50 protein-coding genes, 1 pseudogene and 1 riboswitch (1 of these 52 cut by a window edge) are annotated in these 56,512 nt (G+C 72.3%); of the genes and pseudogenes, 32 read left to right on the top strand and 19 right to left on the bottom strand.

The window, feature by feature from the left end; all coding sequences use genetic code 11:
• On the bottom strand, positions 1-684 hold the start of the coding sequence (metE, locus tag ACFVYR_RS30480; RefSeq protein WP_384256258.1) for a 5-methyltetrahydropteroyltriglutamate--homocysteine S-methyltransferase. It extends 1,635 nt beyond the left edge of the window; the window shows 684 of its 2,319 coding nt (coding positions 1-684); its start codon is at positions 682-684; its stop codon lies beyond the left edge, outside the window.
• A gap of 162 nt (positions 685-846) precedes the next feature.
• Positions 847-1,083, bottom strand: a riboswitch (cobalamin riboswitch).
• Between the two features lie 177 nt (positions 1,084-1,260).
• Between metE and ACFVYR_RS30475 the strand changes: the two are divergent.
• A pseudogene (locus tag ACFVYR_RS30475) lies at positions 1,261-1,641 on the top strand (GNAT family N-acetyltransferase); the annotation flags it as partial.
• On the opposite strand, the gene ACFVYR_RS30470 reads toward ACFVYR_RS30475, so the two are convergent.
• The 3 genes from ACFVYR_RS30470 to ACFVYR_RS30460 all read right to left on the bottom strand — a co-directional run bounded on the left by ACFVYR_RS30470 (position 1,635) and on the right by ACFVYR_RS30460 (position 4,439).
• On the bottom strand, positions 1,635-2,453 hold the full coding sequence (locus ACFVYR_RS30470) for a hypothetical protein (protein ID WP_384256260.1): 819 nt from the start codon (positions 2,451-2,453) through the stop codon (positions 1,635-1,637). The pseudogene ACFVYR_RS30475 and the gene ACFVYR_RS30470 overlap by 7 nt on opposite strands.
• 152 nt (positions 2,454-2,605) lie before the next feature.
• The gene (locus ACFVYR_RS30465) at positions 2,606-3,826 is read right to left on the bottom strand and encodes a hypothetical protein (RefSeq protein WP_384256262.1); all 1,221 of its coding nucleotides are present in this window, start codon (positions 3,824-3,826) and stop codon (positions 2,606-2,608) included.
• Between the two features lie 109 nt (positions 3,827-3,935).
• Positions 3,936-4,439: a GNAT family N-acetyltransferase gene (locus ACFVYR_RS30460; RefSeq protein WP_384256265.1), complete on the bottom strand. Its 504-nt coding sequence runs from the start codon at positions 4,437-4,439 to the stop codon at positions 3,936-3,938.
• Positions 4,440-4,541: 102 nt separating this feature from the next.
• Between ACFVYR_RS30460 and ACFVYR_RS30455 the strand changes: the two genes are divergently transcribed.
• Positions 4,542-5,414 carry an LLM class flavin-dependent oxidoreductase gene (locus ACFVYR_RS30455; RefSeq protein WP_384256267.1) on the top strand — a complete coding sequence of 291 codons (873 nt, stop codon included), beginning with the start codon at positions 4,542-4,544 and terminating at the stop codon, positions 5,412-5,414.
• Between the two features lie 133 nt (positions 5,415-5,547).
• Here ACFVYR_RS30455 and ACFVYR_RS30450 read toward each other — a convergent pair whose 3' ends face one another.
• Positions 5,548-6,204, bottom strand: a complete 657-nt coding sequence (locus tag ACFVYR_RS30450) for a TetR/AcrR family transcriptional regulator (protein WP_384256270.1) — start codon at positions 6,202-6,204, stop codon at positions 5,548-5,550.
• 54 nt (positions 6,205-6,258) lie between these two features.
• A complete protein-coding gene (locus ACFVYR_RS30445; protein ID WP_384256272.1) occupies positions 6,259-7,209 on the bottom strand; it encodes an alpha/beta fold hydrolase in 951 nt (316 codons plus the stop codon).
• A gap of 137 nt (positions 7,210-7,346) precedes the next feature.
• On the opposite strand from ACFVYR_RS30445, the gene ACFVYR_RS30440 reads away from it, so the two are divergent.
• From ACFVYR_RS30440 to ACFVYR_RS30430, 3 genes are all read left to right on the top strand, one after another.
• Positions 7,347-7,742: a VOC family protein gene (locus ACFVYR_RS30440; protein ID WP_384256275.1), complete on the top strand. Its 396-nt coding sequence runs from the start codon at positions 7,347-7,349 to the stop codon at positions 7,740-7,742.
• 242 nt (positions 7,743-7,984) lie between these two features.
• Entirely contained in the window at positions 7,985-9,241 is a 1,257-nt protein-coding gene (locus ACFVYR_RS30435; RefSeq protein WP_384256278.1) for an acyl-CoA dehydrogenase family protein, read from the top strand.
• Positions 9,238-9,990: an SDR family oxidoreductase gene (locus ACFVYR_RS30430; protein ID WP_384256280.1), complete on the top strand. Its 753-nt coding sequence runs from the start codon at positions 9,238-9,240 to the stop codon at positions 9,988-9,990. Before ACFVYR_RS30435 ends, ACFVYR_RS30430 begins: the two co-directional genes overlap by 4 nt.
• A gap of 34 nt (positions 9,991-10,024) precedes the next feature.
• On the opposite strand, the gene ACFVYR_RS30425 is transcribed toward ACFVYR_RS30430, so the two are convergent.
• Together ACFVYR_RS30425 and ACFVYR_RS30420 are read right to left on the bottom strand one after the other, a co-directional pair.
• On the bottom strand, positions 10,025-11,284 hold the full coding sequence (locus tag ACFVYR_RS30425; RefSeq protein ID WP_384256283.1) for an MFS transporter: 1,260 nt from the start codon (positions 11,282-11,284) through the stop codon (positions 10,025-10,027).
• 190 nt (positions 11,285-11,474) lie between these two features.
• Entirely contained in the window at positions 11,475-12,197 is a 723-nt protein-coding gene (locus tag ACFVYR_RS30420; RefSeq protein WP_384256285.1) for a transporter substrate-binding domain-containing protein, read from the bottom strand.
• A gap of 298 nt (positions 12,198-12,495) precedes the next feature.
• Between ACFVYR_RS30420 and pstS the strand changes: the two genes are divergently transcribed.
• Complete coding sequence (pstS, locus tag ACFVYR_RS30415; RefSeq protein WP_384256288.1) at positions 12,496-13,647, top strand: phosphate ABC transporter substrate-binding protein PstS; 1,152 nt, start codon at positions 12,496-12,498, stop codon at positions 13,645-13,647.
• A gap of 176 nt (positions 13,648-13,823) precedes the next feature.
• Positions 13,824-14,123, top strand: a complete 300-nt coding sequence (locus ACFVYR_RS30410; RefSeq protein ID WP_384256372.1) for an SCO0607 family lipoprotein — start codon at positions 13,824-13,826, stop codon at positions 14,121-14,123.
• Between the two features lie 240 nt (positions 14,124-14,363).
• Here ACFVYR_RS30410 and ACFVYR_RS30405 read toward each other — a convergent pair whose 3' ends face one another.
• From ACFVYR_RS30405 to ACFVYR_RS30385, 5 genes are all read right to left on the bottom strand, one after another.
• Positions 14,364-15,251, bottom strand: a complete 888-nt coding sequence (locus tag ACFVYR_RS30405; protein ID WP_384256290.1) for a short-chain dehydrogenase/reductase — start codon at positions 15,249-15,251, stop codon at positions 14,364-14,366.
• Positions 15,251-16,882, bottom strand: a complete 1,632-nt coding sequence (locus ACFVYR_RS30400; protein WP_384256293.1) for a phytoene desaturase family protein — start codon at positions 16,880-16,882, stop codon at positions 15,251-15,253. Before ACFVYR_RS30400 ends, ACFVYR_RS30405 begins: the two co-directional genes overlap by 1 nt.
• Positions 16,875-17,387, bottom strand: coding sequence for an SRPBCC family protein (locus tag ACFVYR_RS30395; protein WP_384256295.1), 513 nt, complete (start codon positions 17,385-17,387; stop codon positions 16,875-16,877). Before ACFVYR_RS30395 ends, ACFVYR_RS30400 begins: the two co-directional genes overlap by 8 nt.
• 116 nt (positions 17,388-17,503) lie before the next feature.
• Positions 17,504-18,127, bottom strand: a complete 624-nt coding sequence (locus ACFVYR_RS30390) for an isochorismatase family protein (RefSeq protein WP_384256298.1) — start codon at positions 18,125-18,127, stop codon at positions 17,504-17,506.
• Between the two features lie 171 nt (positions 18,128-18,298).
• A complete protein-coding gene (locus ACFVYR_RS30385; protein WP_384256300.1) occupies positions 18,299-19,291 on the bottom strand; it encodes a GlxA family transcriptional regulator in 993 nt (330 codons plus the stop codon).
• Positions 19,292-19,442: 151 nt separating this feature from the next.
• Between ACFVYR_RS30385 and ACFVYR_RS30380 the strand changes: the two genes are divergently transcribed.
• From ACFVYR_RS30380 to ACFVYR_RS30315, 14 genes are all read left to right on the top strand, one after another.
• Positions 19,443-20,183 carry a methyltransferase domain-containing protein gene (locus ACFVYR_RS30380; protein WP_384256303.1) on the top strand — a complete coding sequence of 247 codons (741 nt, stop codon included), beginning with the start codon at positions 19,443-19,445 and terminating at the stop codon, positions 20,181-20,183.
• 110 nt (positions 20,184-20,293) lie between these two features.
• Complete coding sequence (locus ACFVYR_RS30375; RefSeq protein WP_384256375.1) at positions 20,294-21,316, top strand: FecCD family ABC transporter permease; 1,023 nt, start codon at positions 20,294-20,296, stop codon at positions 21,314-21,316.
• Positions 21,317-22,156, top strand: a complete 840-nt coding sequence (locus ACFVYR_RS30370; protein WP_384256305.1) for an ABC transporter ATP-binding protein — start codon at positions 21,317-21,319, stop codon at positions 22,154-22,156.
• Positions 22,153-23,157, top strand: coding sequence for an ABC transporter substrate-binding protein (locus tag ACFVYR_RS30365; RefSeq protein WP_384256308.1), 1,005 nt, complete (start codon positions 22,153-22,155; stop codon positions 23,155-23,157). The genes ACFVYR_RS30370 and ACFVYR_RS30365 overlap by 4 nt, the downstream gene beginning before the upstream one ends.
• 104 nt (positions 23,158-23,261) lie before the next feature.
• The gene (locus ACFVYR_RS30360) at positions 23,262-24,335 is read left to right on the top strand and encodes a pyridoxal-phosphate dependent enzyme (RefSeq protein ID WP_384256377.1); all 1,074 of its coding nucleotides are present in this window, start codon (positions 23,262-23,264) and stop codon (positions 24,333-24,335) included.
• Entirely contained in the window at positions 24,332-25,582 is a 1,251-nt protein-coding gene (locus ACFVYR_RS30355) for an ATP-grasp domain-containing protein (protein ID WP_384256310.1), read from the top strand. The genes ACFVYR_RS30360 and ACFVYR_RS30355 overlap by 4 nt, the downstream gene beginning before the upstream one ends.
• Positions 25,579-26,805 carry an MFS transporter gene (locus ACFVYR_RS30350; RefSeq protein ID WP_384256313.1) on the top strand — a complete coding sequence of 409 codons (1,227 nt, stop codon included), beginning with the start codon at positions 25,579-25,581 and terminating at the stop codon, positions 26,803-26,805. Before ACFVYR_RS30355 ends, ACFVYR_RS30350 begins: the two co-directional genes overlap by 4 nt.
• 110 nt (positions 26,806-26,915) lie before the next feature.
• Positions 26,916-28,115: an acyl-CoA dehydrogenase family protein gene (locus ACFVYR_RS30345; RefSeq protein ID WP_384256315.1), complete on the top strand. Its 1,200-nt coding sequence runs from the start codon at positions 26,916-26,918 to the stop codon at positions 28,113-28,115.
• Positions 28,116-28,310: 195 nt separating this feature from the next.
• Positions 28,311-29,045: a hypothetical protein gene (locus ACFVYR_RS30340; RefSeq protein ID WP_384256317.1), complete on the top strand. Its 735-nt coding sequence runs from the start codon at positions 28,311-28,313 to the stop codon at positions 29,043-29,045.
• Positions 29,046-29,216: 171 nt separating this feature from the next.
• Positions 29,217-30,173 (top strand): oxygenase MpaB family protein, encoded by a 957-nt coding sequence (locus tag ACFVYR_RS30335; RefSeq protein WP_384256320.1) that lies wholly within the window; start codon positions 29,217-29,219, stop codon positions 30,171-30,173.
• Positions 30,155-32,392: a tetratricopeptide repeat protein gene (locus ACFVYR_RS30330; protein ID WP_384256322.1), complete on the top strand. Its 2,238-nt coding sequence runs from the start codon at positions 30,155-30,157 to the stop codon at positions 32,390-32,392. The genes ACFVYR_RS30335 and ACFVYR_RS30330 overlap by 19 nt, the downstream gene beginning before the upstream one ends.
• 123 nt (positions 32,393-32,515) lie before the next feature.
• On the top strand, positions 32,516-34,066 hold the full coding sequence (locus ACFVYR_RS30325; protein WP_384256324.1) for a phytoene desaturase family protein: 1,551 nt from the start codon (positions 32,516-32,518) through the stop codon (positions 34,064-34,066).
• 115 nt (positions 34,067-34,181) lie between these two features.
• Positions 34,182-35,309, top strand: coding sequence for an NAD(P)H-dependent flavin oxidoreductase (locus ACFVYR_RS30320; RefSeq protein ID WP_384256327.1), 1,128 nt, complete (start codon positions 34,182-34,184; stop codon positions 35,307-35,309).
• A complete protein-coding gene (locus tag ACFVYR_RS30315; protein ID WP_384256329.1) occupies positions 35,306-36,874 on the top strand; it encodes an acyl-CoA synthetase in 1,569 nt (522 codons plus the stop codon). Before ACFVYR_RS30320 ends, ACFVYR_RS30315 begins: the two co-directional genes overlap by 4 nt.
• A 50-nt stretch (positions 36,875-36,924) precedes the next feature.
• On the opposite strand, the gene ACFVYR_RS30310 is transcribed toward ACFVYR_RS30315, so the two are convergent.
• Entirely contained in the window at positions 36,925-39,336 is a 2,412-nt protein-coding gene (locus tag ACFVYR_RS30310) for a penicillin acylase family protein (protein ID WP_384256332.1), read from the bottom strand.
• Positions 39,337-39,442: 106 nt separating this feature from the next.
• Here ACFVYR_RS30310 and ACFVYR_RS30305 point away from each other — a divergent pair, with 106 nt between their 5' ends.
• Positions 39,443-40,957: an acyl-CoA synthetase gene (locus ACFVYR_RS30305; RefSeq protein WP_384256334.1), complete on the top strand. Its 1,515-nt coding sequence runs from the start codon at positions 39,443-39,445 to the stop codon at positions 40,955-40,957.
• A gap of 71 nt (positions 40,958-41,028) precedes the next feature.
• Here the strand turns inward: ACFVYR_RS30305 and ACFVYR_RS30300 are convergent, their stop codons facing one another.
• Positions 41,029-41,397 (bottom strand): helix-turn-helix transcriptional regulator, encoded by a 369-nt coding sequence (locus ACFVYR_RS30300; protein WP_384256336.1) that lies wholly within the window; start codon positions 41,395-41,397, stop codon positions 41,029-41,031.
• A gap of 128 nt (positions 41,398-41,525) precedes the next feature.
• On the opposite strand from ACFVYR_RS30300, the gene ACFVYR_RS30295 reads away from it, so the two are divergent.
• Positions 41,526-42,416 carry an ANTAR domain-containing protein gene (locus tag ACFVYR_RS30295; RefSeq protein WP_384256338.1) on the top strand — a complete coding sequence of 297 codons (891 nt, stop codon included), beginning with the start codon at positions 41,526-41,528 and terminating at the stop codon, positions 42,414-42,416.
• Positions 42,417-42,495: 79 nt separating this feature from the next.
• Here the strand turns inward: ACFVYR_RS30295 and paaK are convergent, their stop codons facing one another.
• Entirely contained in the window at positions 42,496-43,779 is a 1,284-nt protein-coding gene (gene paaK / locus ACFVYR_RS30290; protein ID WP_384256379.1) for a phenylacetate--CoA ligase PaaK, read from the bottom strand.
• A 211-nt stretch (positions 43,780-43,990) separates the two neighbouring features.
• Between paaK and ACFVYR_RS30285 the strand changes: the two genes are divergently transcribed.
• Both ACFVYR_RS30285 and ACFVYR_RS30280 read left to right on the top strand, forming a co-directional pair.
• A complete protein-coding gene (locus ACFVYR_RS30285; RefSeq protein WP_384256340.1) occupies positions 43,991-44,836 on the top strand; it encodes an alpha/beta fold hydrolase in 846 nt (281 codons plus the stop codon).
• A 163-nt stretch (positions 44,837-44,999) separates the two neighbouring features.
• Positions 45,000-45,629: a chorismate mutase gene (locus ACFVYR_RS30280; protein ID WP_384256342.1), complete on the top strand. Its 630-nt coding sequence runs from the start codon at positions 45,000-45,002 to the stop codon at positions 45,627-45,629.
• On the opposite strand, the gene ACFVYR_RS30275 is transcribed toward ACFVYR_RS30280, so the two are convergent.
• On the bottom strand, positions 45,612-46,262 hold the full coding sequence (locus ACFVYR_RS30275) for a YitT family protein (protein ID WP_384256345.1): 651 nt from the start codon (positions 46,260-46,262) through the stop codon (positions 45,612-45,614). The genes ACFVYR_RS30280 and ACFVYR_RS30275 overlap by 18 nt on opposite strands.
• 145 nt (positions 46,263-46,407) lie before the next feature.
• Here ACFVYR_RS30275 and ACFVYR_RS30270 point away from each other — a divergent pair, with 145 nt between their 5' ends.
• Positions 46,408-47,919: a PLP-dependent aminotransferase family protein gene (locus ACFVYR_RS30270; protein WP_384256347.1), complete on the top strand. Its 1,512-nt coding sequence runs from the start codon at positions 46,408-46,410 to the stop codon at positions 47,917-47,919.
• Positions 47,920-47,974: 55 nt separating this feature from the next.
• Here the strand turns inward: ACFVYR_RS30270 and ACFVYR_RS30265 are convergent, their stop codons facing one another.
• Entirely contained in the window at positions 47,975-49,039 is a 1,065-nt protein-coding gene (locus ACFVYR_RS30265; RefSeq protein ID WP_384256349.1) for a YncE family protein, read from the bottom strand.
• Between the two features lie 171 nt (positions 49,040-49,210).
• On the opposite strand from ACFVYR_RS30265, the gene ACFVYR_RS30260 reads away from it, so the two are divergent.
• Positions 49,211-50,098, top strand: coding sequence for a LysR family transcriptional regulator (locus ACFVYR_RS30260; protein ID WP_384256381.1), 888 nt, complete (start codon positions 49,211-49,213; stop codon positions 50,096-50,098).
• A gap of 59 nt (positions 50,099-50,157) precedes the next feature.
• On the opposite strand, the gene ACFVYR_RS30255 is transcribed toward ACFVYR_RS30260, so the two are convergent.
• Positions 50,158-51,771, bottom strand: coding sequence for an acyl-CoA synthetase (locus tag ACFVYR_RS30255; RefSeq protein ID WP_384256351.1), 1,614 nt, complete (start codon positions 51,769-51,771; stop codon positions 50,158-50,160).
• A gap of 210 nt (positions 51,772-51,981) precedes the next feature.
• Here ACFVYR_RS30255 and ACFVYR_RS30250 point away from each other — a divergent pair, with 210 nt between their 5' ends.
• From ACFVYR_RS30250 to ACFVYR_RS30230, 5 genes are all read left to right on the top strand, one after another.
• Positions 51,982-52,782, top strand: coding sequence for a crotonase/enoyl-CoA hydratase family protein (locus tag ACFVYR_RS30250; protein WP_384256353.1), 801 nt, complete (start codon positions 51,982-51,984; stop codon positions 52,780-52,782).
• A gap of 97 nt (positions 52,783-52,879) precedes the next feature.
• Positions 52,880-53,854 (top strand): Zn-ribbon domain-containing OB-fold protein, encoded by a 975-nt coding sequence (locus ACFVYR_RS30245; protein ID WP_384256356.1) that lies wholly within the window; start codon positions 52,880-52,882, stop codon positions 53,852-53,854.
• Positions 53,854-54,933 (top strand): thiolase domain-containing protein, encoded by a 1,080-nt coding sequence (locus ACFVYR_RS30240; RefSeq protein WP_384256358.1) that lies wholly within the window; start codon positions 53,854-53,856, stop codon positions 54,931-54,933. The genes ACFVYR_RS30245 and ACFVYR_RS30240 overlap by 1 nt, the downstream gene beginning before the upstream one ends.
• On the top strand, positions 54,930-56,123 hold the full coding sequence (locus tag ACFVYR_RS30235) for a thiolase domain-containing protein (protein ID WP_384256361.1): 1,194 nt from the start codon (positions 54,930-54,932) through the stop codon (positions 56,121-56,123). The genes ACFVYR_RS30240 and ACFVYR_RS30235 overlap by 4 nt, the downstream gene beginning before the upstream one ends.
• A 107-nt stretch (positions 56,124-56,230) precedes the next feature.
• Positions 56,231-56,473, top strand: coding sequence for a DUF397 domain-containing protein (locus tag ACFVYR_RS30230; protein WP_384256363.1), 243 nt, complete (start codon positions 56,231-56,233; stop codon positions 56,471-56,473).
• The last annotated feature ends 39 nt before the right edge of the window (positions 56,474-56,512 follow it).

Genomic DNA, 56,512 nt, shown 5'->3' with positions numbered 1-56,512 from the left:
CAGTTCGGCCCGCGTACGGTCCTGGACGAGCGCGGGCTCGTCGAGCTGGACCCACTCGGCGCCCGCGGCGCGGAGGTCGGCGAGCACCTCGGCGTACACCGGCAGGAGACGGTCGAGGAGGGTCAGCGGGTCGAAGTCGGCGGCCACCCCGGGTGCGGGCTTGGCGAGCAGCAGGTAGGTGACGGGGCCGACGAGGACGGGGCGCGCCGAGAGGCCCAGCGCATGGGCCTCCCCGAACTCGGTGACCTGCTTGGTGGAGTCGGCACGGAAGACGGTGCCGGGCCCCAACTCCGGCACCAGGTAGTGGTAGTTGGTGTCGAACCACTTCGTCATCTCCAGCGGCGCCACGTCCTGGGTGCCGCGCGCCATCGCGAAGTAGCCGTCGAGCGCGTCCCTCTCGACCGCGGTGCGGTGACGCTCGGGGACGGCGCCGACCATGACGGTGGTGTCAAGGACGTGGTCGTAGTACGAGAAGTCGCCGGTCGGGACTTCGTCGATGCCGGCGTCGGCGAGTTCGCGCCAGTTCGAGCGGCGAAGCCCGGCGGCGGTGGCCGCGAGGGCGTCCGCGGTGACGCGGCCCTTCCAGTAGCCCTCGATCGCCTTCTTGAGTTCGCGGTCACGACCCTGACGGGGGTAGCCGTACACGGTGGCCCGTGCTGCCGCGGCTGCGGGCTTGGTGGTCACGGAGATCTCCTTCGCGAGATGAATCCCTGAGATCCCGGAGACGGGACGAGAGCGCGAAGGGCGACGGACCGGACGGGCCGGGAGCGCGCGGTCGGCGCGGTCGCCCGTCTGGTATGCACGCCGACCCGCCCACGAGGTCACCGGGATATCCGCGCACGAATGGTTCGGGCGCGGACAGCGGGCAGGTCTTCGGACTCGCGGGCCTCGTCCACTGCCTTCGGAAGAAGGCGGGCGGACACCTACTGGCCGTCGCTTCCCAGAACCGGTCTCGCGGTTCCAGTGCGTGTGACGGCGGTCGTTCCCGCTCACCGCTGCGGGGCAGTCCCGGATTCACACCGGGTTCCCTCTTGCGACGCTCCCGTCTGGCGGACGGGGCGAACCAGCTGCACCGATCACCATACGGGGCCGCCGACCGCTGTTCCGGGTCACCCTCGGCATTCGGACGGTGAGGAGGAACACGTGCCGTGGACGCTTCGCCGGCGCGGCGGGCGGGAAAGCGACGGCGATGTTCGGCCGCGCGACTCCTTGTCGCGCGGGCCCGCGCGCGCCCTTTGGCAAGCTGCACACGTCACCGAGAACTGGACCCCGCCCGCCACCACCGTGCGCGACTTCTCCGACCGGGCCGCGCGCCAGGTACTCGACCCGGGCTGCCCGGCCCGCTTCCTGGTCGGCTACGCGGGAGGCCGCGCGGTCTGCTGCGCCGAGGTCTTCCTGCACGCGGGCGTCGCCGGGATCTACCACATCTGCACCCTGGCCGCCCACCGCGGCCGCGGATACGGCGGCGCCGTCGCCCTCGCCGCCCTGCACACCGCCCGCGACCAGGAGTACGTCCACGCCGGCCGCCAGGCATCCACCGACGGCGAACCGGTCTACCGCCGCCTGGGGTTCCGCTCCTGCGGCCGGTTCACCGAACACGCCTCGCCCGCCGCGCGACCGCCGTTCGGCTTCGCCTATTGAGCACCGGCCTCCGGCTGCGCCCGGCACTCCCGCGCCCGGCGACCGGCCCCGCTGAGCAGATCGACGCGCTGACCCGCCCCCTCCTTGAGGACGTAGAGGGTGCCGTCCCCGGGGGACCAGTCGCGGGGGACGAGGAAGATCCGGTCCCCGGAGACGTGGAACAGGCGCAGACCGGCGTACTCGTACGCGTACTGGCTCCCCTTGTCGGTGACGCGACGGTAGCAACTGCCGCCGCCCCGGATCATCAGGTCCTTCGCACTGAAGACGACGACCGCGGGGAACTCATCGCGCAGGGTCCGCTCGGTCAGCTCCGCACGGCCCCGGCCGGCGATCGCCGCGTACGACGACACGGCCCAGAACAGTGACAGGACGCAGATGAACAGTGTGAGCCCCCAGAGCCGCAGGTCACGACGTTCCCGGGTGCGGGCGTACGCGCTGAGGGAGAAGCCGCCGATCGCGGCGAGCGGCAGCAGCAGGTCGAACAGCCAGGGGCTGAGCGGATACAGCGGTACGAGCGCGACGGGCACCGCCCAGGCGAACCGCAGCACCCGCACGGCGCGGGCGAGCCGTTCCGGTTCGCTCGCGGCCCGGCGCAGCAGCCCGAGCGTGCCGAGCGCGAGGCCCGCGGCCAGCCAGGCGGGGAGGTAGAGAGCGCCGACGCTGCGCAGCAGGTAGTCGCTGGTGGAGAAGTGGAAGACGGTGTCGCGCAGCCCGAGCGCCCTGGTCTCGGCGTCGGTGCTCGCCCAGCCGAAGTAGAAGAGCACGGCGGTCAGGAGGGTGACGAGGGAGCCGATGGCTCCGACGATCTCCACCCAGCCGATGCCGGGTTCGGGGGAGGGTGGGGGAGGGGGAGGGAGCGGCGGTGGAGGTGGGGCTGGTGGGGGCTCTGGGGCGGGTTCCGGTTGTGGCGCCGGTTCCGGCTCCGGCTCCGGTTCAGGTTCCGGTTCGGCTTCCGGGGGCTCGCTCATCGTGTAAGTGCGCTCGCCGGGACGGGTGAACCGGGTGAACCGGCTGAACCGGAGGAGCGGGATGACTGCGACGCGGGGGACGCAACGGGTGGTGGTGAGGACGACCGCGAGGGCGGCTGCCCGATATCGCTCCAGTTGACGGTGAACGCCGCCTGTTTGACGACCCTGGCTCCGTTCTTCGTCACCAGCGTCACGTCGATCACCGTCGGTCGTCGGCCGCCGAAGCCGTCGGGTCCCGGCAGGTCCACGGAGATCGACGCGTCCTTGCAGCACCGCGCCTTGTCGTTTTCGTCGCCGAAGGGCTTCAGGGTGATCGGGTCCGGCAGTTCCGGCGCGCGCAGTTCGACGGTGTCCGGCGCGTCCGGCCAGGTGCCTTGGAAGTAGGCGGTGGTGCCCGGCGCGTAGCTGCCGTCCGTGGCGGCGATCATGCTGTCGCAGGCCATGGTGCCCGCGGGAGCGGACCGCAGCGCCACTCGTTCACCGGGATGCCGCCGGTAGTAGGCGACGAAGCGCTGCAGGACCGCGAAGGCGTCCCCGTCCTTGCACAGGTACCCGGTGTTCCCGGCCGAGTACCCGGCCGCACGCAGCCCCGCTTCCGCCTTGACCGCGACGGCCATTCCGCCGGGATCACCCTGTGCGGCCTCGCAGACCCCGGCGAGCCCTTCGATGACCTTCCAGGCCTGCCGGGTCGCCGAGTTGTCGACCCGCTTGTCGGGGTCGACCGCGCTGTTGTACGCCTGCCGGCACTCGCCCTTCTGCAGCAGGTCGTACAGGCTGTCGGGCTCGAACGCCTCATCCGTGTTGGGCGACTTGGGTCCCCACGGCAGCCAGGCGGGCGCCTCCCCTCCGCCGCCTCCGCCGCCACTTCCGCCACCGCCGCTCCCGCTGCCACCACTACCCCCGCCGGCGTCTCCGCCACCTGTCTGCCACGCCCCGTCCGACGTACCGCCCGACGACCCGCCCGACGACCCGTCCGTCGTCCCGCTCGTCGTGGCGCCCCCGGAGTCGCCGCTGCCACTTCCGCCGGTCGCCGTCCCCGACCCCGTACCCGTGCCGCCGTCCGGCGAGCCCGAGCCGCCTCCACCACCCCGCGCCCCGCCGCCGGGTGACGCCACTCCTCGTATCCCGAAGAACAGCCCCACCACCAGCACGAAACCAACGACGGCAAAGGCCCACGTCGGCACCCGAAGGGCACGCGAACCGAAGCGAAAAGCCATGACGACACCCCCGTTTCGCCTCCCTTCATCATGCTGCGGGCAGGCGGCGCCCGGAATCCCTTTCACTTTCACCGAAGGCCCGGGTCGTCTACGCACACGGGCTGAGGGCTCATGGACGCCAGTAGAGCGCGGGGTCGGGGTGGTCGACGAAGCCCAGGTCCCGGTAGAGCGGTTCGCCTTCGGGGGAGGCGTACAGATCCACGCGCGAGGCGCCTTGGGCGCGGAACCAGTCGAGCAGCGCCCGCATGACCGCCCGGCTGTGGCCGCGCCGCCGGTACGCCGGGTCGGTGACCACGCCGATCACATGGCCGACACGGCCGCTGGGGTTGTGCGGACCGGGGAACCATTGCTCGACGGTGCCGATGCCGCAGGCGGCGAGGCCGTGGTCACCGTCCACGACGAATATGCGGGCGGCGTCGGCCGTCAGCTGCTCGCGCAGGACCGAGGCGAGGTTGCGGCGCCATCCGTCCTCCTCCGGCGAGGGGTTGAAGTACTCCCCGCCGAGGGTCTCGAAGAGCAGCGTGCGCAGGCGGACGAGTTCGGGGATGTCGGCCGCCACCGCTTGGCGAACGTCGGTGCGGGCGATGGCGAGCTGTGCCGTGGGCTGTCTCATGACGATCAGGCTCATGTAAGGCACCTGTACGCCACAACCCTTACAGTCATGCCCCTGCCCGTCCCGTTGATCGCGCGCGTGGAGCGAGGTAGGAAGGGCATCATGACGACTCTCGGCGTGGTGTTCCGTCCCCAACTTCCCCCTGAGCGCCTGCGCGCGATGGTGCGCACCGCCGACGAGGCGGGGCTCGCGGAGCTGTGGCTCTGGGAGGACTGCTTCCTGGAGAGCGGCATCGCCGCCGCGGCAGCCGCCCTGGCATGGTCCGAGCGGCTGCGGGTGGGCGTCGGACTGCTGCCGGTGCCGCTGCGGAACGTGGCTCTCACCACGATGGAGACGGCCACCCTGCACCGGCTGTTCCCCGGCCGCGTGATGGTCGGCGTCGGGCACGGCGTGCAGGACTGGATGGGGCAGGTGGGGGCCCGGGCCGAGTCGCCGATGACCCTGCTGCGCGAGCATCTGGACGTGATGCGGGCCCTGTTGGCGGGCGAGCGGGTCACGACCCGGGGGCGGTACGTCCGGCTCGACGGTGTCGCGCTGGACTGGCCGCCCGCGTCGGCGCCCCCGGTCTACGCGGGCGCCCGCGGCCCCCGCTCACTGCGGCTCACCGGCGAGGCCGCCGACGGCACGATCCTGGACGCCGGCACGCCACCGGAAGGAGTGCGCCGCGCACGCCAACTCATCGCCGAGGGGCGGGAGTCGACGGGCCGGGAGGGGCCGCACCCCGTCGTGGTGTATCTGCTCGCCGCCCCGGGACCCGACGGGGAGGCCCGGTTGCGCGCCGAGCTCCGGCGCGAGGGCCGGGACGGCGGTCCTGGCATCGGTGTCGCCGGGGACGCGGAGGACGTGGTGGAAGCCGTCCGGCGGCTCGCCGACGCGGGGGCCGACACAGTCGTCCTGCAGCCCACCGCCGACGAACCGGACCCGGAGGGGTTCATCCGCTTCGTCACGGACAGGGTGCGCCCGCTCGTGGCTTGAGAGCCTGTCTTTGAACCCCCGTCGTCCGCGCGAAGCGCGGGCGCAGCGACCGCCGGGGCGCAGGCGGGGGTTCAAAGACAGGCTCTGAGAGGCAGCTGAGGGGGCGGGCGGCCCGACCTCGGCCGCCCGGCGCTCACTCCTCGGCCGCCGCGTCCGTCAGCCGCAGGCCGTTCGCCCAAATGGTGTTGAGCGTCGTGACGAGCCGCTCGTACGGAATGCGCTGCCCGAGCACGAACACCAGGTACGCCATGCGGCTCACCATCACGGACAGGGCGTGCGCGGTGATCAGCGGATCGAGGCCGGCGTCGGCCTGGCCGTTCTCCTGGAGGGATCGGATCAGCTTGGCGTTGCGCCGGGCGAAGGCGTTGCCGCGTTCGATGCGCAGCGCCATGAACTTCTCGTCCACCTGGGCGACCTGCTCGAACAGCGCCATCAGGCGCGCGTTCTTCCTGTACGCGCGCAGGTACTCGCGGTTCGAGGCGTCGATGAGCTCGCGGGGGTCGGTGATTCCGGTGCGCTCGCGCAGATGCGGGTGGAGCATCTCCTCCTGCACCTGCTCGACGAGTGCCTGGAAGATCTCTTCCTTGCTGTTGAAGTACGTGTAGAACGACCCGGAGGCGACATGCGCCGCCTTGGAGATGTCCGTGATGCGGGCGTCCAGGTACCCGTCGCGCTCGAAGACCTCGCGGGCGGCGACGATCAGGGCGTTGCGCGTCCGGACGCCGCGGGCGCTGCGGGGCGTGATCGGTTGCTTCTGGCCGCCGTCCGCGGCCGCGGCCTGGGCAGCCACTGCGATCCATTCACTGTCGGTCGAATCTGTACGTATCGGTGGCAGCGGATGCTATCAGCCGACCTCGGAGAGGAACTCCAGGAGAGCGGCGTTCACCTCATCGGGCCGCTGCTGCTGGACCCAGTGGCCCGCGCCGTCGAGCACGACGGTGCCGCGCCGGTCGGTCAGCATCCGGTCGAGGCCCTTCGCCGGCATGAACTGCGCCACGGGGTCCCTGGAGCCGGTGAGGAAGAGCGAGGGCTGGGTGACGCGGCGGTCGGCCAGGTGCTCGGTGAGGGCCCAGTTGCGATCCAGATTGCGGTAGTAGTTGAGGCCGCCGGTGAAGCCGGTCCGCTCGAACGTCTCGATGTAGTAGGTGAGTTCGGCCTCGTCGAGCCAGGGTGGGGGCGGCAGCTCGGCCTCCGTCATGTCGGGGCGCTCCGCCCACTGGGCGGAGTACATCTCCTTCGACACGAGGGTCCTGCGCACGTTCCTGCGCAGGGCCGCGTCCACGGTGCCCGGCTCCTGGAACCACACCATGTAGAAGTCGTCACCGAGTCGCTTGCGCAGGATCGACAGGGGCGGTGCCGGTGCCCGCGGGGTCACGGGCACGCTCATTCCGGCGACCGCGCGCACTCGCTCCGGATGCGCGAGGGCCGTCTGCCACACCACGTTGGCGCCCCAGTCGTGCCCCACGAGGACCGCGTCGTCCGCGCCCACGTCGTCGAGGATCGCGATCAGATCGCCGCAGAGCGTCAGGATGTCGTACGCGTCGGGGTCGGCGGGCCGCGAACTCCCGCCGTAGCCCCGCATGTCGGGAACCAGGACGCGGTGCCCCGCCTCCGCCAGCGCGAAGAGCTGATGACGCCAGGAGAACGCGAGCTCAGGAAAGCCGTGGCACAGCAGCACCGGGGGCTTGCCGGGCCGGGCGCCCCCGTGGTCGTAGACCCGGAGGGTGACGTCGCCGACGGTCACCCGGCGCGTCGCGACGCGCTCCCAATCGGCGATCGGGATGTGTGTCCTCATGCGCAGATCTCCTGTGGGCCGCAGGAAGTATTGAACTTGACGTTGGGTTCGAATGTACAGGGCGGGCGCAGTGCCTCCTGGGTGGCGGTGATCGTGCGGGGTGGCGCGCGCGGTGCGCCGACGGGCAACATCGTCGGATGCCTCATCTCGGACTGGTGACCGTGGTTGTGCGTGACTATGACGAGGCGATCGTCTTCTATCGGGACGTCGTCGGATTCGAGCTCTTGGAGGACACCCGGATCGACGACGACAAGCGGTGGGTGGTCGTCGCTCCGCCCGGCTCGCGGGAGACGGCGGTGCTCCTGGCCAGAGCCGCGGCCGGGGAGCAGGCGGCCCGGGTCGGTGACCAGACCGGCGGCCGGGTCGGCTGGTTCCTGAACACCGACACGTTCGCCCGTGACTACGAGCGGATGCGTGCGACCGGGGTGGTCTTCGAGGAGGCGCCGCGGACCGAGGCCTACGGTGTGGTGGCTGTCTTCCGGGATCTGTACGGCAACCGCTGGGACCTGATCCAGTTGAACCGAAGCGGTTGAACCGGAGCGGCTGAGCTCGACCGGCGACCGGTGGCGGCGGGCCACGGAGCCCCGCGGGCGCACCATTGAACCTGAATCCGGATTCAAGTACGTTGGCGGCACCCGAGTCGAGTGGAAGTGCGGTGCTGCGGGTGGGCGACGATCTGTGGGGCTCGTCGCCCAGGCGGTGACGACACGGTGGTGAGCACCCCGCCGAAGCCGGAGAGCACCGCACCACGCACACACATACTCGGATCCCGCCCATGACCGTTGAAGCATCCGTGACCGTTGGAGGACCCGTGTTCGATGTGACCGACAGGGCCAAGGAGTACCAGGAGCGGCTGCTCGCCTACATGGACGAGCACATCTACCCCGCCGAGGCGGTGTACGAGGCCCAGATGGCGGAGTCCGGCGATCCGCACTTCCAGCCCCCGGTCATCGAGGAGCTCAAGGCCGAAGCGAGGCGGCAAGGGTTGTGGAACCTCTTCCACCCGCACCCGGAGTGGGGACCGGGCCTGACCAACCTGGAGTACGCGACACTCGCCGAGATCATGGGCCGCAGCGCGCACCTCGCACCCGAGGCCACCAACTGCAACGCGCCGGACACCGGCAACATGGAGGTCCTCACGCTCTTCGGCACCGAAGAGCACAAGGAGAAGTGGCTGAAGCCCCTGCTCGCAGGCGAGATCGCCTCCGCGTTCGCCATGACCGAGCCCGCGGTCGCCAGCTCCGACGCCCGCAACATCGAGCTGCGGATGGTCCGCGACGGCGACGACTACGTCCTCAACGGCCGCAAGTGGTGGACCTCGAACGCCCTGCACAGCAACTGCAAGGTGCTGATCGTCATGGGCAAGACCGACCCGGACGGGCCGAGCCACCGCCAGCAGAGCATGATGGTCGTCCCGCTCGACACGCCAGGGGTCACGGTGCTGCGCGGCCTGCCCGTCTTCGGTTACCAGGACCGTGAGGGCCACGCGGAGGTGCTCTTCGAGGACGTACGCGTTCCGAGCACCGCCCTGCTCGCGGGCGAGGGCGACGGCTTCATGATCAGCCAGGCCCGACTGGGCCCCGGCCGCATCCACCACTGCATGCGCACGATCGGCGTGGCGGAACGCGCCCTGGACCTGATGATCGACCGCGCCCAGTCCCGTACGACGTTCGGGGCGCCCCTCGCCGACCGGGCCAACATCCAGGACTGGATCGCCGAGTCCCGCATCGAGATCGACATGGCCCGCCTGCTCACTCTCAAGGCCGCACACCTGATGGACACCGTCGGCAACAAGGAAGCCCGTACGGAGATCGCCGCGATCAAGGTCGCCGCGCCCGAGGCCGCCCTCAAGGTCGTCGACCGCGCGATCCAGGTGCACGGCGGCGCGGGCGTCAGCGACGACTTCCCGCTCGCCAGTATGTACGCCCACCTGCGCACGCTGCGCCTCGCCGACGGGCCCGACGAGGTGCACAAGCGCACCATCGCCATGCGGGAACTGAGGCGCCGCGAGGCCGAGCGGAGCGCGCGATGAGCGGGCCGCTCGACGGACGGGTCGCCCTCGTCACGGGCGCGTCGCGGGGGATCGGCCTCGCGGCGGCCGCGGCCCTGCGCGACCGGGGCGCACAGGTCGTGATCACCTCGCGCAGCGAGGAGCGCGCCAAGGACGCGGCACGTGATCTCGGTGGATCCGTCGCCGGGTTCGGCGCCCACGCCACCGACGAAGGTGCCGCGCGCGCCTGCGTCGACCACACCGTTGCGACGTACGGCCGTCTGGACATCCTCGTCAACAACGCCGGTACGAACCCGGCGTACGGGCCGGTCATCGACCAGGACCACGGGCGGTTCGCCAAGACGATGGACGTCAATCTGTGGGCGCCGATCCTGTGGACGTCGCTCGCGGTGAAGGCGTGGATGGGGGAGCACGGCGGATCCGTGGTCAACACCGCTTCGATCGGCGGGCTTTCGGTCGCCAAGGACGTCGGGATCTACCACGTCTCGAAGGCCGCGCTCATCCACCTCACCAAGCAACTCGCCCTGGAACTCGGCCCGAAGGTCCGCGTGAACGCCATCGCCCCCGGCGTCGTCCGCACCAGGCTGGCCCAGGCGCTGTGGCAGGAGAACGAGGCGCGGGTCGCCGGGGCCACTCCGCTGGGTCGCATCGGCGAGCCCGAGGATCTCGGCGAGGCCGTCGCGTTCCTCGCCGGCGACGGCGCGCGCTGGATCACCGGCGAAACACTCGTCGTCGACGGCGGCCAGCTCCTCGGGTCCGGGCCATTGTGAGGCTCCACAGCCAGGTCGCTCCCCTCGCGAACAGTCACCCCGGCAACTGTCGACCCAGGCGCCCCAGCGGTGACAACACCATGCATACCGGTGACAGCGCCAGGCCGACGGCTGTCACCAGCAGCCCGTGACGCAGCCCCAGCGCACCGGCCAGGAAGCCGCCGAGCAACGAGCCGAGCGGGGTCAGTCCCATGCCGGCGAAGTTGATCGTGGCGACGACCCGGCCCTGGAGGAGGAGGGGCGTCACGGCCTGGCGCACCGCCATGAGCGTGACGTTCACCAGCTGGCCGAAGGCACCGAAGGCGAAGTTCACGGCCATGAGCAGACACACCGTCACGGGGGTGGCGCCGTGCAGTGCGGGGACGCACAGCAGTACCCCGTCGGCCAGCACCGCGGCGGTCACGAGCACCCGGCCGTGACCGAGTCTCCCGGGGAGCCGGGCGGCGAGCAGCGAGCCCACTACCGCGCCCGGCCCTGTGGCCGCGAGGGCCGCCCCCACGGCGGCGCCGGAGAGGTGCAGGGCGCGGGGCAGGAACAGCAGGTACACGGTCATCAGCGCCGCGAAGGAGAACTGGAACACGGCGGAGGCCAGTCCCACGGCCCGCAGCACGCGGTGGCCGACGACGAAGCCGAGGCCTTCGTGTATCCGGCGCCAGATGCCCGGGGCCCGCTCGGGCGGTGTGGGCGGCGCGTCCGAGTCGTCGCGGCGGATGCGGGCGATCCACAGGGCGGACAGCGTGAAGAAGGAGGCGCTCGCCAACGTGGCGAACGGCGCCGTGAGGAACGACAGCAGCGCGCCGCCCAGCGCGGGCCCGCCGGTCTGCGCGGCGGACCTGCTGCCCTCAAGGACGCTGTTGCCCCGCGCCAGCTGCTCGCGCTCCACCAGCCGCACCAGACACGCCTGATACGCCACGTCGAAGAACACACCGAGCACCCCGACCATGAACGCGACGGCGAAGAGCACCGGCAGGCCCAACACCCCCAGCGGATGCGCGAGGGCGACGGCGGACAGCGCCAGCAGGCGTCCGACATCGGAAAGGACCATGACGTCGCGGGCGCGCCGACGGTCCACCCACGCGCCGGCGAACAGGGAGAAGAGCAGGATCGGCGCCTGTTCCACCGCGCGCAGCGCGCCGAGCAGGCCGGTGGAGGCGTCGAGGGTGAGTACGGCGACGAGAGGCAGGACGACCTGCCCGGCCTGCGCCCCGAACTGCGAGGCGGTCTGCCCCGCCCAGAGCAGGCGGAAGTCACGGTCGCCGAGAACGGTGCCGGAGGCACGCGGAAGGGACGGCACAAGAACCCCTTGAGGAGGCCTGGGAAGCCCAGGAAGCCGAGAGAGTCAGGAAGGGCTCGCTGTGCCGCGGTCCCGGCGGTGCCGGAGGTGTGGGCGGCACGCGATGACGGGTCGGGCGACCTGTACGTCAGCGCGTGCCGGGACGACCGGGCATCTCAACTCCTCGTAGGGCCATTTGCCGTGCGGAAGGCTACGCGAGCGGGGCGACCAGCGTGTCGCTTTGTTGCGAGCGCCGCAGCGAGGCGGCGACGAACCCCGTGGCCTTGAGCTCCTCGATGACGTCGCGCAGGAACGCGACCGTCTCGGGTGCGCGGGTCTTCGTCGTGCCCACCGCCTGCCGGATCTGCATGAAGCGGCCCTGGAGCAGGCGCAGTTCGGGGTGGGAAGCCACGTATGCGGTCAGCGGCTGCCGGATGCCCGCCGCGACCTCCAGGCCCTCGGAGCGGAAAACGTCGACTCCCTCGTCGCCGCGTACGACGCTCGCGTGGCGCAGCGTGCGGGAGAGGAACAGGTCGTAGGCGGAGCCGCGCTTCACGCCGATGCGCACACCGGCGCGGTCGACGTCGGCGGCGCCGGTGAAGGGCGCCTCACGGGGCACGGCGTACACGCCCTCGATCACGACGTACGGCGCGGTGAAGGCGACCTCGGCCTCGCGGGCCGGGTCGACCGCCAGGAAGCAGAGGTCGGCGCGGCCCTCCGCCATGGCCTCGTACGACGCGCGGGCCGCGTCGAAGCAGCGGAACTCCACGGGGACGCCGAGCCGGGTGCCGACCTCTCGCGCGATGTCGACGGTGACGCCGGCCGGCGCGGTCGAAGTGCCCTGGGCCAGCACCGGGTTGCCCAGGTTGATGGAGGCGCGCAGCACGCCGGACGGGGCCAGGTCTTCGACGACCGTGGCGGGAGTGATCTTCATGGCCGGAGTGTAGGACACGCCCCCAGAGGCACGAGGGGGCGAAGGAGGGGAGGCACGAAGGGGCGAAGGCACGCCCGGCGAGGGCGCCTTGCGCCGGTCACCCTGCGTCCCGTCCCGCCTACCACTCGATCTCCGTACCGCGGCACGTCGCGCGATGTTCGCCTGCGCGTCACCCGCCGTCGCCCTGGATGGGCGAGCATCTGAGGTCCGGTCGAGAGGCCCAGCCTGCAGGTCAGGTCCGCAGGTCAGGTCCGCAGGCCGGCGGAGATCCATGTCGCGGTACCCCGAGGGGACAACGTTGCAACGCCCACGTCCAGGACGTACGTATCGAGGAGGCAGGGCGCGCACGGCGGTCTGCCTCACGGCCCTGCTCCCGCTGGCCCTCGCGGGATGCGGTGTCGCGGGCATAGGGGGAGACGACGAGGACGGGGAGGGCGCCGCCGCCCGGCCCTCCTCCGTCGCGGGGATCGACTGTGCCGAGTCGGGGAGGGTGCCGGGGACCGGGTCGAGCGCCCAGCAGAACGCGATGAAGTACTGGATCAAGCAGTACCAAGGCGCGTGCCCGGGCGTGCGGATCGCGTACAACCCGATCGGATCGGGTGCGGGCAGCGCGCAGTTCCTGCGAGGTGCCACCGCCTTTGGCGGCTCCGACGGCGCGTTGAAGCCCGATGAGGTCCAACGCTCGAAGGACGTGTGCCGGGGCGGCCGCGCTATCGACCTGCCCATGGTCGGCGGGCCCATCGCGATCGGTTACGACGTGCCGGGCGTGGCGGACCTCGTACTGGACGCACCGACGCTCGCGAAGATCTTCGACCGCAAGATCACCACCTGGGACGACCCGGCTGTCCAGCGCCTGAACCCGGACGCCGAGCTGCCTTCCATGCCCGTCCGCCCCGTGCACCGCTCCGACGACTCCGGCACCACGCAGAACTTCCAGGCCTACCTGGCGGGCGCGGCCCCCGGGGCCTGGGCCCATCCGGTCGGCAAGGCCTGGCAGGGCAGGGGAGGGGCGTCCGCGAGCGGGTCGAGCGGCGTCGCGTCGGAGGTGACCGCGGGGGTCGGCGCCATCGGCTACTTCGAGCTGTCCTTCGCGCGGGACCGCGGGATCGAGACCGTGAGCATCGACACGGGCGCGCCCGCCCCGGTCCCACCGACGCCCGCGACGGCGTCGGCCGGTATCGCGCAGGCCCGCGTCGCGGGCGAGGGCCAGGACTTGACGCTGAAGTTCCGCTACGGCGCCTCGACTCCGGGCGCGTACCCCATCGTCCAGGTGACCTACGAGATCGTCTGCGACAAGGGCAACCGCAGGGAGACGCTGCCCGCGCTCAAGTCGTTCCTGACCTACACGGCGAGCGAGGCGGGGCAGAAGGAACTGTCCGGGCTGCACCACGCGCCGCTTCCGGAATCCGTCGCCGGCCGGGTGCGGGACGTGGTCGGCACGCTCTCCTGAACCTCGGAGTGGTCCGCCGTCGCCTCGGGCAGGGCGTCTCCTCAGGTAGGCCGTACGGCCGGTTTGAGTACCCGTACTCATGATCGCGGGCCCGCGACTCGCGCATGCTGGCCGTACAAGCACACGTGAAGGAGTCAACAGTGGCCAGCAACATCCGAGTTCGTCCGGTCTCCCGCGTGATCGGCAGCCGTCCGGCGCGGGCCGCCGTGGGACTCGCCCTGGCGGGCGTCGCGGCCGCGGTGCTCACCGGCTGCTCCACGGAGGACGCGACCTGCGGCGGCGGCGAGTACCCCGTCCTGCGGGTGGGCAGCAGCGGCTCCGCGTGCCAGCCCGACGGTGAGGAGCCGCCCAAGGGGTACGCCCGCTACCCGGAGGGCAAGGTCCCCGAGCACGTCGGGGACAAGTGGGACAAGTACTGGAACGACCACACGCTCGACAAGGACGGGAACATCATCAAGCTGAAGGACGGCCAGTGAGAGATCGTGTGCGGGCCGCGGAGGCACCGCTGCGGCGGCCCGGCGCCGGCCGCTCACCGGCGAACCCGTAATCAAGTACAAGACGGGGGTGTGAGCGTCTCCTCAGCGGGCACTCGCTTTGTTGGGTCCCGCCGTGTCTCCCCCGTCGCGGCGGGGCCCGCTGTGCGAGCAGGGGTACAACGGCGTACCGCCGAGGCCCGGACCGCGGGTTCGGTCCATGGCTTCGGTGAGACGGGAGTGCTACGCGCCGTCGCCTCGGGCGGCCCGGTCCGCCCGGCCGCCCGGCCCCAGCGGTCCCGTCTGCCCGATGGACCGGTCCGCCTGTGATCGCCGCAGCCGGGCGCGGGAGAGCCGGGTGACGACGGGTGGCAGCAGGACGCGTCCGGTCTGTGCCAGGCGCGCCCAGGCGGGGACGTAGACGGCGGTACGACGGTGCTCCACGGCGTGGGCGAGCCGGACGGCGACCTCGTCCGCCGAGGTGACGCGTCGGGCGGGCCGGGGAAGCAGACCGCGCGGTTCCCTGAGCGCCGGTTCGCCGTCCACGTGGCCGATCATGTCGGTGTCGACCCAGTTGAGGTAGGCGAGGCCCACCGCGACGCCGCGGTGGGCCGTTTCGGCGCGCAGGGAGTGCGTGAAGGCCTCGACCCCCGCCTTGGAGGCGCAGTAGGCGCTCATCATCGGCACGGCGCCGAGCGCCGCCAGGGACGCGATCTGCAGGTGGTAGCCGCGGGTGTGCACGAGGTCGGGCAGGAAGGTCTGGGCGGTGAGCGCGCTGCCGGTGAGGTTCACTTCGATCACCCGGCGCCATGACGAGAAGTCCGCCGTGGCGAAGGGACCGGCCTCGGCGATGCCCGCGTTGGCCACGACCACGGAGGGCCGTCCGAGGCGCGCCCGCACCGTGCGCGCCGCGGCCCGGAGGGACGCCTCGTCGGTGATGTCCACCTCAAGGGCGAGCGTGGAGGTGGGCAGGGCGGCGGCGACGTCCTCCAAGGCGGCCCGCTCATGGCCGAGCAGCGCGATGTCGGCGTGGCGGCGGGCCAGTTCCCGGGCGAGGGCCGCACCCAGACCGCGCGCCGCCCCGGTCACCACGACGGTGCGGCCCGCCAACGGACTGTTCCGCGTGGTCATCACCCTCCGCGTTGCTCGCCGGCGCGCAGGCGGGTGCGAGCCGTGAGCAGGCGCTGCGCCCCGACGAGCGGAACCGGCAGGCGGCGCCGCAGGGCGGCCCTGGCCGCGTTGGCACCCGGAGCTCCGTGCACGCCGCCGCCGGGATGGGCACCGGCCGACGCGAGGAACAGGCCGTCCACGGGCGTCTCCGGGCGGCCGGTGCCGGGGACCGGCCGGAAGAAGAGCTGCTGGTGCAGCGACGTGGTGCCGCCGTTGATCGCGCCGCCGTGCAGATTGCGGTCCATGGACTGCAAGGTCGTCGGCGCCAGGAGACGACGGGCGCGGATCAGGCCGCGGAAACCCGGGGCGAAGCGCTCGACCTGCTGCTCGATCCGGTCGGCCATCGCCTCCTGGTCCTCCTTGCGCCACGCCCCACAGATGCCCGCGCCACCGGCGTCCTCCCGGATGTCCTGCGGTACGTGGGTGTAGGCCCAGGCGGATTCGGTGCCCTGGGGCGAGCGGGTGGCGTCCGAGGTCGTCATCTGGCCGAAGAGCAGGAACGGCCGGTCGGGCACCTGGCGCATGGCGAGCTGCGCGGCGAACCGGGTGAGCTCGTCCACGCCGTCGGCGAGGTGGACGGTGCCCGCTCCGGCCACTCCCTCCGCCTGCCAGGGCACGGGACCGTCGAGCGCCCAGTCCACCTTGAACGTGCTGAAGTCCCACTGGAAGCGCCGCAGGTCCGTCAGGAGCTGCCCCGGCAGATGTTCCGGCGCGATGAGTTCGCCGTACAGCGCGGGCACCGACACATCGGCGAGAACGGCGCGCGCGGCGCTCACCGTATCGCCGTCCGAGGTACGCACCGCGACCGCGCGCCTGTCGCGGACGACGACCTGCTCGACCCGCCGCCCGCACTGCACGCTGCCTCCGCGCGCCGTCAGCCGATCGGCCAGCGCCTTGATGAGTTGGCCGGAGCCGCCGACCGGTACCGGGAAGCCGTAGGTCTGGCCCAGCATCGCCATGAGCCACCCGAATCCACCGCTGCCCGCCGCCTCGGGCGCGAGGTCGGCGTGCAGCGCGTTGCCGGCGAGCAGCAGCCGTCCGCCCTCACCCGCGAACTCCTCCTCGCCGAGCCGCCGCACCGGCAGCACCAGCGAGCGGGCCAGCCGGAGCGCGCCCGACACCCTGAGCCGGTACGCCATCCGCGCGGTGGCCCGGATCGGCGGAAACGGCGTGAACAAGGCGCTCAGCAGGTCGGACCTGATGCCGTCCCACACCTCGTGCACGCGCCGCCAGGAATCGCCGTCACCCGGTGCGAAGGCCTCCAGGGAGGCAGCCGTGGCCTCGACGCTTCGATCGAGGACGGCGCAACGGCCGTCGGTGAGGGGATGGGCGAGGACTTGGGGGGCGTGGCTCCAGCGCAGCCCGTACTCGTGCAGGCGCAGCCCGTTCAGGATCGGGGACGCCGCGGCCAGGGGGTAGAAGGAGCTGAAGAGGTCGTTGACGAAGTCGGGGTGCACCTCCCGGTCGTGCCGCACCGCGCCACCGGGCTCCGGCTGCTCCTCCAGGACCGTCACGCTCCACCCGGCGTCCGCCAGCACGTTGGCCGCGACCAGACCGTTGGGGCCGGCCCCGATCACCACCGCGTCAGGCATAGGCCTCTCCGCCCCCCTCGCCGCGGGAGGCGCCCTTCCCGGCCCGCGCCTCGCGGCCGGACTCCTGACGGCCCGCCTCCGCCTCGCACACGCGGGCGAGCCGGGCGAGCATCGCGCGGTGGCGCAGCTGGATCAGGGCCTCGACCCCGGTGTTGTGCAGGGCGCCCGCCGCTCCGTGCAGGGGGTGCTCGTCCACCTTGACCAGGGTGTCCTCGCCCCACGGGCGTACGTCGATCGCGATCCGGGCCGTGCCGAGGGGGCCCGCCTTCGCCTCCAGCTCCAGCACGGTGCCCTCCTCGCAGCGGCGGACGACCGTTTCGTTGGTGGCCCTGATCGGGCCCAGGCGCACTTCGTACTCGATCGCCGCCCCGACGGCCGGCCACTGGCCGCGCAGGGGCCGCGAGGACGCGGTGCCCACCACCCATTCGGCGTATTTGCCGCCGTCGGAGAGAACGGTCCATACCGTCGCAGGACTCACTCTGATCAGTCGATGACGCAGCGCCATCCTTGCCTCCCTGAGCTGTCGTCATCGTCGGGTGCCCCGATCGGCACCTCTTCAACATGGCTCAGGGGCGCCGCGCCCGCATGTCGGCGGCGCGACGCCCTCGTGACTCAGGGGCCTCAGGCGGGCAGGGCGTCCACGGTGCGGACCACCGGGCCGAACCGGTCGGTGATCGTGGTCAGGGCGGCGGCCCGCACGGCGTCGGCGGACAGGACGGTGCCGTCCGGGGCGGCGAGGGACCGGGTGGCCGTGGCCTCGGCGACGACGGTGGGACGGTAGCCGTGGTTGACCGCGCCCTGCGCCGTGAAGGCGACGCACATGTGGGTCATGAATCCGGCCAGGACGAGGTCCTTGTCGGCGCCGGGGGCGAAGCCCAGGTCGATGAGGGTCTTCTCCAGGTCGGTGGCGTGGAAGGAGTCGGGGAACGCCTTGACGACGACCGGTTCGCCGTCCAGCGGGGCGACCTCGTCGCTGATCGCGCCGATGTGGGCACGGATGTCGTAAGGGGTGCCCTCGCCGCTGTCGTTGATGACGTGGACGACGGGGATGCCCGCGGCGCGGGCCCGCGCCAGGAGCCGGGCCCCTGCCGCGAGTGCCTCGTCGGCGCCCTCCAGTTCCATCACGCCGGTGCGGTAGGTGTTCTGGAAGTCGATCAGGACCAGGGCGGAGTCGGCGAGGCGGGGCGGCCGGTTGTCCAGGCCGAAGACGTCACGCAGGGACTTGGACGGGGTGTTCTCGCTCATCGGGTGCCTTTCGTCGGGCATTCGGGCATGGCGAAGCGGGGTGCCTCGCCTGCGGGACGGAGATCGTCCGGCCGTTGGGCCGGTGTGCGGGGCCGAGTTCGAAGACAGGCACTCAGCCGTGTGGTTCGGGTCGGTCGGCGAGTCGGGCAGCGGGTGCCCAGTGCCGACAGGTCAGGGGGTCTGGGTGCGGAAGCGGCGCCGGTAGGCCACCGGCGTGGTCGCCAGCTGCCGCCGGAACGCCCGGTGCAGCGTCTCGACCGAGCCGATCCCGGCGGCCGACGCGACCTGGTCGAGCGGCCGGTCGGTCGTCTCCAGGAGCCGTCGGGCCACCTCGATGCGGGCGGCCTCGACGTACGCGGCCGGGCTCGTCCCCGTCTCCTGGGTGAAGACCCGCGCGAAATGCCGCTCGCTGAGACACATCCGGGCGGCCAGGGCCCCGGCGGACAGGTCGTCGTCGAGGTGGTCGGCGATCCACAGCCGCAGTTCGTCGATGTCGCGACGGGTGGTGGCGGCGCGGCCCAGTGGGACCGAGAACTGGCTCTGGCCGCCCTGCCGTTTGAGGTAGAGCACCAGTTGCCGGGCCACCGTCAGTGCGGCCTGCTCGCCCAGGTCCTCGGCGACCAGGGCCAGCGCCAGGTCCAGGCAGGCGCTGATCCCGGCGCCGGTCCACAGCCGGCCGCGGTCGGTGCGTACGAAGATGGGGTCCGGGTCGACCGTGACGCCGGGGTGGTCGGCCGCGAGCTGGGCGGCGGTCGACCAGTGGGTGGTCGCCGTCTTCCCGTCCAACAGCCCCGCCGCGGCAAGGAGATGCGCGCCCACGCACACCGACGCCACGCGCCGGGCGTGCGGGGCGGTGGCCTTCACCCACGCCACGACATCCGGATCGACGCGGGCCCGCGGTCCGTCCTCCGCCATGTCCACCGCGCCCGGCACCAGCAGGGTGTCCACCTCCGCGCCGACCTCGTCGAAGGAGAGGTCGGCGAGCAGCCGCACCCCGGCCGATGTCCGGACCGGCCCTGCGGCGGGCCCGGCGAGGCGGACCTGGTACCCGGCGCGGCCCGCGGTCTCGCGGTTGGCGAGCGCGAAGACCTCGGCGGGGCCGGTGACGTCGAGGAGGTCGACATCGGGGAAGACCGCGATGACCACCCGGTGTGCAAGGGGCATGCACTCATCCTCATCGCCGCGGCACATGGCCGCAATGACGATTCCCTGTCACATCCGGACACGAGGACGCGGGAACCAGACCGCCTCCGCGTACGACCACTGCAGCAGACCCCGCACGGCGTGACCGGCACTGGAACGAGGTAGCAGCTGCATGCACTGGTACGAGGACGACGCATTCTGGTCCGACTTCTCCGAGACCATGTTCTCCGAGCGCAGGCGCACGGAGGCGGAGAGCCTGGTCAGCGAGTCGCCGCTGCTCCAACTCCCGGCAGGCAGCCGCGTCCTCGACCTGTGCTGCGGGCCCGGCCTCTACCTCGTACCGCTGGCCCGGCGCGGCTGCGCGGTGACCGGCGTGGACCTCAGCCCCGCCATGCTGAAGCGCGCGGAGGCCGCCTGCGAGGCGGCCGGGGCAGACGTCCGGCTGGTGCGGGCCGACATGCTGACGCACGTCGAGCAGGAGTCGTACGACGTGGTGCTCAACCTCTTCACCTCCTTCGGCTACTTCGACGACCCGCTCGACAACGAGCGCGTGCTGCGCAACGCCCACGACTCGCTCGTGCCGGGCGGACGCCTCCTCATCGACGTGATGGGCAAGGAGGTCCTCGCGGGCTGGATCGGCCGTCCGCAGGTCGTCGAACTCGACGGCGGCGCGTACGTCGTGCAGCGCGACACCGTCCTGGACAGCTGGACGCGGCTGCGCACCGACTGGACGCTGGTGCGCGACGGTGAGGCGCGCGAGGCGTCCCTCACCTCCTTCCTCTACAGCGCGGCCGAACTGCGCGCGCTCTTCGAGGCGGCCGGCTTCACCGACGTGCGGTGCTACGGCGGCTTCGACGGCGGCCCCTACGACCACCACTCCAAGCGGCTGATCGTGAGCGGGACCCGGCCGTGACCCGCGTCGCACAGGCCCGCGGACACGCGGGCACTTCCCCACGCCGCGCCGCCCGCCCGCCCGGCGCACCGCGCGACGGCTCCGAGGACCGGCCCGCGGGCCGCGGCAGGCTGGCGACGACACTCGTGGCGCTCTCCGGCACGCTGGTCGTCTCGATCCTGGCGGGCATCGCGCTGGGACCGACCGTCGTAGCGCCGGGCGACGTCGTGCACTTCGTGTACGCGGCGCTCACCGGGGGCACCATCGGCGCGGACGAGGTGACGGGGTACTCCATCGTCTGGCACGTGCGCACCCCGCGGGTGCTGCTCGCCGCGGTCGTGGGGGCCGGGCTCTCCGTCGTGGGCGTCGCCATCCAGGCGCTGGTGCGCAACGCCCTCGCGGACCCGTTCGTGCTCGGCATCTCCTCGGGTGCCTCCGTGGGGGCGACCGCCGTCGTGGTGTTCGGGGTCTTCGCCGGCCTCGGCGTGTACGCGCTGTCGGCCGCCGCGTTCCTCGGCGCGCTGGGCGCGACGGTCCTCGTGTACCTGGCGGCGCGCGGCCCGCTGGGCCTGACGCCGCTGCGCCTGGTGCTGACCGGGGTGGCGCTCGCGTACGGCTTCCAGGCGCTCATGAGCGTCCTGGTCTTCCTCGCCCCGAACGGGCAGGCCGCCCGAACCGTGCTGTTCTGGCTGCTCGGCAGCCTCGGGTCGGCGTCCTGGGAGTCCCTGCCCCTGGTGACGGCGGCGGTCCTCGTCGCGGTCGTCGTGCTGCTGCGGCACAGCCGCTCGCTGGACGTGCTCTCGCTCGGCGACGAGACGGCGGCCAGCCTCGGGGTGGACGCGGACGCGCTGCGGCGCGGCCTCTTCGTGCTCACCGCCGCCGTCACCGGGCTGATCGTCGCGGTCAGCGGCGCCGTCGGCTTCGTCGGCCTCGTCCTGCCCCACGTGGTGCGGATCTGGGTCGGCTCCACGCACCGGCGGGTACTCGCGGTCGCACCCCTGGCCGGCGCCTGCTTCATGGTCTGGGTCGATCTCGTGGCCCGTACCGCCTTCGCCCCCGAGGAACTGCCGCTCGGCGTGATCACCGCGCTCATCGGGGTCCCGGTGTTCGTCGTGCTGATGCGCCGCCGCGGCTATCTCTTCGGAGGCCGGTAGATGGTCCTCTCCCTGCGTGACCTGACGGTCGAGGCGGCCGGGCGCGCGCTCGTCGACCGGCTGGACATCGAGGTGGCCGCGGGCTCCGTCGTGGGGCTGGTCGGCCCCAACGGCAGCGGCAAGTCGACCGCCCTGCGCTGTGTCTACCGGGCGATGCGTCCGACGTCCGGTGCCGTGCTGCTCGACGGCACCGACGTGACGTCGCTGAAACTGCGCGACAGCGCCCGCTCGATCGCCGCGCTGACCCAGGAGAGCCACACCGAACTCGACTTCACCGTCGAGGAGGTGGTCGCACTGGGCCGCACCCCGCACGCCCACGGCAACCATCCCCTGACCGCCCGCGAACGGGAGCTGTGCGGGCAGGCCATGGACCGGCTCGACGTGGCCCACCTCGCGGACCGCAGCGTGCTGAGCCTCTCCGGCGGCGAGCGGCAGCGCGTTCTGGTCGCGCGGGCCCTCGTCCAGGAACCCCGCCTCCTGGTCCTCGACGAACCCACCAACCACCTCGACGTACGGCACCAGGTGGAGCTGCTCTCCTTCCTGCGCGGCTCCGGCCTGACCGTGCTCACGGCCCTGCACGACCTCAACCTCGCCGCGCAGGTCTGCGACCGCATCGCCGTGCTGGGTGGAGGCTGCCTCGTCGCGTCCGGTGCCCCCGCCGAGGTGCTGACGCCCGAGCTGGTCCGCAAGGTGTTCGGCGTCGACGCGGCGGTCGTGCCGCACCCGCGCAGCGGCATCCCACAACTGCTCTACGACCTCGCCCCGGCCTCACCGCCGGCCGAGGCCCCACTCCCCACGAACACAGCAACCGACGCATCGCCGGAAGGACCACACGCGTGACCCGACCCTCGTTCCCCCGAGCCCTCGCAGGGCTGCTGGCCACCGGGATCCTGCTCACCACCGGCTGCGGCGCCGAGGTCGAGCGGACCGCGGACAGCAAGCCCGCCACCGTCACCGTCTCCAACTGCGGCAAGGACGTCACGTACAAGCGTCCCGAGCGGGCGGTCGCCTACGACGTGAGCGGCGCGGAGAAGATGTTCGCCCTGGGACTGGCCGGCCGGATGCGCGGCTACGTCATGAACAAGCTCGGCGACCCCGCCGTCAAGGGCTCGCCCTGGCGCGAGGAATACGCCCGGGTGGAACGCCTCGGTACCGAGCGCATCACCCGGGAGATCGTCGTCGATGCCGACGCCGACTGGGTCCTCGCGGGCTGGAACTCCGGCTTCAGCGAGGAGCGCGGCGTCACGCCCGCCCTCCTGGACAAGGTGGGCATCGCCAGCTACCTGCACACCGAGACCTGCTGGGACTACGGCGACAAGAGCGTCGACGTGCCGCCCCTGGAGGCGCTCTACACGGACCTGGGCAACCTCGGCAAGATCTTCGGCGTCGAGAAGCGGGCCCGCGCCCTCGTCGCCGACCTCAAGGGCCGCGTGGCCGCCCTCAAGAAGACCTGGCCCCGCAAGGGCGACCCCGCCAAGGTGTTCGTCTACGACTCGGGCACCGACCAGCCGTTCACGGCAGGCCGGCATGCCGCGCCGGACGACATCATCGGCGCCGCCGGTGGCAGGAACGTCTTCGGGAACCTCGACAAGGGCTGGACCACGGTGGGCTGGGAGCCCGTCATCAAGGCCGGGCCCGACGTCATCGTGATCGTCGACTACGCCGACCAGCCCGCCAAGGAAAAGATCGCCTACCTGACGTCGAAGCCCGCTCTGAAGTCGGTACCGGCGGTGCGGGACAAGCGCTTCCTCGTCCTGTCGTACGGCGATGTCGTCAGCGGGCCGCGCAATGTCGCGGGGGCCGAGAAGCTCGGCCGCTACCTGCGCTCGGTCGGGCGGTGACGGCGACCGTGACCTCGACGCACACAGAGCGCACGCCCACCGCCCCGGCCCATGAGTACGCGCCCGCCCACGAGCACGTCTCCGCCGCCCCCGTCCACGAGCACATCACCGACGCGATCAAGGCCCCCGACCTGCTGCGACTCTCCGACAACGTCGTGCTGGCCCGCTTCGAGACGCTGAAGGTCTACGCCGCCCTCGGCGCGGTCCGCACGCTGCTGGAACGCGGGACCGTGCAACCCGGCCAGACCCTGATCGACAGCTCCAGCGGCATCTACGCACTTGCTCTGGCCATGGCCTGCCACCGCTACGGACTCAACTGCCACATCGTCGCCTCCACCACCGTCGACGCCACGATGCGCGCCCAACTGGAGGTGCTCGGCGCCACGGTGGACCAGATGCCGCCATCGAAGGACCTGCGGCTCGACCAGGAGGGCAGGGTCCGCCGGGTCCGCGAACTGCTCGCACAGCGGCCCGGCATGCACTGGATGCGCCAGTACCACGACGCCGTCCACTACACCGGCTACCGCGAGTTCGCCGCCCTCGTCGGCCGCGCGCTGCCCGGCGTACCGCTGACCGTGGTGGGCGCCGTGGGCACCGGGTCCTCCAGCGGCGGCCTCGTCCAGGCGCTGCGCGGGAGCGGCCGTGCCGTACGCCTGCTCGGCGTGCAGCCCTTCGGCAGCGTCACCTTCGGCAGCGAGGGGTTCAGCGACCCCGAGGCGATCATCGCAGGGATCGGCAGCTCCATTCCGTTCGACAACGTCCGCCACGACCTCTACGACACCCTTCACTGGCTCGACTTCCGGCACGCCATGGCCGGGGCCGTCGGCCTGCTGCGGGACCACGCCGTGTTCGCGGGCCTGTCCACGGGCGCTGCCCACCTCGTCGCCGGCTGGGAGGCCGCCCGCAACCCCGACCGCACGCACCTGGTCATCGGCGCCGACACCGGACACCGCTACACCGAACGCGTCTTCGCCCGTCACCACGAGGCCCTCGACCCCCGCACCCTGAAGCCGCATCAGATCACCGGCCTCGCCGACCTCGCCCCGCCCTGGTCGGCGATGGAGTGGAACCGGCGGCGGTACGACGTACGCCACCCGGCCGAGGGCAGCCGACCCGCCGTACCCGCACAAGCCGACGCCCCGTTCGAAGCACCGACACAGGAGAACCAGGCACCGTGACCATCGCCGCTCTGGAAGCACTCACCTTCGGCCTCGGACGCCTCGTCGAGGCGGCCGACCGGGCCGGGCACCAGCTGTGCCTGCTCACCGGCGACCGTGACGTCTACCGCCACGAACTCGCCCACCTCACCCCCGACGCCCTCGCCACGATCGACGTCGTCGACATCGACACCACCGACGAAGCGGCCTGCGCCGCCGCTCTCGCCGCCCTGCCCGACCTGTGCGGGCTCATCAACTCGACCGACACCTGGAGCGTTCCCGGGGCCGATCTCGCCGCGAAGTTCGGTCTGCCGGGGCCCGACCCGAGCACGGTCAGGCAGCTGCGGGACAAGAGCCGGGTGCGCGCCCTCCTCCATGAGCGGGGCCTGAGCGGCAGCGGCGCCCTGGCCGTCCCCGCCGACGCCTCGGCCGCCGCCGACATCCTCCGTGAGATCGGCCTGCCCGCCGTCCTGAAGGATTCCTCCGGCACCTCCTCGCGCAACGTCTGGCCGGTCCGCGACGAGCAGCAGCTCCACGCGGCGCTCGCGGAAGCCTCCCGACGCGCCTTCAAGGGGCGGCTGTTCGCGGAGCGCTTCTTCTCCGGCCCCGTCTACAGCGCGGAGACCCTGAGCTGGCAGGGCGAGACACGGCTGCTCGGCATCCTGAGCCGCCAGCTGTCGCCCGAGCCGTCGGTGCGCGAGGAGGCCGCCGCCTTCCCGGTCGCTCTTCCCGCCTCCGAACTCGCCCTCGTCCAGGACTGGGTGGCGCGCGTGCTGGCCGCCGCCGGTCACGCCGACGGCTTCGCCCACGTGGAGTTCGTCCTCACCAAGGACGGTCCGGAACTGGTGGAGATCAACCGCCGTATCGGCGGCGCGCTCGTCGGCGAGGCACTGTGCCGTTTCCTGCGCACGAACGTCTACGACGCCCTGATAGAGACGGCGCTCGGTCGCAGGCCTGCACTCCTGGACGCCGTCGCCGACCCCGGCACGGCGCGCGGCCCCGCCACCGGCTTCGTGCTCGTGTACCCCGAGCGCCCCGGCACGCTCACCGGCTGGACCGGCCTCGACGGCCTCCCGGACTTCCCCGGATCGCCCGAGTGGTATCCCACAGCGGTCCCGGGCCGCCGCGTGGAGCACCTGAACGACCAGCGGAGCTGCACCGGCATCGTGCTGGCCGAGGCGGCCACCGCCGAACTGGCCCTGCACCGGGCGCTCAGCGCCGCCGGAAGCATCCGGCCCGTCGTCGTGGCCGACGACGACCGGGAATGACGACGGCGGGGAAGCGGTCCGTACCGCGCCGCACCACAGGCCTCCATGAGCTCAGCGAGCTCACCGGTGCGCAGTACTTCCTGCTGGCCGGTTCCTTCCTGATCCCGCTGGGCAGCTTCGCCGTACTGCCCTTCATGTCGGTGCTGCTGCACGAACGCCTGGGCGTCGGGCTCGGCACGGTCGGCGTGGTGCTTGCCGTCGCCTCGTTCGTGCAGTTCTCCGGCGGCGTCGTCGGGGCCGCGCTCGCCGGACGGATCGGGCTGCGGCGCACCATGCTGCTCGCCCTGCTGGTCCGCACGGCGGGGTTCGCGGCCTTCGTGCCGGGCCTGGACCGGCCGGCCGTGGCCGTCACCGCGCTGTTCCTCGTCTCCTGCGGCGCCGCGCTCTACCTGCCCGCGAACAAGGCGTACTTGGTGCACGGCGCGGCACAGGCGCGGCGCCCGCTGCTGCTGTCCGCGAGCAGTTCGGCTCTCAACGCGGGCATCGCGCTGGGGCCCATCGCCGCCGCCCCGTTCGTGCTCACCGCCTCGACCGAGCTCTTCACGGCGGTCGCCGGGCTGTTCGCGGCGATCACGGCGGGCCACGCGCTGCTCCCGGTGGAAGGCCCGGAGCGACAGCCGGAACCGCCACCGGCGGACGGCGATCCGCCCGGACCCGGTCGGCACGAAGGAGCCGGTGCCGGACCACCCCTCCTGCCCTTCGCGATCACCGTCCTGAGCGTCTACGTCTTCATGTTCTTCCAGCACTACCTCGCGCTCTACGTCGTACCCAGGACCTCGACCCTCTTCTACGGCCTGGTCCTCGCGCTCTACGCCGTGCTCCTCGTCGTCACCCAGCCACTCCTGTCGCAGTGGATCGCCCGCCTGCCCTACCTCCGCGCCCTGCGCATCGGCTTCACCGCCCTGGCCACCGGCATGGCCGCGCTCGCCCTCGGCCACCCGCTCGCCGTCCTGGCCGGTTCCCTGCTGATCTGCCTCGGCGAGATCGTCCTCTTCCTCAAGAACGACCTGGAGGCCCTGGCGCGGTCCTCGCGGGCGCCGGCCGTCGTCTTCGGCCGCCAGCGCCTGGCGGCGGGCATCGGCGCCTTCGCCAGCGGCATCGCGGGCGGCGAGGGCTACGCCCTGGCCGAAGGCTCCGGTCACCCGGGGCTGTTCTGGACGGCGGTCGCGGCGCAGTGCGCGCTGCTGCCCCCGCTGCTGATCAGGGCCGTCCGTCCGCGATAGGCCCGCGTCGCCGCCATTCCCAATTTCTGGAACGGGTTCTACTGTGTGCGCCGTCAGAGCCTGTGTCGTGTCCGGGACGGAACACCGAGCCAGTAGCGCCTGGAGGGGCCGTGCACCTCGAATACACGCCTGAGCAGCAGCAGTTGCGCACCGAGCTGCGCGCGTACTTCGCCGAGCTCGTGCCGGACGACGCCCACGCGCGATTCGCCGAACCGGCCGCACAGAAGCGGTTCTACCGCGAGACCGTCCGGCGCCTGGGGGCGGACGGGTGGCTCGGGGTCGGCTGGCCCAAGGAGTACGGCGGGCGCGGCCTCACGCCCATGGAGCAGTTCATCTTCTTCGACGAGGCGGCCCAGGCGGGCGTCCCCCTGCCGCTGATGGCCCTCAACACCGTCGGCCCGACGATCATGCAGTTCGGGACGGACGAGCAGAAGGCCTACTTCCTGCCCCGGATCCTCTCCGGCGAGCTCGACTTCGCCATCGGCTACAGCGAGCCCGACGCGGGCACGGACCTCGCCTCCCTCAGGACGAAGGCCGTCAGGGAAGGCGACGAGGAGACCGGGCACTACACGGTCGACGGCCAGAAGATCTGGACGACCAACGGAGACACCGCCGACTGGGTCTGGCTCGCCGTCCGCACCACCGCCGTCGAGGAGGGCGTCCCGCCGCACAAGGGCATCACGATGCTCCTGGTCCCGACGAGCGACCCCGGCTACTCCTGCACCGTCATCAACACCCTCGCCTCGCACGACACCACCGCCAGCTACTACGAGAACGTCCGCGTCCCCGTCTCCCGCCGCGTCGGCGAGGAGAACAAGGGCTGGCGCCTGATCACCAACCAGCTCAACCACGAGCGCGTGACGCTCGCCGCCCACGGCACCATGGCGATTCGCGCCTTCCACGACGTCCAGCGCTGGGCCATGGACACCAAGCTCACCGACGGCCGCCGCGTCATCGACCTCGGCTGGGTCCGCAAGCGCCTGGCACAGGCCCACACGAAGCTCGACGCGATGAAGCTCCTCAACTGGCAGATGGTGAACGCCGTCCACGAAGGCACCCTCACCCCGCAGGACGCCTCCGCCGTCAAGGTCTACGGCTCCGAGGTCCGCCGGGACGCGTACGCCTGGCTCATGGAGATCGTCGGCGCGGCCGGCGCCCTGAAGGAGGGCTCGGCGGGCGCGGCCCTCCACGGCGACCTGGAGCGCGGCTACCGCTCCGCCGTGATCTTCACCTTCGGCGGCGGGAACAACGAGATCCAGCGCGAGATCATCGCGTGGATCGGCCTCGGGATGCCGAGGGTGCGTCGGTAGCGGTCCGCGTCGGGCGCTACTGTCCGGGAGGCACCGCAAGATCGGCCGGCCGCGCCCGGACAGCCGGACGAGGAACCTTCGATGCCGAAGCTCGGCCGTGCCGACTAACGAGCGGGCTCAGCTCCGTTGCTGACGAGGCGTCACGCCGGGACCCGGATGTCCAGCCCTCCCTTCGCGCCGCTAGGCTTCGTACGCATGACCGAATCCTCAATGTGCGACCGGCTCGCGACTGATCTCGCGAGACCTCCGGCCCGCCGCGTCTTATGGGTCGCCGCGGGCGCCACCGTGCTCCTGCTCGCCGCCGACCTCGCCACGCGCGCCTACAACCACTACGACCCCATACCGAGCGTGCGCAAGCTGGTCAATGTCGACGTCGAGGCCAACCTGGCCACCTGGTGGAACAGCACGCTGCTGCTGGCGGTGGCGGGCCTGGCACTGATCGCCGCGCTGCTCAGCGGGCGGGGTACGCGCCCCGGGCGGCTGTCCTGGCTGGGGCTCTCCACCGCGACCGTACTGCTCAGCATCGACGAGACCGTCTCGTTGCACGAGCGCCTCGGTGAAGTCGGCCGGTCGTGGAAGAAGTGGGCCGGGGGCTCGCTGCCCACGCACGCCTGGGTGCTGCCCGGCGCCCTGCTCGCGGCGGTGGGCACGCTGTGTGCCGTGCTGTGGGCGCGCAGGCTCCCGCGTGACCTGCGCAACGGGCTGCTGCGCGCGCTCGCGGTGTATCTGGGCGGGGCGCTGCTGGCCGAGGCGTTCAACGGCTGGGCCCTGGAGGACGGCCACAGCACCGTGCTCATGCTCGGAACGATCGGGGAGGAGGGGCTGGAGATGGGCGGCTGCCTGGTCGCCCTCGCCGTCCTCGGCCGGTATGTGGTGTTCGAGCACGACCCGTCGTCCGGGCGCGCGTCCGTCCGGCTGAGGGAGGACTAGATCCTTCCCCCAAGACTGCCCTTCCGGTCTTGGCGGCTGCTGGTCCCGGGCAGGCATCCTGGTCACACTGGATGCCCGAGAGGCGGAAGCCGTCAGTGGGTTCTTCGAGCGTCAGCCGGTCCTTGGAGCACCAGCCGGTCCTTCGAGCAGTCGTCAGGAGATGGTCGCACCATGCCCGAGCACATAGCCGGGCCCAGGCCCGGGCCCGAACCCGACCCCGGGCTCTTCGGGCCGTCCTCGGTGACCTGGCAGGCCCACTCCGACCCGATGATGTGGATCGCCGGGATCCGCGCCCTCTACCTCCAGGCGCTGCACCCCCGCGCGGTCCGCGGTGTCATGGAGAACTCCGACTTCCGGAAGGACGCCTGGGGACGCCTCATGCGTACCGCCAACTTCGTGGGCACCACCACCTACGGCACCACCGAGGTGGCGGAGAAGGCGGGGGCCCGGGTCCGGAAGATCCATACGATGCTGCGGGCCACCGACCCGGCGACGGGGGAGCGGTACGGCGTCGACGAGCCCGAGCTGCTGCTCTGGGTGCACTGCGCGGAGATCGACTCCTATCTGCATGTCGTACGCCGGTCCGGGTTCCCCCTCACCGACGAGCTGGCCGACCGGTACGTCGACGAGCACCGGCAGAGCGCCCGGCTCGTGGGCCTCGACCCCGCCGACGTACCCGCGTCGAGCGCCGAACTCGCCGCGTACTTCGAGGAGGTGCGGCCCGAGCTCGCCGCCGGGGCCGACGCCCGCGCCGTCGACGACTTCCTGCGGCGCCCGCCGACCCACCCCCTGCTCGTCCCGGCGCGCGCCCTGCTGTGGCGGCGTGTGGCCGCTCTGGCGTACGCCTCCCTGCCGCCGTACGCCCACGAGCTGTACGGCAGGGCCGCCCCACCGCCCACCACCGTCACCCGCCGCCTCGTCCTCACCGGCACCGTCCTGCGCCGCATCCCCACGCGTCTGCGCTGGCAACTTCCGCCGAAGCACATCCTGCGCGCCGTGGCGAGGCTCGGACCCGGCAGCCGCCCGGCCCCGTACAAACTCCACAGACGCAACGCCATACTGGACGGGCCGGGGAGGGCGCAGCGAGGCAACGGGGGCGACAGCAGGAGATGGCGGACACCAGGCTGATCCAGGGCCGATACCGGCTTCTGGATCTCATCGGCCGCGGCGGCATGGGCGAGGTGTGGCGGGCGCGCGACGAGTCGCTCGGCCGCCATGTCGCCGTCAAATGCCTCAAGCCGATGGGACCCCAGCACGAGGAGTCCTTCACGCGCGTGCTGCGCGAGCGCTTCCGGCGCGAGGCACGCGTCGCGGCGGCGCTGCAGCACCGCGGCGTCACCGTCGTCCACGACTTCGGCGAGTACGACGGCGTGCTGTATCTGGTCATGGAGCTCCTCGAAGGCCACAATCTCAGTCAGCTCCTGGAGGACAACAAGCAGCACCCGCTGCCGGTCCCCGAGGTGGTGGAGATAGCCGACCAGGTCGCCGCGGCCCTCGCGTACACCCATGAACAGGGCATCGTGCACCGCGACCTGAAGCCCGCGAACATCATGCGGCTCGCCGACGGCACCGTGAAGATCTGCGACTTCGGCATCGCCCGCCTCGGCGCCGACATCGGCTACACCTCGCGCCTGACCGGCACCGGCATCGCGATGGGCACACCGCACTACATGTCGCCCGAGCAGATCGGCGGCGACGCCGTCGACCACCGCAGCGACCTCTACTCCCTCGGGTGCGTGCTGTACGAGATCGCCACCGGCGCCCCGCCGTTCGACCTGGAGGACGCCTGGGCCATCCTGGTCGGGCACCGCGACACCGCGCCCGAACCGCTGCGCACCCACCGCGACGAACTGCCCGAGTACTTCGACCGGATCGTCCTCGACCTGCTCGCCAAGGAGCCCGAGGACCGGCCCGACGACGCGCGCGAGCTCGGCCGCCGCATCGCCGCGGGCCGCACCTCGCTCCCGTACGTCCCGGCCGCCGCCACGCCCCCCGGCCGCCGCCCCGGGCAGCTGCCGTCCCACGGGCCCCGGCTGCCCTCCTGGACCCGCGGCATGACCACCGGGCACAAGGCGAGCGGCGCTTCAGTCCTGCGCACCACCCCGCCCGACGCGGCGGCGGGCCTGACCGGCGAGTGGATCCCGCGCATCGACGCGCGGCGGGCCGCGGCCCCGCACAGCCCCGAACGGCCCGCGCCCCCGCCGGAAGTGGTCGCCGCCCTCACCAGCCGGCACAACGCGGGCCTCAGCCTGGGGCGTCTGGGGCGCTGGGCCGAGGCGGGCGAGGTGCACCGCGCCGTCGCCGCCGAGCGCGAGCACGCGCTGGGCCCGGGCCACCCCGACACGCTCGCCAGCCGGTACGAGGTCGGCTTCACGCTCTCCCGTACCGGCCGCGCCGCCGACGCGCTGCGCGAGTACGGCCGCGTCGCGCAGGGCAGGGAGCACACGCTCGGTCCCGACCACCCGGAGACGCTCGCCGCCCGCCAGGAGATGGCGTACGTACTGGGCCAGCTGGGCCGGCACTTCGAGGCCCACCAGACGTACACCTCGGTGCTCGCAGCCCGCGAGCGCACGGCGGGCCCGGACCACCCGGACACGCTGCGCTGCCGCCACAACCTCGCGTACAACCTGAGCCGCCTCGGCCGCCTGGAGGACTCCTACCGGCTGGCCGAGGCGGTCGCGGCGGCCCGCGCCCGGGTGCTTGGCCCCACCCATCCCGACACACTCGTCACCCGGTACGAAGTGGCGTACGCCCTTGGACAGTTGGGACGCTGGCCCGAGGCCCTGGAGACCTACCGCGAGGTCGCCGACGCCCGGGTGCGGGCCCTCGGCGCCGACCACCCCGACACGCTCGCCGCCCGCTACGAGGTCGGCATCAGCCTCGGCAGACTCGGCCGCAGCGGGGAGGCGCTCGAGCTCTACCGCGACCTGATCGACGACCGCACGCGCGTCAACGGCCCCGCCGACCCCGAGACGCTGCGGGCCCGGCACGGCCTCGGCGTCAACCTGGGGCGCCAGGACCGCTGGGAGGAAGCGCTCGCGGAAGCCAGGGACGTCTGCGCCATCCGGGAGCGGGTCCTCGGCCCCGACCACCCCGACACGCTGGTGAGCCGCCGCGAGGTCGCCGTCGGGCTGGGCTGGCTCGGCCGCTGGGCCGACGCGCTCACCGAGTACCGCAGGGTCGCCGCGGCCCGCGAGCAGGTCCTCGGCGCCGACCACCCCGACGCCCTGGCCAGCCGCAACGACGAGGCGCACTGCCTGGAGCAACTGGGCCGCGGCGCGGAGGCCGCCGAGCTCTACCGCAGGGTGGCGGCGCTGCGCCAGCGGTGGGCCACCGGAGGGTACTGAGAGCCTGTCTGTGAACCCCCGCCTGCGCGCCGAGGCCCGGCGTGACCGCCATGCCTGGTGCGACCGCCACGCCTGCCGGGACCGGCACGCCCCGCCAACTCCCGGCGCGTGCTAGGAAGAGCCATGCCTGATCGTGACGTGTACGACGCAGTCATCGTCGGCGGCGGCCACAACGGCCTCGTCGCCGCCGCCTACCTCGCCCGCGCCGGGCGGTCCGTGCTGCTCCTCGAGCGGCTCTCCACGACCGGCGGCGCCGCCGTCTCCAGCAGGCCCTTCGCCGGGGTCGACGCGCGGCTCTCGCGCTACTCGTACCTGGTCAGCCTGTTGCCCAAGAAGATCGTCCGCGATCTCGACCTGGACTTCAGAGTGCGCACACGCACCGTCTCCTCCTACACCCCGGCGGAGCGGGCAGGGCGCCCCACCGGCCTGCTCGTCGGCGGCGGAGAGGCCCGCACCCGGCAGGCGTTCGCCCGGCTCACCGGCGGCCACCGCGAGTACCAGGCCTGGCGCGGCTTCTACGCCATGACCGGGGAGGTCGCCCGCCGGGTCTTCCCCACCCTCACCGAGCCGCTGCCCGGCCGCGCGGAACTGCGGGCCCGCGTCGACGACGAGACCGCCTGGCGCACCCTCTTCGAGGAGCCGATCGGCACGGCGATCGAGGAGCGCTTCGACGACGACCTGGTGCGCGGTGTCGTCCTCACCGACGCCCTGATCGGCACGTTCGCCGACGCCCACGACCCGTCCCTGCGGCAGAACCGCTGCTTCCTGTACCACGTCATCGGCGGCGGCACCGGTGACTGGAACGTGCCCGTCGGCGGCATGGGAGCCCTCACCTCCGCCATCGCCGACTCGGCCCGCATGTCGGGTGCCGTGCTCAGGACGGGGTGCGAGGTGACGGGGATCGCCACCGACGGACGGCGCGCCGAGGTCACGTACGCGACGGAGGACGGCCGGCACACCGCCGCCGCCCGCCACGTCCTGGTCAACGCATCACCGCAGGCCCTCGCCGGGCTCCTCGGCGACGAGCCGCCGCCGCCCGCCGAAGGCGCCCAGCTCAAGGTCAACATGCTGCTCACGCGGCTGCCGCGGCTGCGCGACCTGTCCGTCGACCCGCGCGAGGCGTTCGCCGGGACCTTCCACATCGCCGAGGGGTACGAGGCGCTGGCGGCCGCGTACACCCAGGCCGCCGCCGGTGCGCTGCCCGCCGCGCCGCCCTCCGAGATCTACTGCCACTCGCTCACCGACCCGACGATCCTCTCGCCCGAGCTCGCCGAGAGCGGCCACCACACGCTCACCCTCTTCGGGCTGCACACACCGGCGCGGCTGTTCGCCCACGACAACGACGCCGTACGCGCCGAACTCCTTCGAGCCACCCTCGCGCAGCTGGATGCGCACCTCGCCGAGCCGATCGCCGACTGCCTGGCCCTGGACGCCGAAGGGCGCCCCTGCATCGAGGCGAAGACCCCGCTCGACCTGGAACGGGACCTGCGCCTGCCCGGCGGCAACATCTTCCACCGCGACCTCGCCTTCCCCTACGAGCAGGAGGGCACCGGGCGGTGGGGAGTGGAGACCCGGCACGCCAACGTCCTGCTGTGCGGCGCGGGCGCGGTGCGCGGCGGCGGTGTCAGCGGCATTCCCGGGCACAACGCCGCCATGGCCGCCATGGGCGTATAGCGGGCCTTCGGGTCTTCGGGCCTTTAGACGAGAGGGCGAAGGGAGCGGCGCGAAAATCTGACGCCGCATCAGAAAAGGTCTTCCCTCGGGCAGTGTGCTGCGGCATCCTGCGCCCATGCAGACGGAGTTGAGCAGGAGACTGGGAGTCGAGCACGCCATTTTCGGCTTCACGCCCTTCCCCGCGGTGGCCGCCGCCATCAGCAGGGCGGGCGGATTCGGGGTGCTCGGTGCGGTCCGCTACACCGAGCCCGACGAACTGGCCAGAGACCTCGACTGGATGCAGGAGCACGTGGACGGCAAGCCCTACGGGCTCGATGTCGTCATGCCCGCGAAGAAGGCCGAGGCCGAGGACGGGCACGCGCTCACGGAGGCCGACGTCGAGGCGATGATCCCGGAGGGGCACCGGCAGTTCGTCAGGGACACCCTCGCCAAGCACGGCGTACCCGAGCTCTCCGAGGGCGAGGCGTCCGGCTGGCGCATCACCGGCTGGATGGAGCAGGTCGCCCGCAACCAGCTCGACGTCGCCTTCGACTACCCCATCAAACTCCTCGCCAACGCACTCGGTTCACCGCCGGCCGACGTCATCCGGCGCGCCCACGACCACGACATCCTCGTGGCCGCCCTCGCGGGCAGCGCCCGGCACGCGCGCAAGCACGCGGAAGCAGGCATCGACATCGTCGTGGCCCAGGGGTACGAGGCGGGCGGCCACACCGGCGAGATCGCCTCCATGGTGCTCACCCCCGAGGCCGTCGACGCGGTGGCGCCGCTGCCGGTGCTCGCCGCCGGTGGCATCGGCAGCGGACAGCAGATCGCGGCGGCGCTCGCACTCGGCGCGCAGGGCGTCTGGCTCGGCTCCCTGTGGCTCACCACGACGGAGGCCGACCTCCACTCGGCCGCCCTCACCCGCAAACTGCTCGCCGCCGGTTCCGGCGACACGGTCCGCTCCCGCGCCCTGACCGGCAAACCCGCCCGCCAGCTGCGTACGCGCTGGACCGACGCCTGGGACGATCCGCAGGGCCCGGGGCCGCTGCCGATGCCGCTGCAGGGGCTGCTGGTAGCCGAGGCCGTCTCGCGCATCCAGAAGTACGAGGTGCAGGAGCTGCTCGGCACCCCGGTCGGCCAGATCGTCGGCCGGATGAACAGCGAACGCAGCGTCAGGGCCGTCTTCGACGATCTGACGCGCGGCTTCGAACAGGCCGTCGACCGTGTCATCCGCATCGCGGAAAGGGGAAGCCGGCCGTGAGCGCAGCGTCAGTTCCGAGCACACCCCCCAACGGCTTCTGGGCCCAGGCCTCGGCCGACCCCGGCCGCACCGTCCTCGTCACGCCCGAGGGCGAACGGTGGACGGCGGGACGGCTGCACGCCGCCGTCAACCAGCTGGTGCACGGGCTGCGCGCGGCGGGCCTGGAACGCGGCGACGCGTTCGCCGTCGTGCTGCCCAACGGCGTGGAGTTCCTCACCGCGTACCTCGCCGCGTCACAGGCCGGCTTCTACCTCGTGCCCGTCAACCACCACCTGGTGGGACCCGAGATCGCCTGGATCGTCGCCGACTCCGGCGCCAAGGTCCTGATCGCCCACGAGAGGTACGCCGACGCGGCCGTGGCGGCGGCCGACGAGGCGGGCCTCGCGGCGAGCCACCGCTACGCCGTCGGGAACGTGCCGGGCTTCCGCCCCTACCGCCAACTTCTCGACGGGCGGCCCGAGTCGCCTCCGTCCGGCCGCACGCTCGGCTGGGTCATGAACTACACCTCGGGCACGACCGGCCGACCCCGCGGCATCCGCCGCCCGCTGTCGGGCAAGCTCCCCGAGGAGTCCTACCTCGGCGGCTTCCTCGGCATCTTCGGGATCAAGCCCTTCGACGGCAACGTCCACCTCGTCTGCTCACCGCTCTACCACACCGCGGTCCTGCAGTTCGCGGGCGCCGCCCTGCACATCGGCCATCCGCTGGTCCTCATGGACAAGTGGACGCCCGAGGAGATGCTCCGCCTCATCGACACGCACCGCTGCACGCACACCCACATGGTGCCGACCCAGTTCCACCGGCTGCTCGCGCTGCCGGACGCCACGAAGGCCGCGTACGACGTGTCCTCGATGCGGCACGCCATCCACGGCGCCGCGCCCTGCCCCGACCACGTCAAGCGCGCCATGATCGAGTGGTGGGGCAACTGCGTCGAGGAGTACTACGCGGCCAGTGAGGGCGGCGGCGCCTTCGCCACCGCGCAGGAGTGGCTGAAGAAGCCGGGGACGGTCGGAAAGGCCTGGCCCATCAGCGAGTTGGCGGTCTTCGACGACGACGGGAACCGCCTCTCGCCGGGCGAACTCGGCACCGTCTACATGAAGATGTCCACCGGCGGCTTCTCCTATCACAAGGACGAGTCGAAGACGAAGAAGAACCGCATCGGCGACTTCTTCACCGTCGGCGACCTCGGTCTGCTGGACGAGGACGGATACCTCTTCCTGCGCGACCGCAAGATCGACATGATCATCTCTGGCGGTGTCAACATCTACCCCGCCGAGATCGAGTCCGCGCTGCTCACCCACCCCGCGGTCGCCGACGCCGCCGCGTTCGGCATTCCGCACGAGGACTGGGGCGAGGAGGTCAAGGCCGTCGTCGAGGTCGCCGAGGGCAGGACCGCCGACGACGCGCTCGCCGCCGAGATCCTCGGCCACTGCCAGGAGCGCCTCGCGGGCTACAAGCGGCCGAAGAGCGTCGACTTCATCGAGACGATGCCGCGCGACCCCAACGGCAAGCTGTACAAGCGGCGGTTGCGCGAGCCGTACTGGGAGGGCCGGGAGCGGGTGCTGTGAGGGGTGGGGCACGGGGCGGGCCGACTGCCTTCCCGTGCCCCCCGACAGCCTCAGCCGCGCCCGCGCACCCGCACCACCTCCAGTGCCGGGTCGCCGAGGATGTCCTTCTCGCAGAAGCGTGACGTCACCCAGCGCTCCTTGGAGAACAGCTTCGTCTGGTCGCTGTAGTGCGGTGAACGGGGGTTGGAGGACTGGGAGTACGTCAGGAGCGTACGGGCCTCGGGGCAGCGGCCGGCGTTCCAGCCGACCGCCTGGATGTGGCTCGACCCGTGCAGGACCTCGGTGTACCCCTTCCCGGCGTCCCAGTTGGCCTCGACCTTGTTCCAGACGCCGAGGGACTCCGTGCCGCCGGAGACCGGGATGCGCCCGCCGCCGCGCACCACGTACTGGTTCTCACCCAGGGGCGCGTCCAGGGCGATGCCCGCCGCGTTCAGCTCCGTCACCGCGTCGGCCAGCGCGGTCGGGAAGCCCGGCTGCGCTGTGTCGAGGGTGTTCGGGGTGCGCACCGGGTCGGCCGCCGAGAACGGCACCTTCCACAGTCGCGCGTTCGGCACGGCCGCCGTCAACTTCCGCCAGAAGCGGTCGAAGAGCAGGGCGCCGCGGCTGCCGGTGTCCATGGTGTGGTCCCAGCGGGCCAGGACGTCACAGGCCGCGCGTACGTCAACCGCCCTGCCGTCGCTGCCGGGTGCTGTCCCACCGGGCAGTGCGGCGCAGGCCTTCGCCGTGTCGCCCGCCGCGAGATCCGCCGCGGGCACGCGGTTCGCGAACTGCTGGCGTTGCAGGTCGCGGACGGTCAGGCCGCCCCTCTCCGCCATCGCCGACACATCCTCGATGCCTCCACGCGTGCGCATCGAGCGCTGCGTGCCGATCGTGCCGAAGATCCGCTCGTACCCCGTGAGCGGCTTGTCGGCGTTGGTCAGCCAGGCGCTGTCGTTGGAGTTCTCCGCGTACGGGGCGTCCCTGAGGGTCGGCATCCGTGAGGGCCCGAAGATGCCGGGCTGCACCGCGTCCTTGTCGGAGCCGAGCGCGCAGGCGCCCCGCGAGCCGTCGAGGACGGCTACGCCCGACGCCGGATAGGTGACCTTGCCCAGCGCGGTGCTGCAGCGCTCGGCCAGCTCGTCGGTGATGCGGGGGAGCACCTGGGACTGGCTGAGCAGCGAGTGGCCGTGGCGATCGGCGGCGACGGTGTTCACCCAGGGCAGCCCCTGGGTGTCGCGCAGGGACTTGAGGACGCCCGCGGTGGAGCGCGCCCTGCCGAAGCCGAGGTCGGTGTCGCTGCCGCGCAGATTGACGGCGTTCGGGTCGTTCAGCGCGTACGCGGTGGTCGAGGACCAGGGCAGTGGCAGCTGGGGGCCGAGGGCGGTGACGACGGGGCCGTAGCGGGTCCACCACTGGGTGCGGGTCACCGGTGCTCCGTCCTTCACCGCCACCGTGACCGTACGCTTCGTCATCTTGTGCCGCTTGCCGTCCACCAGATAGGTGGTCGGGTCGCCCGGGGCCAGCGTCAGCTGGTGCAGGTTGAGGGTGACGCCGGTCGCGACCGTGTGGCTCCACGCCACGTCGCCGTTGAAGCCGATGTTGACCACGCTCGTGCCGAGCAACGACCCGCCGGACACGTTCAGTTCGCCCGGTATGGTCTGCTGCGACTGCCAGAAGCGGCGCCCGCCCTGCCAGGGGTAGTGCGGGTTGCCGAGCAGCAGCCCCCTGCCGTTCGCGGTGGTCTCTCCGCCGAACGCGACGGCGTTGGAACCCATGTCCGCGTCCTGCGTGGAGAACAGCTCGCGGGCCGCCTTCGCGGTACGCCCGGGATCGGCCGTCCGGTTCTTCCCGCTCGCCGTACCGGGCGGCGCGGCGGCCGTAATGCCGTCGATCCCGCGCCCCTGCCCGCCGAGCACCTGCACGGCGAACCCCTGCCGCGCCACGTCGAGAGCGGTGATCGGGCGCACCCAGTCGGCCTTCGCGCAGGCCGGGTCGGTGACGCGGTTCTGCTTCAGCCACGCGTTGTAGCCGGCGGCGAAGCCGCGCATCAGCTCCTTGGACCGCCTGCCGGGACCGGCGGGGGCCGGCTGGTCAAGCAGCTTCTCCACGGTCCCGGCCTCCCGTACGCCGCGGAAGTACAGGTCGCTGGCGAGGTTCGTGGACGCGGACGACAGCGCGCCACCGGGGGATGCGTCCGGGCCGAAGTGCCGCGAGCGCTCGCCGCGCACGGTCACGTAGCCGTCGGCGAGCGTGCACACCTGGTCGGCCGCCTGGGCCCAGCCGGTGCCGAAACCGAGGTTCTCGTAGTCCTCGGCGAGGATGTGCGGAATGCCGTACTCGGTGTAGCGGATGGTGGCGTGCAGGCCGCCGCCGGAGGGGCGGGCGTCCCGGGGCGCCGCCCCCGCGCCGGACGCGGGCAGCAGGGCCGCCGCCGTCAGCAGGGTGATTCCCACGGCCGCCGTGCGTCTTGTGCGGATGCGCATCGTGCCTCCCAACTGGGGTCAGGGAAGAAGCGGTTGAGCGTACCAAGCGGTTGGTCATCTGCGTGTTCCCTTGACCGGGAGATGTGCGGGACACAGGATCGGCGCCATGACGGGCGCCGGGGGCAACAGAGTCGATGCCGTACTCGCGCGCAGCGCGCGCCGCACACCGGGGCGCGTGGCGCTCCGCTACAAGGAGCGGAGCTGGACGTACCGCGAACTGGACGACGCGGTGACCGAGGCAGCCGCCTTCCTCCTCGACGAAGGGCTGGAGCACGGCGCCCGCGTCGGCGCCTACGGCCACAACTCCGACGCCTACCTGATCGGCTTCCTGGCCTGCTCCCGCGCGGGCCTGGTCCATGTGCCGATCAACCACAACCTCACCGGCGAGGACCTGCGCTACATCGTCGAGCAGTCGGGCAGCGCCCTCGTCCTCGCCGACCCGGTGGTGCGACAGCGGCTGCCCGGCTCCACGCGGGTCCTGGCGCTGCGCGACGACACGGGCTCGCTCCTGGAGCGCAGCCGACGGCGCGAGGGGGGCGGCGGGCATCTCATCGTGGGCGGTGACGACGGCGGCGAACTGGCCCAACTGCTCTACACGTCGGGCACGACGGCACTCCCCAAGGGCGCCATGCTGTCCCACCGCGCCCTCGTGCACGAGTACGCCAGCGCCATCGCCGCCCTGGACCTCAAGGAGACGGACAAGCCCGTCCACGCGCTGCCGCTCTACCACTCGGCCCAGATGCACGTCTTCCTCATGCCCTACCTCGCCGTCGGCGCCGAGAACACCCTGCTCGACAGCCCCGACGCCGAGCGGATCTTCGAGCTGGTGGAGGCGGGGCGCGCCGACAGCCTCTTCGCGCCGCCCACCGTCTGGATCGGCCTCTCGCGCCACCCCGGATTCGCCACCCGTGACCTCGGGGCGCTGCGCAAGGCCTACTACGGGGCGTCGGTCATGCCGGTGCCGGTCCTGGAGAGGCTGCGGTCCAGGCTGCCGGGGCTCGGCTTCTACAACTGCTTCGGGCAGAGCGAGATCGGCCCGCTCGCCACCGTCCTCGGGCCCGGCGAGCACGAGGGGCGGATGGATTCCTGCGGGCGGCCCGTCCTGTTCGTCGAGGCGCGCGTCGTCGACGAACGCGGCCGCGAGGTGCCGGACGGCACCCCGGGCGAAGTCGTCTACCGCTCACCGCAATTGTGCGACGGCTACTGGAACAAGCCCGAGGAGACCGCGCAGGCGTTCCGCGACGGCTGGTTCCACTCGGGCGACCTCGCCGTGCGGGACGCCGAGGGCTACTTCACCGTCGTCGACCGGCTCAAGGACGTCATCAACTCCGGGGGAGTCCTCATCGCGTCGCGACAGGTCGAGGAGGTGCTGTACGAGCACGCGGGCGTCGCGGAGGCGGCGGTGATCGGCCTGCCGGACGAGCGCTGGATCGAGGCGGTCACCGCCGTCGTCGTACGCGCGGACAGCGAGCTCACCGAGGCCGGGCTCATCGCCCACGCGCGCGGGCGGCTCGCCCACTTCAAGGCGCCGAAGAGGGTCCTGTTCGTGGACGAACTGCCGCGCAACGCCAGCGGCAAGATCCTCAAGAGGGAGCTGCGGGACCGGTTCGCGGCGAGCTGACGGCGGGCGCGGCCCGGACCTGCCTCCGTCCCGGCCCGCCGCCCCAGTCCTGCGCCCCGGCCCCGTCGCCGTCAGGCTCTGGCGTGGTCCCGCTCGCCGTTCCCGGACTGCCCGGGGCTCTCGGGCGTGGGGGACCGGTCGGCTTCGTCGCGGGCGAGCAGGGAGAGCAGCGAGGCGACCGCGAGGCCGGACTCGGCGGGGTGGCGCAGCACCTTGCCGGGGTCGATCCGGTACGTGTTGGTGCGCCCCTCCTTGGTGTGGGAGAGGTAACCGTCCCGCTCCAGGTCTCCGATGATCTTCTGCACGGAGCGTTCCGTGAGTCTGCAGTGGGCGGCGATATCGCGGATGCGGGCGTTGTGGTTGTCGGCGATGGCCGCCAGCACTCGCGCGTGGTTGGTGAGAAACGTCCATCCGGTGTGTGGCTCGGGCACTCCATCCATGCGGCAACTCTAGGACGTAACATACGTGCTTTCAAAAACACGTACTATGTTTCCGGTATTGATTGACGTGCATATGAGGTTGCGGGCAGCCTGGTGGCGGCGGTAGGCAACGAGGAGAGGAAGAGGACATGCCGGAGCCGGTGTTCTCTCAGAACTCCCTGAGGGGAGAGGGAAGTGACCACAGCCGCACAGCGGTGCCCCTTCCGGCGCCGCCGTCGTCGCTGTCCCCGTCGGCACCGGCCGACGCCGCGCCGGGCGGCGGCAGGAGGAGCCTGGCGCTGCGGGGCGATCTCGACCTCGACGCCGGCCGGCACCTCAGGTCCGAGCTGTACCTCGCCCTCAGCAACGCGGCCCACGGTCTCGACCTGGACCTGGGCGAAGTGGACTTCTGCGACTGCTCCGGCCTCAACCTCCTGCTGGGCCTGCGCCACCAGGCGATGAAGCAGGGCAAGACGGTCCTCATCGCCACCAGCAGCCCCGCGGTGGAGCGTCTGCTCGACCTCACCGGCACCCGCGAGCTGTTCAGGGCCGCCCATCAGGAGGCGGCCACCTGCCACGAGGGGGCCACCTGCCACGAGGGGGCCGGGGACCCACCGTCCCCGGCCGTCGACGCGGCGAAGCAGCACGAGGAGGCCGACGAAGCGGCGCAGCGGCACGCGGAGACCGACGAGGATCTGCACACCGTGGTGGCGCAGTTGCGCCGGGCCATGGAGACCCGGCCGACCATCGACCTCGCCCGCGGCATCCTGATGTCGTCCTTCAACCTGAGCCCCGAGGCGGCCTGGGAGGTCCTGGTCACCGCCTCCCAGAACACCAACACCAAGCTGCACCTCCTGGCCGACGACGTGGTGGGGACCGTGAAGGGCGACGCCCTGCCCGCGCCCATGCGCAAGCAGCTCGAGGCCGCGGTCGCCAAGACGAACACGGCACGCGCCGCACCGCCCTCGAAGCCGAAGCCGAAGCTGAAGCCGGCCCCGGTCGCCCCCGAGCCCGGACCGTGCCCGCCACCGGACGCGTAGCCCGAGCCCGCCGGTGCGGGGCCGCCCTCGGACAGCCGACTCCGCCGCCCCGCCGCTCACTCGGGCCTGCGGACCGCTCTCAGCCCCGCAGATCCACGATGCGCCTGAACTTGCCCATCGACCGCTCAAGCGTCTCCGGATCGACGATCTCCACACCGACCGATACGCCGATCCCGTCCTTCACCGCCGCCGCGATCTCCCGGGCCGCGGCATCCCGGCGGGCGGACGGCGTGTCCGCGCGCGCCTCGGCCCGCACCGTCAGGGCGTCCATCCGCCCCTCGCGCGTCAGAAGCAGCTGGAAGTGCGGGGCGATGCCCGCCGTACGCAGCACGATCTCCTCGATCTGGGTGGGGAAGAGATTGATGCCCCGCAGGATCACCATGTCGTCGCTGCGGCCCGTCACCCTCTCCATCCGGCGGAAGATCCGCGCCGTGCCGGGCAGGAGCCGCGTCAAGTCCCGTGTCCGGTAACGGATCACGGGCATGGCCTCCTTGGTGAGCGCCGTGAACACCAGCTCGCCGCGCTCGCCGTCCGGCAGCGGCTCGCCCGTGATCGGGTCCACGACCTCGGGGTAGAAGTGGTCCTCCCAGATGTGCAGCCCGTCCTTGGTCTCCACGCACTCCTGCGCCACCCCGGGGCCGATCACCTCCGAGAGCCCGTATATGTCCACCGCGTCGATCGCGAAGCGCTCCTCGATCTCGCGCCGCATCTCCTCCGTCCACGGCTCCGCGCCGAAGATGCCGACACGCAGGGACGTCGTACGGGGATCGACGCCCTGCCGCTCGAACTCCTCCAGGAGGGTGAGCATGTACGACGGGGTCACCATGATGATCTCGGGGCGGAAGTCCTGGATCAGCCGCACCTGGCGCGCGGTCATGCCGCCGGAGGCCGGGATCACCGTGCACCCCAGTCGCTCCGCGCCGTAGTGGGCGCCGAGGCCGCCGGTGAACAGGCCGTAGCCGTACGCCACATGGACCTTGTCGCCGGGACGCCCGCCCGCGGCGCGGATCGAGCGCGCCACCACGTCCGCCCACATGGAGAGGTCCTGCTCCGTGTACCCGACGACCGTCGGCAGCCCCGTCGTGCCGCTCGATGCGTGCAGCCTGCGCACCTCCGACTGCTCCACCGCGAACATGCCGAAGGGGTAGTTGGCCCGCAGGTCGTCCTTGGTCGTGAAGGGGAAGCGCGCGAGGTCGCGGAGGGAGCGGCAGTCGTCCGGCCGCAGCCCGGCCTTGTCGAACGCCGCCCGGTAGAACGGGACGTTCTCGTACGCGTGCAGCAGGGTGTCCTGGAGGCGTTCGAGCTGCAGGGCCGCGAGCTGGCGGGGGACGAGCCGTTCCGCCGCGTCGAGCAGTAGCGGCATACGCGTCATGGGGAGAGCTCCCGTCCTGAACGGGCGACCGATCATTCGGTCGTCGATCTTCTGTCCAGCTCAGTAATCCAGGCCCGGCAGTGGGCGTCAAGAGATCTCGCACCACTGCTTTGAGCTGGGGCGCAAGGGCATGGGCCACCGTCATGGGCCACGCCGACAACCGCGTTGCCCGCACGTGGCACCGGATGTGATGATCACCCCCATGCCGACCTTCAGCGCGTACGACGGGACAGAGCTCGCCTACCACGAGAAGGGGGAGGGCGAGCCGCTGCTGTGCGTCCCGGGCGGCCCCATGCGCGCCTCCGTCTACCTCGGTGATCTCGGCGGCCTCACCGCACACCGCCGCCTGATCCTGCTCGACCTGCGCGGTACGGGCGACTCCGCGGTGCCGGACGACCCGGCGACGTACCGCTGCGACCGGCTCGTCGACGACGTCGAGGCACTGCGCGAGCACCTCGGGCTCGACCGGATCGACGTGCTCGGCCACTCCGCGGGCGGCGACGTCGCCACGCTGTACGCGGCCCGCCACCCGAAGCGGATCCGCAACCTCGTCCTCGTCACCCCCGCCACGCTGGCCGTCGGCGGCATCGTGACCGCCGAGGACCGCAGTGAGGCGGCCGCGCTGCGCAAGGGCGAGCCCTGGTACCCGGCGGTCGAGACCGCGCTGCGGGAGATCGCCGAGACCGGTGCGCCCAGCGCCGGCTGGGAGGTCATCGGGCCGCTCATGTACGGCCGGTGGGACGACCGCGCGCAGGCGCACCGGGCGCAGAGTGCGGCGCAGAAGAACGCGGCGGCATCCGAGGTGTACTACGGCGAGGCTTCCTTCGACCCGCCCGCGACGCGTGCAGCTCTGGCCGACATGACGGCTCCCGTCCTCGTCCTCGCGGGCGCCTACGACGGTGGACCCAGCCCGGCGCGCGCGGCGGAGCTCGCGGAACTCTTCCCCAACGGCGTGTGCCAAGTACAGCCGGAGGGCGGGCACTTCCCGTGGCTCGACGACCCGGAGTGGTTCACGCGACGGGTGGCGGGGTTCCTCGCGCAGGACTGACGGGCCGGCGGGGGAGACCGGCTCCGGTTGCCGCATTGCCGCATTGCCGCATTTCCGGGGGCGCGGGGCGCGGATCGTCGCAGGTGTGGGTCCTGCTCGTACGATGACCGCCGACCGCGCGCGGTCACCGTACGTTCGCCACCGACCCCCCGGGGGAACCGTCGTGCGCTTCACCACTCCCACTCGCCGCCTGCTCACCGCCGGTACGCTGACCGGCGCCCTGCTCACGGGCGGCGGTCTCGCCGTCGCGGCGCCCGCGCGACCGGCCGAGGCCGCCGGACCCCCGGCGGCCACCGCGCCCGCGGGCCCCTACGCCCAACTCCGGCCCCTCGCCGCCCTGTCCGCGCGGCGCCTGGCCACCGCCGACCTCGTCGCCGCGGCCAAGTACGGCACGGACAGCCCGATCGACGACCCGGCCCGTGAGCGGCAGGTCTTGGAGGCGGTGGCCCGGCAGGCGGCCGAGGCCGGTGCGGACCCGGCGGCGACCGTGCGCATCTTCCGCGACCAGATCGAGGCCAACAAGGTCGTCCAGCGGGGGCTGTTCCGGCGCTGGGACGCCGATCCGTCCAAGGCCCCGAAGGAGCGGCCCGACCTCGGCGAGATCCGCGAGAGGATCAACCGCGTCAACGGCGAGCTGGTACGGGCCGTCGCCGCGTCCCCGGGCGCGCGGACGGCGCCGTACTGCGGGGGCGTCCTGACCGCCGCGGCCGCGCACGTGCGGCACGAGGACCGGCTCGACCTCCTGCACGCCGTCGCCCTCGCCCGTGCGCTCGGCTCAGTCTGCGCGGACTGAGGCCCGCGGTGTGTCACGGGGGCTGCGGTAGGCGAACCACGGCATGCAGTACTGGGTGACGCTGCCGACGGCGACGGCGTACAGCACGGTGCCGACGCCCACGGTCCCGCCGAGCAGCCGACCGACGGCGAGCACGGCGAGTTCGATGACGGTGCGGACCAGCCGCAGCGAATGACCGGTGACGGCGGACGCGCCGGTCATCAGCCCGTCCCGGGGCCCTGGGCCGAAGCGCGCGCCGACGTAGACGGCCACGGAAAGGCCGTTGAGGACGACCCCGCCGACGAGCAGGCCGACACGGGCGGGCAGGCCGAGGCCCTCGGGCAGCACGAGCAGTCCGACGTCGGAGGAGACGGCCAGGACGGCGATGTTGGCGACGGTGCCGAGCGTCGGCCGCTGCTTCAGCGGAATCCACAGCAGCAGGACGAGTACCCCGAGGACCGCGCTGATCGCGCCGAAACTGAATGGCGTACGGCGTGCGAGCCCCTCGTACAGGACGCTCCACGGATTGACGCCGAGCGCCGCCCGGACCAGGACCGAGAGGCTGAAGCCGTACAGGGCGAGGCCGAGGAGCAGTTGGGGCAGCCGTCTCGACGGGCGTTCGCGGACCGGGACGTACGAGATGTTCTGCCGCATGCGAGTAGTGCCTCCGTGCCGGTGTGCTGAGGGGCGCTGCCTGTGGCCGCGACAGGGCGGCCCGTGGCTGCACGTGTTCAAAGCCATTGCGGCCACTCTGTAGAGTCATTGGCCCGGACAACACAGCCAATCCGAGGAGAATGGTGTGGTCGAGGCGGACGCTGTGGTCGAGGCGGACCCGGAGCGGCCCCTGCGGGAGGCGGCGGGGCGCACGGGCCGGACGCTGGGCAGCGGGCAACTCGCCGCGATGCTGCCCGACCCGGCCGGCATGCGGCCCGCCTACCGCCACCTCGCCCGCACGATCGGCGAGCTGATCCTGGACGGCCGCATCGCCCTGCACGTCAGACTCCCCGCCGAACGCGACCTGGCCACCGCCCTCGGCACCAGCAGGACCACCGTCACCGCCGTGTACGACCTGCTGCGCGAGAGCGGCTACGCCCACAGCAGACAGGGCGCGGGCACCTGGACGACCCTGCCCGAGGGCCGCGCCCCGAGCGGTGTACGGCGGCTCCTCGCGGCCGAGGACACCGCGATCGACCTGGCCAGAGCCGCCCCCGGCCTGCCGGAGCGGGAGCTCGCCGATGCCCTTGCCAGGGTCGCCCCGCAGCTCACGGCGCACGCGCACACTCCCGGCTACCACCCCTACGGGCTGCCCGAACTGCGGGCCGCCGTCGCCGAGCGCTACACCCGGCGGGGCCTGGCCACCGTGCCCGAGCAGATCCTGGTGACCTCCGGCGCCCAGCACGCCCTGACCCTCGTCCTGGCCCTCCTGTGCCGGGCGGGCGACCGCGTCCTGACCGAGAACCCGTCGTACCCCAACGCCCTGGAGGCCATGCGCCGCGGCCGGCTCCGAACACTGTCGGTGCCCGTGACCGAAGAGGGCTGGGAGATCGCCCTCGTCGAGGCGGCCTTCCGGCAGACGGTGCCGCAACTCGCCTATGTCATCCCGGACTTCCACAACCCGACCGGTTGCCTCATGCCCGAGGACGAACGAGGCCGGGTGCTGCGCGCCGCCCAGCGGTCCGGCTCCTGGCTCGTCGTCGACGAGACCCTCGCCGAGCTCGCCCTCGACGCGCCCGCGCCGCCGCCCTTCGCCTCGCACGCCGCGCCGGGCGGCGCCGGGCAGCTCATCACCGTCGGCTCCATGAGCAAGACCCACTGGGCGGGCCTGCGCATCGGCTGGCTGCGGGCCCCCGCGCGGCTCGTCACCGAACTCGCGGGGCAGCGGGTCGCCACCGACATGGGTGGCTCGGTCCTCGACCAGCTCCTCGCCCTGGACCTCCTCGCCCGGGCCGACGACCTCCTGCCGGCCCGCCTTGAACAGCTGCGCGCGGGGCGCGCCGCGCTCGCCGCCGCCCTGACCGAACACCTTCCCCGGTGGGGTTGGCGCCTGCCGCCCGGCGGCCTGTCACTCTGGGTCGACCTGGGGGAGCCGGTCGGATCGTGGCTGGCCGAGCGGGCTCTCGCGCACGGGGTACGGATCGAGAGCGGTTCCTGTTTCGCCACCGACCCGGGCGTCTTCGAGCAGCGGCTCCGCATCCCGTACACGACGTCGCCCGACACCCTGGGCGAGGCGGTGCGCCGCCTGGCAGCCGCCCTCGCCGACGGACCGGCGCCCTCGTCGGCCGCTGTGGGGCGCCCGCACTGGGTGGCCTGAGAGCCTGTCTTTGAACCCCCGTCGTCCGCGCGAACCAGAAGCGTGACAAGGGCCCTCAGGACGGACGCGGGAGGTAGGCGAGCCCGTGCGCGCCGGGGTCGCCGAGTCTGGCGATGTCCAGCCGGGCCAGGCGCCGCAGTGTCTCCAGGTCGACGAGGTCGACGGTGGACGCGGCGACGCAGGCCACGTAGGCGATCCGGCCGTCGGGGGACGAGGTGATCGTCAGCGGGCCGTTCCCCACCTCGGTCGCGCCGATGCGCTCGTGCGTGGCGGCAGAGAAGATGGTGAGGCGAGCGGCGCGACCGGGCCCGGATTCCGATCCGGCGTCCTTCCGCAGTTCGCCCGCGAGCAGCTTCCCCGTCGACGTCAGATGCACCGGCATGGCGGTGTTCCCCAGCGGCAGGACGTCGACGACGGACGCCGTACGCCCGTCGACGACCCGGATCCCGGGGGCCGGTGACTCCTCTCCGGCGGCGGGGGAGAAGTTGGTGTAGGGCGCGGCCACATAGGCGTGCGCGCTGTCGGGGGAGACGGCGAGGCCCTCACTGCCCGGCACCTCGGCCTTCGCGGCGAGGATGCCCCGTTCGAGATCGACGACCGACACGAACCGCGCGTCCTTGTTGGTGGCGTAGCCCGTCCTGCCCGCCGCGTCGATGGCGAACCAGTGCGGGCCCGGCGCCTGCGTGTCGATCCTGCCGATGGGGCGGCGAGTTCCCGTGTCGATGACCACGACGCCGCCGGGCCGGTCCGCCGAGCCCTCCACGCTGACGTAGAGGCGGCTCCGCGCCATGTCCAGCGCGAGGCCGTGCGGCGCGTGCTCCGGCGCGAGGTCGACGACCTCGACGATGCGGCGCGCGTCGGGGTCGATGACCGTCACCTCGGTGCGCCTGCCGCTGTTCGCGTGGTAGTAGCCCGAGTGGTACGTCGAGGTGCACCACAGCAGCCGCTGCGTCGGATCGAAGCACAGCTCGTGCGGCTGGGCGAGGACTTCCACCGTGCCGAGGCGCCGGTCGGACGCGGCGTCGAAGAACGAGACCGTCGGGCCGCTCTGACTGACCACGGCCAGCACGTCGCCTTCTCGACCGGCACGGGCGGACTGCTGTGCGGCGGGCTGCTGCATGGCGGGCTCCTCAGCGGGGGCGAAGGGACATCACACGGTGTCACGCAAGAACATCGACCCCTCCACTCTCGGCCCGAGCGCGTTCCGCCACAATGCAGGTCTCGGCGGTCAGCCATGGCCGCGGACGCGGTCGCAGACGTGAAAACGCAGCTCAGGAGCCCGAAATTGTCACTGGACCTCAATCTGCTGCGCGTGCTGGACGCCCTGCTCCAGGAGAACAGCGTGACCCGCGCCGCCGAGCGGCTCGGCACGTCGCCCGCGGCCGTCAGCCGTTCGCTGGCCCGTCTGCGCCGGGCCGTCGGCGATCCGCTGCTTGTCCGCGCGGGCCAGCGCATGGTCCCCACCCCGCGCGCCCTGGAGCTCCGCGGTGAGGTGAGCACGCTGCTGCGCGGCTGCGACAACGTCCTGCGCCCCGGTGCCGGCTTCGACGCCGTCCATCTGCGGCGGACCTTCACCGTGCAGGCCACCGACGTGCTCCTCGCGGGCCTCGCCGGAACCCTGACCGACCGGATTCGCGCGCAGGCCCCGCACGTGGACGTGGTCTTCCTGCCGGAGACGGTGGAGGGCGGCCCCGCGCTCCGGCAGGGCTTGGTGGACGTCGAACTGGGCTCACTCGGACACCTGGACCCGGAGATCCGGACCCAGGGGCTCATGCCGATGGCGGTGGTCGCCGTCGCGCGCGGCGGGCACCCCCTCTTCGACGCGCCGATCGACGCCCGTCGCTTCGCCGCCGCCGACCACATCGGCATCTCCCGGCGCGGCAAGCGCCAGGGCCCCATCGACAGCGCGCTCGCCGAGCTCGGCCTGCGGCGCCGGACCGCGGTCGTCGTCCCCAGCCATACGAGCGCGATGATGCTCGCCCGCGACACCGACCTCGTGGCGCTGACCCCGGACGGCTGGCTCCAGGACACCATCGCGGCGCTCGGCCTGCGTACGTTCCCCATCCCTCTCGACCTGGAGCCGATCGACCTCGGAATGGCGTGGCACCCCCGCAACTCGGCGGACCCGGGCCACCGGTGGTTCCGCGACCACTTGGCGGCCGCGGTACTGAACCCCTAGGGCCCTTCTGACGTTCGGCGCAGACCTGTCATGCCTCGCCTCGCGCCGGAACGGAACGCCTACCCGCCCGCCGCCACCGTCTTCGCCCACCGGTAGTCCGCCTTGCCGCTCGGTGAACGCTGGATGAGGTCCGTGAAGACCACGGCCCGCGGGATCTTGTACCCGGCGAGCCGCTCCCGGCAGTGGCTCTGCACCGCCGTCAGGTCCAACGCGGGCGCGCCGTCGCGGAGTTGGATGACGGCGGCCACCCGGCTGCCCCACCGCTCATCGGGCACCCCGGCGACCAGCGCGTCGTACACGTCCGGATGGGACTTCAGGGCCTGCTCGACCTCCTCCGGGTACACCTTCTCGCCGCCCGTGTTGATGCACTGCGAACCGCGTCCGAGCACGGTCACGATGCCGTCCTCGTCGACCGTCGCCATGTCACCGAGCAGCACCCAGCGCTCCCCGCCCTTCTGGAAGAAGGTCTCGGCCGATTTCACCGGGTCGTTGTAGTAGCCGAGCGGCACGTGCCCGCGCTGGGCCAGGCGGCCGGGCTCACCCACCGGGACCGGCTCGTACGTCGCAGGGTCCACCACCTGCGTCCACTCGTTGACCTCCAGGCGGAAGCCCTTCTCCGGGCCCGAGTCGTCCGTCGCCCTGCCGTTGGAACCCGACTCGGAGGAACCGAAGTTGTTCAGGAGCAGGACGTCCGGCACAAGCTCCTGGAACTGGGCGCGCACCGTCTCCGACATGATCGCCCCCGACGAGGAGACGCTGAACAGCGACGACAGGTCCGTGCCCCGCAGCGGGCCGCGCAGCGCGTCGATGAGCGGCCTGAGCATGGCGTCGCCGACGAGGGAGACGCTGGAGACCTTCTCCCGCTCGATGGTGCGCAGCAGCTCCTCGGGGACGTACTTGCGGTGCAGGGCCACGCGCTGCCCGTAGTTGAAGGCGATGAACGACGTCAGCGTCGACGTGCCGTGCATCAGCGGGGGAGCGGGGAAGAAGGTGAGGCCGGGGCCGCCCGCCGCGACCCGCTCGGCCAGTTCCTCGGGCCGCTTCACCGGCTCGCCCGTCGGCTCGCCGCCGAAGAGCCCGGCGAAGAACAGGTCCTCCTGGCGCCACATCACGCCCTTGGGCATGCCTGTCGTGCCGCCGGTGTAGATGATGAACAGGTCGTCGCCGGAGCGGGGACCGAACCCGCGCCCGGGTGAACCCGCGGCCTCCGCGTCGGTGAAGGCCACCACGTCGAGCGGGGGAGCGTCCGCGGGCGGCGCCCCCACCCGCAGCAGGTGCCGCAGCTTCTCCGTGCGCGGCAGCGCCGCCGCCACCAGGTGGGTGAACTCGGCGTCGAAGACGAGCGCGGCGAGATCCGCGTCACGGTAGAGGTAGACCAACTCCTCCTCCACGTAACGGTAGTTTACGTTGACCGGTACGAGGCGCGCCTTGAGGCAGCCGAGGACCGTCTGCAGGTACTCGACGCCGTTGTACAGGTGCAGGCCCAGGTGTTCGCCGGGCTCCAGGCCGCTGTCGATCAGGTGGTGGGCGATGCGGTTGGCGGCCGCGTCGAGCGCGGCATAGGTCAGCCGGCGCTCCGCGCCCGTGCCGGGGTGGTCGATGTAGACGAGCGCCTCGCGGTCGGGGACCACGTCGACGACCGACTCGAACAGGTCGGCAAGGTTGTACTCCACCGCACTCCTCCTGACCCCGGTGCCCACAGTGATGTCGCGCTCGGCGGTCATCAGAGCAGAGCGGCACCCAAGTGGGAAGAGGCCCCGGGCAACAAAACTGACTGGGTGTCAGAAAACTATTGAACTGGCATCGCGGCTACTGCAACCTGTTCCAGGTCCGCAGGCGACAGGCCGCCCGCGCGGTGGCCGTCGAGGGAGGGAGCACGGCACATGGGTGGGACGGAACACCTCTCCGTGCGGCGCGAGGGCGCCACACTGATACTCACACTGAACAGGCCCGACGCGAAGAACGCGCTGTCCCTCGCGATGCTCGTGGGCCTCTACGACGGGTGGCTCGCGGCCGACGAGGACGACGAGGTCCGCTCGGTCGTGCTCACCGGCGCGGGCGGCGCGTTCTGCGCGGGCATGGACCTCAAGGCACTCGCGGGCAAGGGCATGGAGGGCGAGCAGTACCGGGACCGGCTCAAGGCCGACCCCGATCTGCACTGGAAGGCGATGCTGCGCCACCACCGCCCCCGCAAACCCGTCATCGCCGCCGTCGAGGGCTACTGCGTGGCGGGCGGCACGGAGATCCTTCAGGGCACGGACATCCGCGTGGCGGGGGAGTCGGCCACCTTCGGCCTCTTCGAGGTCAGGCGGGGGCTCTTCCCCATCGGCGGCTCCACCGTGCGGCTGCCCCGGCAGATCCCGCGGACGCACGCGCTGGAGATGCTGCTCACCGGACGCCCCTACTCGGCGGCCGAGGCCGCGTCCATCGGCCTCATCGGCCATGTCGTCCCCGACGGCACCGCCCTGGACAAGGCCCTCGTCATCGCCGAACAGATCAACGCCTGTGGGCCACTGGCCGTCGAGGCGGTCAAGGCGTCCGTGTACGAGGCCGCCGAGCTGACGGAGGCGGAGGGGCTCGCCGCCGAGCTGAAGCGGGGGTGGCCGGTCTTCGACACGGCCGACGCGAAGGAGGGCTCCAGAGCCTTCGCGGAGAAGCGGGTCCCCGTGTTCCGGCGCGCGTAGGCCGCTCCTCGGCTGCGGGGCCGTTGTGGCCGGCCGCGCAGTGTCCCGCGCCCCTTGCAAGGCGCGCCCCGTCGTCGTCCGAAACGGAGTTACGGATATGGCATCGGCTACGTCCCCCGATACGTCCCCCGAAGTGCTGCGCGCCCCCCTCGTCCTCGAATTCCCCTTCACCCGCTCCCTCGGACCCGTGCAGAGCGCCTTCCTCACCGGGCTGCGTGAGCGCACCGTGCTCGGGGTGCGCACCGGTGACGGGCGCGTCCTCGTACCGCCCGTCGAGTACGACCCGGTGACGTCACAGGAGATACGTGACCTGGTGGAGGTCGCCGCCACCGGCACCGTCACGACCTGGGCCTGGAACCACGACCCGCGCCGCGGCCAGCCCCTCGACACCCCCTTCGCCTGGGTCCTTGTCAGGCTCGACGGCGCCGACACGGCCCTGCTCCACGCCCTCGACGCGCCGGGCCCCGACGCCGTGCGCACCGGCATGCGGGTCCGGGTCCGCTGGGCCGGCGAACGGGTCGGCGCCATCACGGACATCGCCTGCTTCGAGGTGTACGAAGGCGGCGACGAAGCGGCCGGGCCGAAGCCGCACGACGGCGGGTTCGCGGAACCCGTCACCGGGATCGTCGCACCCGCCCGGCTCGAATACACCTACTCGCCCGGCCGCGCCCAGTCCGCCTACATCCACGCCCTCTCCGACCGCAAGACCGTCGGCGAACGCTGCCCGTCCTGCCGCAAGGTGTACGTACCGCCGCGCGGCGCCTGCCCCACCTGCGGCGTCGCCACGACCGACCGGGTCGAGGTCGGGCCGCGCGGCACCGTCACCACGTACTGCATCGTCAACATCAAGGCGAAGAACCTCGACATCGACGTCCCGTACGTCTACGCGCACATCGCCCTCGACGGCGCCGATCTCGCCCTGCACGCCCGTATCGCCGGCATCCCCTACGACCAGGTCCGCATGGGCCTGCGGGTCGAGCCCGTGTGGACCGAGGGCGGCGGCTACCCGGACCACTACCGGCCGACCGGCGAGCCCGACGCCGACTACGACACGTACAAGGAGCTGGTGTGATGGCGCCCCGCGAGCAGTCCGTGATGCGGCCCGTCCGCGACGTCGCCGTCGTCGCCTTCGGGCAGAGCGACCACCTGCGCACCACCGACGAGGTCTCCGAGGTAGAGATGCTCATGCCGGTGCTGCACCGGGTCCTCGCCGCCACCGGCCTCAAGACCAGCGACATCGGCTTCACCTGCTCGGGATCGTCGGACTACCTCGCGGGCCGCGCCTTCTCCTTCACGATGGCGCTCGACGGGGTCGGTGCCTGGCCGCCGATCTCCGAGTCGCACGTCGAGATGGACGGCGCCTGGGCGCTGTACGAGGCATGGGTGAAGCTCCAGACCGGTGAGGCCGACACCGCGCTCGTCTACTCCTACGGCAAGTCATCGCCGGGATCCGTGCGCGACGTCCTGACCCGGCAGCTCGACCCGTACTACGTCGCCCCGCTCTGGCCCGACTCCGTGGCGCTCGCCGCGCTCCAGGCCCAGGCGCTGATCGACGCGGGCGAGACCGACGAGCCCGCGCTCGCCGGGGTCGCGAGCCGGAGCCGTACCGACGCGGCCGCCAACCCCCACGCGCAGCTGCGGGGTGCGGTCGAGCACGGCGAGTACGCCGTACGCCCCCTGCGCACCGGTGACTGCCCGCCGGTCGGCGACGGGGCCGCCGCCGTGATCCTCGCGGCGGGCGAGCGGGCCCGGGAGCTGTGCGAGCGGCCGGCCTGGATCCGCGGCATCGACCACCGCACCGAGGCGCACGCGCTCGGAGTGCGCGACCTCACCGACTCGCCCTCCACCCGCCTGGCCGCCCAGCGGGCCGGAGTCTTCGAACGGCCCGTCGACACAGCCGAGTTGCACGCGCCCTTCACCTCGCAGGAGGTCGTCCTGCGCAAGGCCCTGGGCCTCGGCGACGAGGTCGCCGTCAACCCGTCCGGCGGCGCGCTCGCCGCCAACCCGGTGATGGCCGCCGGACTCATCAGGATCGGCGAGGCCGCCGCCCGCATCCACCGGGGCGCGTCGGACCGCGCCGTCGCCCACGCCACGTCCGGGCCCTGCCTCCAGCAGAACCTGGTCGCCGTCCTGGAAGGAGACGCACGATGAGCGGTCCGGTGGGCAAGCGGGCGGCGGGCAAGGAACCCGTCGCCGTCGTCGGGATCGGGCAGACCAGGCACGTGGCCGCGCGGCGGGACGTATCGATCGCGGGCCTGGTCCGTGAGGCCGCTCAACAGGCTCTGTCGGACGCTGAGTTGACGTGGGCCGACATCGACGCCGTCGTCATCGGCAAGGCGCCCGACTTCTTCGAGGGCGTCATGATGCCCGAGCTCTACCTCGCCGACGCGCTGGGCGCCGTCGGCAAACCCATGCTCCGCGTGCACACGGCCGGCTCCGTCGGCGGCTCCACGGCGCTGGTCGCCGCCAACCTCGTCGCGGGCCGCGTCCACGGCACCGTACTGACCCTCGCCTTCGAAAAGCAGTCGGAATCGAACGCCATGTGGGGCCTGTCGCTGCCCATCCCCTTCCAGCAGCCGCTGCTCGCCGGGGCGGGCGGCTTCTTCGCGCCGCACGTACGCGCGTACATGCGGCGCACCGGTGCCCCCGACACGGTCGGCTCGCTCGTCGCGTACAAGGACCGCCGCAACGCCCTGAAGAACCCCTACGCGCACCTTCACGAGCACGACATCACCCTGGAGAAGGTCCAGGCCTCACCGATGCTCTGGGACCCGATCCGCTACTCGGAGACCTGCCCGTCCTCCGACGGAGCCTGCGCGATGGTCCTCACCGACCGTGCGGGCGCGGCCCGTTCACCCCGGCCGCCCGCCTGGATGCACGGCGGCGCGATGCGCAGTGAGCCGACCCTCTTCGCGGGCAAGGACTTCGTCTCGCCGCAGGCGGGCAAGGACTGCGCGGCCGACGTCTACCGGCAGGCGGGCATCGCGGACCCGCGCCGGGAGATCGACGCCGTGGAGATGTACGTGCCGTTCTCCTGGTACGAGCCGATGTGGCTGGAGAACCTCGGCTTCGCGGCGGAGGGCGAGGGCTGGAAGCTCACCGAATCCGGTGTGACGGAACTGGACGGCGACCTCCCGGTGAACATGTCGGGCGGCGTCCTCTCGACCAACCCCATCGGCGCCTCCGGCATGATCCGCTTCGCCGAGGCGGCACTTCAGGTGCGCGGACAGGCGGGGGAACACCAAGTCGACGGCGCCCGCAGGGCACTTGGGCACGCCTATGGAGGCGGCGCGCAGTTCTTCTCCATGTGGCTGGTCGGGGCCGAACCGCCCACCACCTGACGGCGCCGGCGCCGCGGACGGACCGAGGTCCTGTCGCCGCGGCCTGTCCGGCGCCCGGAGCGAAAGCTAGGCTGGCGCCGGACGACGCATTCGGGAGGAGCACGGACGTGGCCGACAGCACCACTCAGCAGCATCCGCTCGCGGGCTGGGACAAGCCGGAGCTCGACCTCAGCACGGCGGACTGGCGATCGAGTAGCGAAGGGCGTGGTGATGTGGAGATCGCCTTCGTCGAAGGATTCGTCGCGATGCGCAACGGTGGGCGCCCGGAGAGCCCTTCCCTCATCTTCACCCCGGCGGAGTGGGGCGCCTTCGTGCACGGCGCCCGCGCGGGCGAGTTCGACCTGACGTAGGGCTGCCCGTTCCGTACGGCACAGGGCCCGGCCGCCACC

It is taken from the genome of Streptomyces sp. NPDC058284 (assembly GCF_042881135.1).
Lineage (GTDB): Bacteria > Actinomycetota > Actinomycetes > Streptomycetales > Streptomycetaceae > Streptomyces.
The sequence above is the reverse complement of the archived record's forward strand: the minus strand, read 5'-3'. Positions and strand labels throughout refer to the sequence as shown.

Excerpts from the sequence above, each read along its gene's own strand:
- ACFVYR_RS30285 (WP_384256340.1), top strand. The coding sequence starts at position 43,991 with ATGCCGACCTTCAGCGCGTACGACGGGACAGAGCTCGCCTACCACGAG.
- ACFVYR_RS30435 (WP_384256278.1), top strand. The coding sequence starts at position 7,985 with ATGACCGTTGAAGCATCCGTGACCGTTGGAGGACCCGTGTTCGATGTG.
- ACFVYR_RS30445 (WP_384256272.1), bottom strand. The coding sequence starts at position 7,209 with ATGAGGACACACATCCCGATCGCCGATTGGGAGCGCGTCGCGACGCGC.
- ACFVYR_RS30275 (WP_384256345.1), bottom strand. The coding sequence starts at position 46,262 with ATGCGGCAGAACATCTCGTACGTCCCGGTCCGCGAACGCCCGTCGAGA.
- ACFVYR_RS30295 (WP_384256338.1), top strand. The coding sequence starts at position 41,526 with ATGCCGGAGCCGGTGTTCTCTCAGAACTCCCTGAGGGGAGAGGGAAGT.
- ACFVYR_RS30330 (WP_384256322.1), top strand. The coding sequence starts at position 30,155 with ATGGCGGACACCAGGCTGATCCAGGGCCGATACCGGCTTCTGGATCTC.
- ACFVYR_RS30305 (WP_384256334.1), top strand. The coding sequence starts at position 39,443 with ATGACGGGCGCCGGGGGCAACAGAGTCGATGCCGTACTCGCGCGCAGC.
- paaK (WP_384256379.1), bottom strand. The coding sequence starts at position 43,779 with ATGCCGCTACTGCTCGACGCGGCGGAACGGCTCGTCCCCCGCCAGCTC.
- ACFVYR_RS30240 (WP_384256358.1), top strand. The coding sequence starts at position 53,854 with ATGGCGCCCCGCGAGCAGTCCGTGATGCGGCCCGTCCGCGACGTCGCC.
- ACFVYR_RS30265 (WP_384256349.1), bottom strand. The coding sequence starts at position 49,039 with ATGCAGCAGCCCGCCGCACAGCAGTCCGCCCGTGCCGGTCGAGAAGGC.
- ACFVYR_RS30370 (WP_384256305.1), top strand. The coding sequence starts at position 21,317 with ATGGTCCTCTCCCTGCGTGACCTGACGGTCGAGGCGGCCGGGCGCGCG.
- ACFVYR_RS30320 (WP_384256327.1), top strand. The coding sequence starts at position 34,182 with ATGCAGACGGAGTTGAGCAGGAGACTGGGAGTCGAGCACGCCATTTTC.
- ACFVYR_RS30400 (WP_384256293.1), bottom strand. The coding sequence starts at position 16,882 with ATGCCTGACGCGGTGGTGATCGGGGCCGGCCCCAACGGTCTGGTCGCG.
- ACFVYR_RS30350 (WP_384256313.1), top strand. The coding sequence starts at position 25,579 with ATGACGACGGCGGGGAAGCGGTCCGTACCGCGCCGCACCACAGGCCTC.
- ACFVYR_RS30325 (WP_384256324.1), top strand. The coding sequence starts at position 32,516 with ATGCCTGATCGTGACGTGTACGACGCAGTCATCGTCGGCGGCGGCCAC.
- ACFVYR_RS30405 (WP_384256290.1), bottom strand. The coding sequence starts at position 15,251 with ATGACCACGCGGAACAGTCCGTTGGCGGGCCGCACCGTCGTGGTGACC.
- ACFVYR_RS30310 (WP_384256332.1), bottom strand. The coding sequence starts at position 39,336 with ATGCGCATCCGCACAAGACGCACGGCGGCCGTGGGAATCACCCTGCTG.
- ACFVYR_RS30235 (WP_384256361.1), top strand. The coding sequence starts at position 54,930 with ATGAGCGGTCCGGTGGGCAAGCGGGCGGCGGGCAAGGAACCCGTCGCC.
- ACFVYR_RS30455 (WP_384256267.1), top strand. The coding sequence starts at position 4,542 with ATGACGACTCTCGGCGTGGTGTTCCGTCCCCAACTTCCCCCTGAGCGC.
- ACFVYR_RS30335 (WP_384256320.1), top strand. The coding sequence starts at position 29,217 with ATGCCCGAGCACATAGCCGGGCCCAGGCCCGGGCCCGAACCCGACCCC.
- ACFVYR_RS30465 (WP_384256262.1), bottom strand. The coding sequence starts at position 3,826 with ATGGCTTTTCGCTTCGGTTCGCGTGCCCTTCGGGTGCCGACGTGGGCC.
- ACFVYR_RS30420 (WP_384256285.1), bottom strand. The coding sequence starts at position 12,197 with ATGAAGATCACTCCCGCCACGGTCGTCGAAGACCTGGCCCCGTCCGGC.
- ACFVYR_RS30395 (WP_384256295.1), bottom strand. The coding sequence starts at position 17,387 with ATGGCGCTGCGTCATCGACTGATCAGAGTGAGTCCTGCGACGGTATGG.
- ACFVYR_RS30385 (WP_384256300.1), bottom strand. The coding sequence starts at position 19,291 with ATGCCCCTTGCACACCGGGTGGTCATCGCGGTCTTCCCCGATGTCGAC.
- ACFVYR_RS30380 (WP_384256303.1), top strand. The coding sequence starts at position 19,443 with ATGCACTGGTACGAGGACGACGCATTCTGGTCCGACTTCTCCGAGACC.
- ACFVYR_RS30245 (WP_384256356.1), top strand. The coding sequence starts at position 52,880 with ATGGCATCGGCTACGTCCCCCGATACGTCCCCCGAAGTGCTGCGCGCC.
- ACFVYR_RS30460 (WP_384256265.1), bottom strand. The coding sequence starts at position 4,439 with ATGAGACAGCCCACGGCACAGCTCGCCATCGCCCGCACCGACGTTCGC.
- ACFVYR_RS30430 (WP_384256280.1), top strand. The coding sequence starts at position 9,238 with ATGAGCGGGCCGCTCGACGGACGGGTCGCCCTCGTCACGGGCGCGTCG.
- ACFVYR_RS30390 (WP_384256298.1), bottom strand. The coding sequence starts at position 18,127 with ATGAGCGAGAACACCCCGTCCAAGTCCCTGCGTGACGTCTTCGGCCTG.
- ACFVYR_RS30250 (WP_384256353.1), top strand. The coding sequence starts at position 51,982 with ATGGGTGGGACGGAACACCTCTCCGTGCGGCGCGAGGGCGCCACACTG.
- ACFVYR_RS30340 (WP_384256317.1), top strand. The coding sequence starts at position 28,311 with ATGACCGAATCCTCAATGTGCGACCGGCTCGCGACTGATCTCGCGAGA.
- ACFVYR_RS30300 (WP_384256336.1), bottom strand. The coding sequence starts at position 41,397 with ATGGATGGAGTGCCCGAGCCACACACCGGATGGACGTTTCTCACCAAC.
- ACFVYR_RS30440 (WP_384256275.1), top strand. The coding sequence starts at position 7,347 with ATGCCTCATCTCGGACTGGTGACCGTGGTTGTGCGTGACTATGACGAG.